The sequence below is a fragment of the Enterococcus sp. DIV0176 genome (genome assembly GCF_050528535.1).
Classification (GTDB): Bacteria; Bacillota; Bacilli; order Lactobacillales; family Enterococcaceae; genus Enterococcus_B; species Enterococcus_B thailandicus.
On the sequence record NZ_CP172879.1, the window covers coordinates 1152536 to 1210206 of the forward strand.

Consider the following 57671-nt stretch of genomic DNA (forward strand, 5'->3'; position numbering starts at 1 on the left):
TACTGAGGGAGCAGCAGAAACAGCACGTATTGCTGAATTAGCTACTAGACAAGAAACAGTTGAAAACTTATCTATTCCTCAACAAATCTTATCATTTATTCCTAAAAATGTTTTTGCTGATTTAGCGGGAAGCCGACCAACAAGTACAATTGGTGTCGTGATTTTCGCCGCATTTGTTGGGGTTGCATACCTTGGTGTTAAACGTAAAGCACCAAAAGAGGCAGCCTTTTTCTCAGATTTGATTGATAGTTTATATAAAATAGTTATGCGAATCGTTACATTGGTTCTACGCCTAACACCGTATGGCGTACTTGCTTTGATGACAAACGTCATGGCTACAAGTGACTTCGCTGCAATTGTGAACTTAGGAAAATTTGTGTTAGCTTCATATATTGCTTTATTTGCGGTGTTAATCGTTCATTCGCTCATTTTAATGTCAGTCAAAGTGAACCCAATCAGCTACTTTAAAAAAGCTTTTCCTGTATTGAGTTTTGCTTTTACCTCACGTTCTAGTGCGGGTGCATTGCCATTGAATATTGAAACACAAACGAAAGCACTTGGTGTTGACGATGCAACAGCGAACTTTTCAGCAAGTTTTGGTTTGTCAATTGGGCAAAATGGCTGTGCCGGTGTTTATCCAGCAATGTTGGCAACAATTGTTGCACCAGCAGCAGGTATTAATGTCTTTAGTTTAGAATTTATTTTGATGTTAGTAGCAATCGTAACAATCAGTTCATTTGGTGTCGCTGGTGTCGGTGGAGGAGCAACATTTGCTTCATTGATTGTGTTAGGCGCAATGAATTTACCAGTAGCAATCGTTGGTTTAGTTATCTCTGTTGAACCATTGATTGACATGGCTCGTACTGCAACAAACGTTAGTGGTAGTATGGTAGCTGGAATTGTTACAAGTGCTCGTATCCATGATTTGGATCGTGACGTCATCAATGATGAGACAAAAGTTATTGACGTAAATGCATAAAGTCTAAGAACAACAACTTAAGAGATTGGGACAAAACTAGAAACCCAATCGTTCTTAACACATTTTTCAATTAAAAAAATGCCTAAAACCAACGTTTTCAAAAAACGAATTTTAGGCGTTTTTTTATTTAGGTTACTTTTGTCTCAACCTTTTTTCGTTTTCAAGAAATAAATATTCCGAAAAGTGGAAACATGAAAAAGAAATGAGAAAATTCTATTAAATAAACAAACCTAGAGTTTATAGAAGGTATATGGTAAACTAGCAACGATTAATCACCATTTAAAATGGTTTTAGGAGGAACAAGATGTTTACAAATGAAATAAAAATTATGCTTTATGTCGACGATGTTGAAAAAAATGCAGCATTTTGGACAGATAATGGTTTTGCAGAATTGGATCGTCAAGAAATGGATGGAACATTGATTGTTGAGATTGGCCCAGCAGTTGATGCACAAGCAAAATTAGTTTTATACGATCGTAAATTTATTGAAGCACATTCACCAGAAGTTGCGTCAAATTCACCATCTTTAATGTTTGCAAGTGAAGACGTCTTTGGTTTATATAAAAAAATGCAAGCAAACAAAGTTACACTAGGTGATCTTGTTCAAATTGGTGAAGAGTATGTTTTTAATTTTGCTGATCCAGACGGTAATTATTTTGCAGTGACCGGCAAATAAATGAACACTTTTGTAGAGGATGTGTCACAGAATCTGCAAAAGGTTCTTTTTTCGAACAATAAAATAATTATGTAAACCTAAAGTTTTATAATTATTCAGTCTTGCGTAAAAATGCACAAGCAAATAAATCGTCAAATGCCTGATCCTTTCTTATACTATTTGGGAATCATCAGAATGAAGGGATGTCACAGTATGGATTACCAAGTTTTACTTTATTATAATTACACAACAATTGCAGACCCAGAAATGTTTGCAAAGGAACATTTAGCTTTTTGTAAGTCATTGAACTTGAAGGGGAGAATCCTTGTCGCAACGGAAGGAATTAATGGCACGTTATCAGGAACAATTGCAGATACGAATGCTTATATGGATGCAATGAAAGCAGATGCGCGTTTTGCAGATACGTTCTTCAAAGTCGATCCAAGTCCTGAGCATGCGTTTAAAAAAATGTTTGTTCGTCCACGTCCGGAACTGGTTTCTCTTAAACTAGAGGATGATATCAATCCGAAAGATACCACAGGCGCTTATTTATCACCGCAAGAATTTAAAGAAGCAATCCTTGATGAAGAAACTGTTGTGATTGATGCGAGAAATGATTACGAATATGATTTAGGTCATTTCCGCGGAGCTGTTCGACCAGAAATCCGTAGCTTTAGAGAACTCCCACAATGGATTCGCGATCATAAAGAAGAATTTATGGACAAGCGTGTCGTTACTTATTGTACAGGTGGTATTCGTTGTGAAAAATTCTCTGGCTGGTTAGTTCGAGAAGGTTTCAAAGACGTTGGACAGTTACATGGTGGAATTGCAACATATGGAAAAGATCCTGAAGTTCAAGGCGAATTATGGGATGGACAAATGTATGTTTTTGATGAACGAATTGCAGTTGAAATCAATCATGTCGATAAACAAGTTGTCGGTAGAGATTGGTTTGACGGAACACCATGTGAACGCTATGTGAATTGTTCAAATCCTGAATGTAACCGCCAATTTTTGACTTCGGCAGAAAATGAAGCGCGACATCTAGGCGCATGCTCAAAAGAATGCGCGCAACATCCACACAATCGTTACCTTAAAGAGCATTCTTTAACAGATACAGAAATTACAGAAACCGTGGCGGCAAACTTTAAATAAATCAATTAATATAGTAGCTAAAAGAAAAGCACAAACTTGTTTTTCTTTTAGCTCTTTTTTTGTTGGAATCACTTGCAAAGTTACGCTATACTTTTTAGGAAAGGATGCGATGGTTATGAAATCTTTGGTCTATGCAATCAGCGATGTTCATGGAGAATATGAATTGTTTCAAGAATTAGTACGTGAGTACGATCCAACAATTCATCAATTAGTTTTGATTGGTGATTTAAACGATCGCGGACCGAAAACAAAAGAATGTTTTTTACTTGGAATGAAATTAGCAAAAGAAACTGGAGCCATTTATTTGCGTGGAAATCATGAGGAATATTTCTTGCAATTTTTACACTCTCCAGAAGATTGGTATGACGCGTATTTGCGTAATGGTGGTAAAGAAACTTTTGAAAGTTTACTACATCCGGGTGCAACAGAAGAATATTCTCCGACGGAAATTGCAATGATGATTCGTTCAAGATATGACGAACTGATTCAATTTTTAGTGGAGAGGCCATTGTATTTTGAATGGAAACAGTATTTATTTGTTCATGCAGGAGTAGATTTAACGAAAAAAGATTGGCGAGAAACTAGTCCAAGAGATTTTATTTGGATTCGTGAACCCTTTCATCACGGGAAAAATCAAACGGGTAAGACAATCGTTTTTGGCCATACAATTACACCTATGTTGCATGGCGATATGCAAACAACGGACTTGTGGCGAAGCGACAATAAAATTGGAATTGATGGCGGTGCTGTTTTTGGAGGATCCATTCATGGCGTGATTTTTGATGAGCAAGGAATTGTACAAGATATCGAGCATCAAAACAATCAAGGACCGTGGCAACCAGATTTTTAATTTAGATAGTTGTACATGAACAACAAGTATCAATTTTACTAAAAAGTGTAGGACGACGTGTTCTATGCTTTTTTATTCTGTAATTCCATCCGTTTTTATTCCATAAAAAAAGTATGCTAAAATAGACAAGCGACTAACAAATCAAAGGAGAACATCTCAATGACAGAAAAGCTAAATCAAACAATTATCCAGCTTGTGCAAAAAGAATTGGCAAGCTATAACACAAAACAATTAACAACGGTTCTTCATTTATTGAGTGAAGGAAATACGGTTCCTTTCATTGCACGCTACCGAAAAGAAATGACGGGGAGCTTAGATGAAGTCCAAATTCGGGAAATCGAAGAACGTTACGCATACTTAGAAAATTTAGAAAAAAGAAAAGTGGAAGTGTTACGCTTAATTGATGAACAAGGAAAGTTGACTCCTGAATTAGAAGCCGGGATCGTTCAATCAGTCAAGATGCAACAAGTAGAAGATTTGTATCGTCCATATAAACAAAAACGCCGTACAAAGGCAACGATTGCCAAAGAAAAAGGATTAGAACCACTTGCTGAATGGTTATTGCAATTGAATGACCAGAAAGTTGAAACTTATGCACAAACATTTATTAATGAAGAAAAAGAAGTTTTTTCTGTAGAGGATGCGTTACAAGGTGCGCATGAAATCATTGCAGAGCAAGTCAGCGATACTGCTAAATTTAGAACATGGATTCGTTCTTATACTTATAATAAAGGTAGTTATGTAAGTTTAGTAAAAGATGCAGACGTAGACGAGAAAGGTGTCTATGAGATGTATTACGACTTCTCAGAGCCTGTTCATAAAATGGTTTCTCACCGTATTTTAGCAACAAATCGTGGAGAAAAAGAAGACATTCTGAAAGTCAATCTACAAGTAGACGAAACAGCAGTAATGGATTATTTGGAACGTCAATTAGTTGGTAATCCAGCGTCACCTGCTGCAAGTTATGTGCGTGAAGCTTATCAAGATAGTTACAAACGGTTTATTTCTCCAGCGATTGAACGTGAAGTTCGCAATGAGTTAACTGAAAAAGCGGATGAACAAGCCATTTCGATTTTTGGTGAAAATTTGCGTAACTTATTATTGCAACCACCTTTAAAAGGAAAAGTTGTGTTAGGCTTCGACCCGGCTTATCGTACGGGGTGTAAATTAGCAGTAGTTGATGCTACAGGGAAAGTCCTAGCAATCGAAGTAATCTATCCACACAAACCAGCTGCCCAAGCAAAACGTGAAGCAGCAAAAGGTCAATTTGTAAAACTAATCAATCAATATCAAGTGGATATGGTCGCAATCGGAAACGGAACAGCTAGCCGAGAATCAGAATTATTTGTAGCGGAGCAGTTAAAAAACGTGGATCACACAGCATACTATGCAATTGTCAACGAAGCTGGTGCCTCTGTATACTCTGCGAGCGAAGTTGCTCGAACTGAATTTCCTGATTTACAAGTTGAAGAAAGAAGTGCTGTTTCAATTGCACGACGTTTGCAAGATCCATTGGCAGAATTAGTAAAAATTGATCCGAAAGCAGTCGGTGTTGGGCAGTACCAACACGATGTTTCTCAAAAAAGATTGGCAGAGCAATTAGACTTTGTTGTTGAGACAGTTGTTAACCAAGTGGGTGTGGATGTAAACACGGCAAGCCCACAATTGCTACAGCATATCTCCGGGTTGAATAAAACAATTGCGCAAAATATTGTTACTTATCGTGATGAAAATGGTGCGTTCAATGCACGTACACAATTGAAAAAAGTTCCAAGATTAGGGCCAAAAGCATACGAACAAGCTATTGGATTCTTACGGATACCTGATGGAAAAAATGTACTAGACAATACTGGTATTCACCCAGAAAGTTATGCAGTAGCAAAAGAAATTTTAACCATGAATCAATTAACTGAGAAAGATTTGGGAACCTCTGAAGCAACAGAAGTCTTGAAAAAATTAAAACCAGAAGCTTTAGCTAAAACGATGGAGATTGGTGAAGAGACCTTGACGGATATTTTAGAAGGGTTGACACAACCTGGTCGTGATATGCGGGAAGAAATGCCCGCACCGTTATTGCGCCAAGATGTCTTAAGTATGGAAGACTTGAAAGCAGGTATGGAATTAAAGGGGACTGTCCGAAATGTTATCGACTTTGGTGCTTTTGTGGATATTGGGGTTAAGCAAGATGGACTCGTTCACATCTCAAAATTAAGTAAAAAGTTTGTTAAGCATCCAACAGATGTGGTTTCTGTTGGGGATGTCGTAACTGTATGGGTCGAACAAGTCGATGTGAAGAAAGGTCGTATTAGTTTAACTATGCTTTCGCCTTATGAGGAGTAAAAAGTGACACAAGAAGAATTACAAACGCTAGTTGAAGCCATTTCGATTGAGTGGTTTCAACGCCCGTTTATGCATGAAGCTATTTTTAATGCACGCCTGAAAACAACTGGCGGGCGTTATCATTTGAATGATCATCATTTAGACTTTAACCCGACACTGTTTGCTCAATCTGATGAACAAACCATTGTCGGCATCATTAAACATGAGTTATGTCATTATCATTTGCATTTAGCAGGGAGAGGCTATCGTCACCGAGATAGTGAATTTAAACAGTTGTTGCAACAGACAGGTGGATTGCGTTATGCCCCCGCTGTAGCAAAAAAAACTAGTAAAATTGAATGTTATCAATGCGTACGTTGTCAGACAATGATTTATCGGAAACGAAAAATTGATACAAAACGTTTTCGTTGTGGACGCTGTCGTGGAAAATTAGTTTGGCAAGAAACAAAACGGTCGAATGACGATAATGACTAAATAGATAGATAAAGGAGTATCGTTGAAATGATTGATAATTGGAATCTGCTACTAGCATTTTTAGCTGATCAGCCAGCTACGAGTTCAGAAGAACCAAACCAAACAGCTCCGCTACTAATCCTTGCAGGAAACGGGTTACCAGTTTTGGTTGATCATGCAGCTGACCTTTTACGAAACAAACAGATTGCTCATCTTTTTTTAGTAGGCGGGGTTGGTCATGCGACGCCTGTACTTCGTAAAAATTTTGCGGATCAAGGATTTTTATTTGCAGAAACGCTTAGCGAAAGCGAGATGTATCGTTGCTATTTAAAAGAAAAATATCATTTTTCAGATGCGCAGTTACTTGTTGAGTCACATTCTACAAATTCTGGAGAAAATGCTCAATTTGCGTTAGATAAACTGCAAAAGATGCAGTTATCTCCACAAAAAGTTTTACTGATGAATGATCCTATACTACAGCGACGAACAAGAGCAACTTTTGAAAAAGTTTGGGGAAACACAGCCGTTGAATTTGAAAATTATGTACCAATTGTTCCACAATTGGAGCGTTGGCACGAGGAAGGACCAAATGCTGTTATGACATTTAAACAACCGGAATTAGATAATCAGTGGCCATTGAATTACTTTAAGTCATTAGTGCTTGGAGAGATTGCTCGCTTACATGATGATGAACATGGTTATGGTCCTAAGGGGAAAGGTTACCTTAATCATGTCGAAGTTCCAAAAGAAATTTGGATAGCTTATCAAGAAATTTTGACCCAGACAAATTGGCAATTTTGTCGTACGTAACTCATTATTTCGTAAGAAACGTCGTTTGCGAATAAATTTGGTTGAAATTTTTATTTGTTTATAAGATAATGAAAAACGTGTTGAATATGTGAATGAATAATGGATGATAGATAAGAGAAGAGGATTCAAATGACAAATCAAGAAAAATTATATCATTTTGTTGGTATCAAAGGTTCAGGAATGAGCTCATTGGCGCTAGTATTACATGAAGAAGGACTAAATGTTCAAGGATCAGATATTGAAAAATATTTCTTTACACAAAGAGATTTAGAAAAAGCAAACATAACAATCTTGCCATTTAGCGCAGATAACATTAAACCAGGTATGACAGTCATCGCAGGGAATGCGTTTCCTGACACTCATGAAGAAATTCAACGTGCCAAAGAACTTGGTCTTGAAGTGATTCGTTACCATGATTTTATTGGTGACTTTATTCAAAACTATACAAGTATCGCGGTAACTGGATCACACGGTAAAACAAGTACAACTGGTTTACTTTCACATGTGTTGACAGGCGTTCGCCCAACAAGTTATTTGATTGGTGACGGTACTGGACATGGCGATCCACGTGCAGAATTTTTCGCATTTGAAGCTTGTGAATATCGTCGTCACTTCTTAGCTTATTCACCTGATTATGTGATTATGACAAATATTGATTTTGATCATCCTGATTACTATACAAGTATTGAAGATGTCCACAACGCGTTCCAAACAATGGCTCGCCAAGTGAAAAAAGCAATTTTTGCGTATGGTGATGATGAATATCTAAGAAAATTAGAAGCAGACGTGCCAATTTATTACTATGGAATTAGCGAAAATGATGATATCCAAGCACGAAATATTGAACGAACAACAACTGGTTCAGCTTTTGATGTGTACCATGAAGACGAATTTATCGGTCATTTTGTGGTTCCTGCTTTTGGAAAACATAATATTCTAAATGCCTTAAGTGTAATCGCTGTTGCTTACTTTGAAGACTTAGACCTTAAAGAAGTGTCAGAAGAAATGTTGACTTTCCCTGGCGTAAAACGTCGTTTCAGCGAAAAAATCGTTTCAGACATGACAATTGTTGATGACTACGCACATCATCCAGCAGAAATTCGTGCAACTATTGATGGTGCACGTCAAAAATATCCAGATAAAGAAATCATTGCTGTCTTCCAACCGCATACCTTTACGCGAACAATTGCGTTGATGGATGAGTTTGCTGAAGCATTAGATTTAGCAGACCGCGTGTACTTATGTGATATTTTCGGTTCAGCTCGTGAAAAACAAGGTGATGTTAAGATCGAAGACCTAGGTGAAAAAGTTCAAAAAGGCGGGCAAGTTCTGAAAGAAAATAACGTTTCACCATTGTTAGACTACCATGATGCAGTTGTTATCTTTATGGGAGCTGGTGATGTTCAAAAATTTGAACAAGCCTATGAAAAACTATTAAGCAATACTACAAGAAACGTCTTGTAATCACTAACAAATGACGAAATCAATCAAAAGCGGCCAAAAAAGTTTTGTCTTTTTGGCTGCTTTCTTGTATATAAAAAGTGCGGTTTCCATAACTTGCCTTTTTGCTTGGTTTTGGTACAATTGTTCTTGAGTAAAATAAAACTGGAGGGTTTCTATTTTGAATATAGGTAAGCCGAGAAAATTAGGAAAAACAATAAATGAGTTAGAGGAAGGCGACTCGTTGTCTTTAACAGAATCAATTGAAGACAATCAACTGTTGCTTTATTTAGGATTGACGAATGATGCTAATCCATTATACATTCAGCATGATTTTGCACAAAAAACGGAGTATCAACAACCAATTGTGCCATCTGTGATGTTAATGGGTATCATTACAAGTGCTATTTCTAAGCATTTACCTGGTCCAGGCTCACACGTTGTGAATTTTTCTGTGAATTTTATTGAACCAGTTTTCCACTACGAAACATTGACTTTCCAATTTGAGGTCATAAAAGTAGATAAAATGAAAGACGTCGTTACGATTTCTGTTGAAGCAGAAAATGGGGAAGGGAATCGCGTACTCGATGCTGTAGTAATGGTTCAGCCACCTGTTGACCCAGAACTAGAAATTGAATTTGAAAGTGAAGGTGAACTAAATGAATAATCAAAGCGTAGCAAATGAAGGAATCAATCGTTTCTATTCTAAAGTGTATGGCTTCCTAGGTGTGGGATTGGCGTTAAGTGCATTGACTTCATACTTAGCACTCTCAGTTTTTCCGCAACAAGTAGCAACATTTATTAATGGCTTTCCATTAGGTTTTATGGGACTTTGGATTGTTCAAATCATTTTAGTATTGGTTTTAAGTGCAAAGGCTCAAAAAAATCCAAGTTTAGCTATTGGTGGCTTTATTGCCTATTCATTATTAAATGGCTTGGTACTGGCTGTGACGCTTGCTTTTTATGATATTGGAACAATTACGCAAGCATTTTTGACTGCAACAGGCATGTTTATCGGGATGTCAGTTGTGGGAATGGTTACTAAAAAAGATTTGAGTGGGATTGGTCGCGCAGGATTAGCTGCATTGATCGGTGTGATCATTGCCATGTTTGTCAATATTTTCTTACTTCATAGTAGTGCAGTCGATTTCTTCATCTCAATCTTGTTAGTCTTGATTTTTGCTGGAATCACTGCTTATGACAATCAAAATATTCGTAAAGTGTACATTCAAAGTAATGGAACAGCAAACAGTGGTGTGGCAGTGTTCATGGCTCTTCAATTGTATTTAGACTTTATCAACTTGTTCCTTGCATTTCTACGAATTTTTGGACGAAACAATTAATTTTTAACATTGAAACGGGTAGGAGATAAACATTTTCTCCTATCCGTTTTTTCTTTTCGCTTTCCAAGACATTCTTTGTTAGAATAAATAAGAACTTTACGGATGAGGAGCTAATTGATATGACAAAAAATAAATTATTATTGGTCGACGGAAATAGCGTCGCCTTTCGCGCATTTTTCGCGTTGCATAACTCACTAGAACGTTTTAAAAATCGAAATGGGTTGCATACCAATGCAATTTACGCTTTTAACACAATGTTTGAGAATGTGATGCAAAAAGAACAACCAACACACGTATTAGTTGCCTTTGATGCAGGAAAAACAACTTTCCGTACAGAGATGTACGCTGAATATAAAGGTGGACGTTCAAAAACACCTGGTGAATTTAAAGAACAGATGCCTTACATTCGTGAATTGTTAACAGGGCTAGGCGTAAAATATTATGAACTACCAAATTATGAAGCCGATGATATTATTGGTACGTTGGCAGAAAAAGTAGATAAAGAAGCATTTGATGTTGTTATTCTTTCAGGAGATCGAGATTTGACACAGTTAGCTACTGATGCTATCAAAGTAGACATTACCGTGAAAGGTGTGAGCGATATTGAAAGTTACACACCAGAACATATCGCAGAAAAGTATGATGGATTGACGCCTAAACAAATTATCGACATGAAAGGACTAGCCGGTGATGCTTCTGATAATATCCCTGGCGTAACCAAAATTGGTGAGAAAACAGCGATTAAATTGTTGAAAGAATATGGTTCAGTCGAAGGCGTCTACGAACATATTGCTGAAATGAAAAAAAGCAAGATGAAGGAAAATCTGATTAATGATCAAGAACAAGCTTTTCTGTCCAAAAAATTAGCTACAATCAACACACATGCACCTGTTGATGTCACAATTGATTCATTGAAATATGAAGGAAAAGACTTAGAAAAATTAGTTCCGTTTTATCAAGAAATGGAATTTAAGCAATTTTTAGCTAAGCTTGATATCCATGAGGAAGAGCCCGAGCTGGCAGATGTTCTATTTGAAGTAGTGACAGAGTATCAACCAGAAATGTTTACTACTGACATGGCACTTTATGTCGAAATGTTAGGCGAAAATTATCATACAGAAGACATTGTTGGCGTTTCTTGGGGGACAAAAGAAAAAATTTATGTGACCAATGATCTAAGTATTTTCGAAAGCGACGCATTTAAAGAGTGGTTGACTGATGGAACACGCCTGAAAAAAGTTTATGATGCCAAACGGACATATGTTGCCTTGAACCGTTATACTGGCAAGACACAAGGAATTGATTTTGATGTTCTTTTGGGCTCTTATTTGTTAGATACTAACGATAAAAGCAGTGATATCGAAGGAGTAGCCGCACATTATGGCTATCAAGATATCCAATCAGACGAAGCGGTTTATGGAAAAGGTGCCAAAAAAGGATTACCGGAAGAGGAAGAAGTTTTCTTTGCGCATCTTGCTCGTAAAGTTGCAGCAATCAATGCCCTGACACCAATTTTGAACAAAGAGCTAGAAGAAAAAAATCAAGCAGACTTGTTTTATAAAATGGAACTACCACTGTCACAAATCTTGGCAGAAATGGAAATTAGTGGAATTAAAGTCGATGCTTCACGTTTACAAGAAATGAAGATTGAATTTTCGGAGCGTCTAAAAGAAATTGAAGAAAAAATTTATACGGAAGCTGGCGAAGAGTTCAACCTGAATTCACCTAAACAATTAGGTGTTATCCTGTTTGAAAAAATGGGCCTGCCTGTTATTAAGAAAACCAAAACAGGTTATTCAACAGCGGTGGATGTGTTAGAACAACTGAGAGAACAAGCACCAATCGTTGACGACATCTTAGTCTACCGTCAAATTGCAAAAATCCAGTCAACTTATGTAGAAGGGCTATTAAAAGTGATCCAATCTGATGGTAAAGTGCATACTCGTTACGTTCAGACACTGACCCAAACTGGTCGCTTGAGTTCAGTTGATCCGAACTTGCAAAATATTCCGATTCGTTTAGAAGAAGGTCGGAAAATCCGTGAAGCATTTGTTCCAAGAAAAAAAGATTGGTTGATTTATTCTTCTGACTACTCTCAAATCGAGTTACGTGTATTAGCACACATTTCTGATGATGAACATCTGAAAGCTGCCTTTTTGGAAGGTCAAGATATCCATGCAAGTACGGCAATGCGGGTCTTTGGGATTGAAAAGGCAGAGGACGTAACACCAAATATGCGTCGCCAAGCAAAAGCTGTCAACTTTGGGATTGTGTATGGTATCTCGGATTATGGCTTATCGCAAAATCTTGGTATTTCCCGAAAAGCAGCACAACAATATATCGACACTTATTTTGATAAATACCCTGGCGTGAAATCATACATGGAACGTATTGTTCGCGAAGCAAAAGATCAGGGCTTTGTGGAAACACTTTATCATCGTCGTCGCTATTTACCAGAAATCAATTCAAGAAACTTTAACTTACGTTCGTTTGCAGAACGGACGGCTATCAATACACCAATTCAAGGTAGCGCAGCTGATATTTTAAAAATTGCGATGATTGATTTGGCGAAACGATTGAAAGAAGAAAAACTAGAAGCAACAATGTTATTACAAGTACACGATGAATTAGTTTTTGAAGTTCCGGAACACGAATTAGAAGCATTAGATCAATTAGTCAAAGAAGTAATGGAAAATGCTGTTTCGCTACATGTGCCATTGATTACTGATAGTAGTTGGGGCAAAACATGGTACGAAGCCAAATAAAAAAGAAAAAGGTGAAGAAGAAACATGCCTGAATTACCAGAAGTTGAAACGGTCCGTAAAGGGCTAGAACGTTTGGTCACAGGAAAAAAGATTCAAAAAGTGCAAGTCTTGTGGCCCAAAATTATTGAACAACCAGAAGCACCGATTTTTGAAGCAACGTTGATTGGTGAAACCATCGAATCAATTGGACGTCGTGGCAAGTTTCTGATTTTTCATTTAACCAATTACGAGTTGATTTCTCATTTGCGAATGGAAGGAAAATATTCCTTTGTGGAAGAAAATCAACCATTAGATAAACATACTCATGTCATTTTCTTTTTTGATGATGGCAGTCAGCTTCGTTATAATGACGTTCGTAAATTTGGTCGAATGACGCTGGTGGCAAAAGGACAAAGTGATTCTTATCGCGGAATCATGAAGTTAGGTCCAGAACCTCTACCAGAGTTATTTACTTTGGCAGAATTTGAAGCAGGTCTCAAAAAATCACATAAAGCAATCAAACCGTTGCTATTGGATCAACGCTTAGTCACGGGATTAGGCAATATTTATGTAGATGAAGCATTATGGGAAGCAAAAATCCATCCAGAGCAGCCCGCCAATACATTAAAAGGAAAAGAAATTGCAGCACTTCGCTTAGCAATCATTGATGTATTGGGAAGAGCGGTGGAAGCAGGTGGAACAACCATTCGTAGTTATCTCAACGCACTTGGTGAAGCAGGTAGTTTTCAAATGGCACTTCATGTTTATGGTCAAACAGGCCAGCCATGTGTGCGTTGTCAAACACCAATCGTCAAAACAAAAGTTGCACAAAGGGGGACTCACTATTGTCCAAAATGTCAGCAACTGAAAATACCAAAGTAGGTTTTGTTTTAGGTTTAACAGGAAGCATTGCAACAGGTAAAAGTACAGCTGCTGAAGTCTTTAAAAAGCATGGGATTCCAGTAATTGATGGTGATGTAGTAGCAAGAGAAGTCGTCGAGCCTGGAACCGCTGGTTTGTCTGCAATCGTTGAAGTGTTTGGTAAACAGATCTTAAATGAAGATGGTACGCTAAATCGAAAACAATTAGGTGCCATCGTGTTTGCGGATAACGAATTACGCCAAACACTAAATCGTGTGTTAAATCCGTTTATTCGCGGACGTATCAAACAACAAATTGCTGAAAAAAAACAGCATAATCCCTTGGTTGTTGTTGATGTTCCTTTGTTGTTTGAAGGACATTATGAACGTTACATGGATGCTGTAGCAGTTGTCTATACCACAGAAGCGATTCAGCTCGAACGATTGATGAAAAGAAATCAGTTAACAGAAGCTGAAGCGTTGAAACGAATAAAGACGCAATGGTCGATTGAAACGAAAAAAGAACGAGCTGACTTTTTGTTTGATAATACTCAGACAAAGGAATCGTTGGTTCAACAAGTTGAGTTGTGGTTAAAACAACAATCGTTTATCACAAATGAAAAATAAAATAAGCAAAGTGCTTCGTCGGTTAAACGAAGTGCTTTGCTTTTTATTTTAGTGACTTTAAGTTGTTTGCAAAGCATATAAAATGAAAATCACATGTTTAATCGCGTGGATGAAAGGACTAGCTAATCGTATATTTTGAGTATCTTGTTTATTTTTGTTATGCTAAAGATAAGAATAAGGGAGGGATTTGTATGGGCAATATCAAGAATCAAAAAGATAAAGTTGTCGGATCTGCCAAAGAAAAAATTGGTAAGTTACTTGATAAAGATGAATTAAAAGATGAGGGTCGTGCGCAAGCTGAGGTCGGTAAAAAGAACGCAGACCAATACAAAGCACGAATTGCTGAATTAGAAGATCAACAAGCAGAAAAAGAAGCACGCCAACAAGATTTAACACAAGAACGAAAAAAAGAAATGTCTGATCGAACAAAAAAACCACTCCCAGATGCTGAACATATCCCTGATGAACAAAAAATCGAAGAGCAACGGTTAAAACATTATACTGGTATTGAAGAAAAATTGTAGTTTTTAGAAAGCATGAAGTAATGCGTTCAAAAGCAGACAATTAAAAATCATTCACAGTTTCGTTTCAACCGGCAAATGAGTTGTGATAAAATTTTGTCACAGCTCATTTTTTGCGAAAAATGAATAAAAACGCTTTATTAATGATGGAAACTGCATCTTTTTAGCTGGGAAAGTCGCTTAACATAAAAGTTTCATGTTATAATGCAACTAACTATGAAAGAGCAGAATGTTCTTTTTATAAAACTTAAATGATACATGAGGTGAACTAAATGAGATGTCCAAGATGTCAACATAATAATTCCCGTGTTATTGATAGCCGTCAAGCAGATGATGGTCGGGCGATTCGTCGTCGACGTGAGTGTGAAAATTGCTCATTTCGTTTTACAACATTTGAAAGAATCGAAGCTGCACCATTACTAGTTATTAAGAAAAACGGTGAACGTGAAGAATTTAATCGAGATAAGATTTTGCGAGGGCTGATTCGTTCAGCTGAAAAACGTCCAGTTGCTATGGAACAAATGGAGCAAATTGTGAACCATGTGGAAAATCGGGTTCGAAGTTTAGGAGAAAATGAAGTATCAACCAATTTAATTGGAGAATATGTCATGGAAGATCTCGTTAATTTGGATGAGATTGCTTATATTCGTTTTGCAAGTGTCTACCGTCAATTTAAAGATATGTCCGTGTTCCTAAAAGAACTACAAGACATCGTGGAGAAGGCAAAAGAAAATAACAAATCCAAAGATGACGAAGACGAAAGTACAGAATAAAGGGGGCATTTCCTTGGAAAATGCTTGGAAAGAGCTTCAACCAAAAAATATCTACCAAGGAAGAAAGCAAAGTCCTTTAAAAGAAGAAAGCCGAAATGCGTTATTACATCTTTACCAACCCTTGATTGGGGGAGAAGCGCTTAGTCTTTACCTTACTCTTTTGACAGAAATTTCTTTAGAAACTGGCCAAGGACCAGAAGGACTTCACGCAGATTTATTGAGTAGTCTTGGTTGTGGTATTCCTCAATTTTACGAAGCACGAAAAAAACTTGAGGGAATTGGCTTATTAGATGTTTATTACAAAGAAGATCCTAGCCTAGGAACGTGCTTTCTTTATGAATTGTTAGAACCAATGTCGGTGAAACAGTTCTTTATGGATTCTGTTTTAAGCTTTTTACTATTAGAAAAGGTTGGCGAGCGTCGCTTCGACCAGTTAGTCAAGCGTTTCGAGCCAAAAAAACTTTCAACAGAAGGTTATCAGAAAAAAACCAAAAAATTTTTAGAAGTATATCAATTCAATGAAGCTTCATTTGACGCTGATAAACAGCAAATCGAAAAGCTGCAAGAAACATTTACTGAGCAAGCAAAAACCAAGCGATTGTCTGAGAAAAGTACGATTGATTGGGCTTTTTTAACAAACTGGTTACAAAAGAAACATATTGAAAAACCAGAGGAATCAATCATCAAACAACTCGAAATGTATCAGCAATTGTATGGTTTGGATGACTTAGCTTTAGGTGAAAAAATCGTTGAAGCATACGACTTCACAGAACAAAAAGTGTCTTTGAAAGAACTTCAAAAAATCTTTTTAGCAAACCCGGTTAGTCAATCATCCGTGGTAAAAGTGCCTGTAGAAACTTCAGACACTACCGAAACCACAAAGGCTGAACCAGTTACGAAACAAGGACAGTTGTCTGCAGCCTCTGTACAGTTAATCAAAGAGGCCCAAAGTGTTCCACCAATGAAATACTTAGAGTCAATCAAAAAAGAAAAAAATGGTTATGTATCTAAATCAGAAACGTGGTTGATGCAAGAACTTGTTTCTCGTTCGGGACTTCCAAGTAGTGTTATCAATGTGTTGCTGAACTATGTATTAGTTATCAAAAATCAAGCAAGTTTAGGGACAAACTATGTCAATACGATTGCTAACGAATGGGCACAACAGAAAATTATGACAGCAGAAGATGCGATTGCTCATATTAAAAAGAAAAGCCAAGAAAGCGCAGAGAAAAAGCAAACGAGAAACTACACAAATACTCGTCGAAACGTACGCCGAGAAAAATTACCTGATTGGGTAAATCAACCAAAAGACGAGAAGAAAATCAGTCAAGAAAAACAAGCGGAAATTGATCGGCGCTTTAAAGAATATCTTGCTAAAAAGGAGGGTGACAACTAATGGAAGATGTTGGAAGAGAATTAAAAAAGATCATCAGTAAACGCAACTACCAAGAAAAGTATGCCGAAATGATTCAAGAAGTATTGAATGATTCAGATGTTCAAGCCTTTTTGGCAGAACATCAAGAACGTTTAACACAAGCAGATATTGAAAAAAGCTATGCAAAACTTTATGAATTTGTTCAAGAAAAGCGAAAATATCAGAAAAATGATCCGACAATGATTGCACCAGGATATGAACCAAAACTAGTGTTGAACTTTCATTATGTGGATGTCACCTATGTGCCGACTGAAGCATTAATTGCTCGACAAAAACAAGAAGAAATCCGTAGTCGTGTGAAAGCAATGGATATGCCTAAAGATATTCAAACGGCTACCTTTGAAGGATTTGAGCAAACAAGTGGTCGTAGTGATGCCTTTTTTGAAGCATTTAATTTTGTGGAACAATACACAAAGGATCCTAAAGGCTATCACAAAGGGCTATATTTAGTTGGAAGCTTTGGTATTGGAAAAACTTATTTATTAGGTGCAATCGCACACGACTTAGCTGTTGCAGGGTATACAACGACACTCGTTCATTTTCCAACATTTGCAGTTGAAATGAAACAAGCAATTGGTAAAGACCAAGTTTCGGATAAACTTGATGCGGTAAAACGTTCCCCTATCTTAATGATGGATGATATTGGGGCCGATGCCATGAGTAGTTGGATTCGTGATGAAGTATTTGGCGTTATTTTGCAATATCGAATGCAAGAACAACTACCGACCTTTTTCTCATCAAACTTTACGATGGATGAGTTAGAAAAACATTTGTCTGTTACACAACGTGGAGATGAAGAACCTTTAAAGGCCAAACGTATTATGGAACGTATTCGTTATCTAACAAAAGAAATTGAGATGACTGGGAAAAATCGTCGAAACGGCTAAAAGTGAATAAAAGAACGGAGATGTGGTTTATGAAGCGTATAGTATCTTGCTTAACCTTAGCGACAACCTTTTTATTATTGACCGCCTGTGGGAATCAGTCTACTAATGATGAACAAACAGCTGAAACGACTTCTAATTCGTTGGCACAAGATCAAAGTGTTTTTACTGGGACTGTTGAAGAAGTGACTGAAAGCGACGATGAGGATCAAATCGTTCGTGTGAAATTAATTGACGTCAAGGCAAAAATTGATCCTGAGAATATTGGGACCTCATTTGCGAATGACGGTGTCATCTTAAATGCGCCAACAGATAAAATCAAACCTAACCTGGACGCATTGTCTGAGGGAACAGAAGTCGAGTTGACCTTGGCTAAACAACCTGTGATGACAATGTCGTTACCACCGCAAATTCCAGGAAATTCAATTATTCAAGTTTTAGCTATCCAATAATTAATGAAGCAAACCAACCGGTTTTTTCATTTCGTACAAGTGACGAAGTGAAGAAACCGGTTTTTTCTCATTTTTTTCTTGTTTTGTAGAAAAAAATGAGAATTACAGTACGGAAGTGTTGCGAAGTGCCTTAGATACTGCTAAATTGGTCTATAGAACTTTAGGAGGTGTAACGATGAAAAAACCTTTTGTTGCAGTTGGCTCTATTTTTTTTCTGATTCTAGCTGGCTATTTTTTCTTATTTAGGGATTCAGAACCAAAAATTGAAGTCAAGCACGTAGACAAATCTATTTCCAGTTTGGTTTCTGGTGATTTGAATTATCACTTTCGAGGAAGACGATACCACCAAGAAGAAATAGATAAGAGCAAACAAAAACTAGAAGCCTTCTTAATGAGTAAAATGCGATCGGAAAAAGGATTTTATACAAATTATCTTAGTGATCCAGGCGGGCAAGAACATGCGACTGGTCATGATCAATTAAGTGAATCTTCGGGATTATACCTTGTACATCTTGCCCTAACAGGCACTAAAGCAGAGTATGATACGTTTTATCAAGACACAAAAGAGTTGTTTTATGAAAATCATCAATTTAGTTACCGAGTGACAGTTGATGGAAAACGATCAGCGGTCAATGCGAGTTTAGATGATTTGCGAATTATGCGCTCTTTGTTGATTGCGGGGACGCGTTTTAATGATGTATCGTATCAAGAGGAATTTAAGAATGTCTCAAAATATTTCGTTAAACAATCAATGAACGACGGATTACTCACTGATTTTTATGATTCTGAGAGTAAAAAGCAAGCGAACGAAGTGTCGTTTTTTTATTTGGATTATTCAACACTGGGTAAAGTTTATCAGGCGAATGGACTTTCACCAGAAATTTTGCAGTATCAATTGAACTTGACAAAAAAAGCAAAGATTTCTTCTACTTTTCCGCTTTACCAACAAAAATATAATTACAAAACGCAGTCGTATGAATCTGGGAAGACGATCAATATCTTGGAATCGTTGATTACGATTCTCTATTTAGCCGAAATTGGGGAAGCTGATTCAGATAGTCTGACTTTTATCAAGGAAAATGTGGAAAAAGGAACGCTATTCAATTCTTATAATCAAAATGGAGAACCTGTCGATACCAACCAATCTGCTGCAAGTTATGCTTTTGCTGCAATGATTGGTTTTTATACAGAAGATCGTGCGCTTTATCAGCAAGCAACACGAATCTTACAAAATTTTCAAGTGACTGATTCAAGTAGTGAAATCTATGGCGGAATTGGTGACCCCAAAACGCTTGAAGTCTATTCTTTCAACAACTTAGTTACATTATTAACATATGACGTGTAAGAAGGGGAAAAAATGAAGAAATTTCAACAGCGTATTCAGAGCTTCTGGTCGCTTTTCGCAAAATATATTAGCCCTGCATGGTTAGCTGTTCTAATTGTCGCACTACCGACAATTTTTTTATTGTTTGTAACACCAATCAATGGGTTGGCAGATAATGGCGAGTATTACAATGTTTTGAATGCTAATGGCTTGTACATCCAAAATATTCAGAATTACGAATACGGAAGTTATTTTCAAGTACAATATGGGATTCGTCAATTTTTTAATCAGGCGAGTCAAAACTATTTTTCATCATCTAATCTAGTGATCCAGTTGGCGATTCTTATTAATCGTCTGCTGTTTAGTCACCAGATTTTTGATTTGCGTTTTTTAGGTGCACTATATTTAATTCTTTATCTACCTGCGATTTATTTGTTTACAAGAGGAATCACTCATCGTTTGCGTCCATTGAAAGCTTATCTGCTGGCAATTATTGTTGGATTTGTTTTAGGTGATGGACACATTACAATTTATTTCAATTCATTTTACCCAGAAGCAATCGGGTTGATTGGTCTGGTGTATTTTGTTGCTTTTGTCCTTTATTTTTCCCGTGTACAGCAACGAATGTTTGCGATGATTGTTGGTTTATTGATGTCTATGCTTTTATTTGTTGGCGCACAACATTATTATTATTGGCTGGTTGCAGGATGTATTCTTACTTTTTTAGGTCTTATGACTTATGCTCGAAAAAATGGGCAGGGATTTCCTTTGGTTGTTTTTTCAATTGCTTCGATTTTATTAGTAGTAGCAGTCAGTATTCTGGTACCAAATCCAACATATGATCGTGATGTATATCATAGTGTCAATCGAGGAATTCTATTTGAAACTGAAAAAGGTGAATTAAGTTTAGCGAATGGAGCAATTGATGATCAATTCGAACTTTTAAAAGGGACAAGCTATTATTATCAATATTTACCAGAAGATTTGAAGAAAGAGCAAGTCAAACGAGGGTATCTTGATAAATTAAGTTATCCTTGGATTATATTTAGTTATGTTGAAAATCCGAGACAAATGGGGAAAATGATGAACATTGCCATTGAGGATTCGTATCGAATTAAACCAGATGATGTTGGAAATTATTTGAAAAAAGATGCGAAAGAGCCACTACAACAAACGTACTTCTTTTCTTTTTTTAATTTAGTATCTTCTGCAATATTTCCTAAAAGAATGGAGTTCTTTTTACTTTTGATGTTCGTGTACCTTGCCGTTTACGGTGTGGGCTTTTATATTGGTCTGAGAAATCAAGATGGTTGGTTGATTTTTAGGTTCTTTTTTGTGTTAGGAATGGTTGTGAATTTCTTTCTCGTTTTTTTCTCGGCCATTATTTATGTTGGAGATACAGATTTGATTCGTCATTTGTTTTTAGGCAGTATCTATAATGATTTGCTATTTCTCATGATTATTGGTGATTTGATTGGCAAGCGATTGTGGTCAGATCCAGTTGGTTTGGAAAGTAAGGGAGGAAGTGAATGATGAAAAAAGGAACTGTTTTATTTCTCAGTTGTTTCTTGCTCTTCTTTTTTTGCGCAATCAAGAATCAAGAGGTCTTGGCAGCTGAAAATATGAACAAAACATTACTTTTATATGATAGCCGAAATGATGAAACTGGAAACAGTGAGCACATTGACACGTTACAAAGAGTTTTGACAAGTTTAGGTCAAGCAGTGACGACTGTTTCGGAGGCTAATTATCAAAAAGGGGTATTGACGAACGAGTCTTTTGGTTCTGTGATTACATTAATCAACTGGCCAGAAAAAGGAATCAACAATCAGCATTTTCTTGAAGATCGAAAGTTATTTACTGGGAAAAAATTGCACATTGGTGAAAATCTTGAAACAGATGAAGCAGCTGATTTTTCTGGTGAGTTTCTTTCTTTGTATCAACAGCAGGTAACATTGATTGCTAACGACGATTATTATCAGGAAAAGCTACCACTGCAACCAAAAGTCACGGTTCTTCAAACGACGCAAGGAAAGATCGTCGGTCAATTGGTTGTACAAGCAGTTGAGCCGAAGTCCTTTCCTTTCGGAGTTGTCCAAGGAGAAAGTGCGTATCTGCCATTCTTTTCAGAAGACGGGGCTATTTTTTTACAATCTGTTACGACAATCAAAGAATGGTTGGGACGAGAACAAACTTATCATCCAATCTTGACGCTGGATCAGTTTACACCACTAATAGATTTAGATTTAGCGCATTGGTTTGTGCGTGAAATTGAAAAAACAAATGATGCGTATATTTTAAGTACAACAGGGGCGGTCGAGAATATTCAATCAGATTCCTATAAAAAATTCCTGACCTTCCTTTCAGAAGTCCAAGAACGAAATCGTTTATTTTTGCGGATGCCATACTTGAATAATGAAACGATCGAAGACACGAGTGAGTTACGTAACTTGATTGCCAAACAGATCAGTTTGCTTGTTGATCAAAATATTTTTCCCGTTGGATTGACTACAAATGATTTTTGGAATCAATCGGAGATGTTCAGCGACAATGCATTAGCTTCCGGTGAAAGTCTGTTGCTTGCGAATAACGAATCGGCAACGACTTTTACACCACCGAAAGTCGAAGTAAGTGCGACCTATGACATGGCAATTTTTCAGTGGCAAGAAAAACGAGGTGCGTCGATAGAATGGCTAAAAGATGCAGATCATTATCCGTTTCCTTTACCACTTGCTATTGCGTATGATTTTCCTCGATCAAAAGAGGAAGGCAAAAAGATTCTTAAAAGTTTGAACGAGTTGCCGTTTCGTTTTCCAGATTTTCAAGACACCACATATACTTACGGAATCAAAACAGCAACGCAACATATACAAGTTAGAAATGCGAAAATTTTTCTAAATGGGAATCAAATCAGCCGACTATCTGTCCAACAAGAAACGAAGCAACAGAGTACAAAGTCAGACGGTCTCTTGAATCATTTATTTGCTTGGTTAAATCGCTTGCTGATTATCATTGTGGTTGCGACGATTATTATTCTTATCTTATTATTCGCACGCGGACGTAAAAATTATCGTGCAAAATACATTCGAAAGGATCATGAAAAATGACTATTACAGATATCGTTATGTTAATGGCGACAATTATTATTTGGTCTTTATTGGTAGTAAATATCGTCCTCGTGATTGCAGGGTATATTTATTACCTTCGAACGGATTCTGTCGCACCGCCAGAAATTAACGAACAAGCAGCACCCTTCGTTTCAATCATGGTTCCAGCACATAATGAGGGAATTGTCATTGTGAAAACAGTTGAGGCACTTTTGAATTTTAATTACCCCAAAGATCGTTACGAAGTGATCGTAATTAACGACAATTCAAGTGATAACAGTGCAGAACTCTTAGAAGAATTAAAAATCGAGTTTCCTGATCGGAATTTTCAGATTATTAATACCGATAATATCACTGGTGGAAAAGGAAAATCAAATGCATTAAACATTGGTTTCAAGCAGGCAAAAGGCGAGGTTATTGCGATTTATGATGCGGACAATACCCCAGAAGCCAATGCACTACGCTACTTAGTTGGAGAGCTTGAGGCAAATGAGGAATATGGTGCAGTTATTGGAAAATTTCGTACACGAAATCGCTCAGTGAATTTACTGACGCGCTTTATCAACATTGAAACGCTTGCTTTTCAGTGGATGGCACAAGCGGGTCGTTTTCAATTGTTCAAACTTTGTACAATTCCCGGGACAAATTTTATTGTTCGTCGAGAAATCATCGAAGCCATCGGTGGTTGGGATGAAAAAGCTTTAGCCGAAGATACGGAAATCAGTTTTCGGATTTATATGATGGGCTATAAAATCAAATTTCAGCCTAAAGCAGTTACTTGGGAACAGGAGCCACAGACGCTCCCAGTTTGGTTTCGTCAACGTACGCGTTGGGTGAAGGGAAATATTTATGTCATTGTCAAAAATGCAAAATTACTGTTTGATTCAAAAGCCAAACGAATTCGTTTTGATATTTTGTACTTTTTGTCCATTTACTTTTTACTCATGACAGCACTAGTATTATCTGATATTTTCTTGGTGTTATCGGTAGCAGGATACGCTCATACATCTATCCAGGGGTTTAGTAGCTCGCTGTGGGCGCTTGCAATAGTGCTTTTTATCTTAAGTACATTTGTAAGTGTGAGTACAGAAAAAGGAGAGTTAAATCTTTCTAACGTGGGGATTATTGCTTTGATGTATGTCACTTATAGTCAAATGTGGTTAGTTGTAGCAGCGTATGGCATGTTTATGTACATCAAAGAGAATGTGTTCCACCAACAAACAGTAACCAAATGGTATAAAACAGAGAGATTTAAATGAGTAGGGAGAGAAATAGTATGAAAAAAGTCAGTCTGTTTGCAGCTTTTATTAGTTGCTTACTTGTGAGTATGATGCAAGTACCTGTATCTGCGGAAGAACAACAAAATCAGTCATTTACACAACCATTTCAAAATCAAACGGCTTCTTTGTCTGGTCATTCGGTGCGCGCAACGATGTATTTCACAAAAGAGGATTACTGGGATGTTAAACAAGCACAACTTAACTTAGATTTTCAATTGTCTCAGTTGGACAATGATGAATCATCTGATTTAACTGTTATGTTGAATGGCATAAAAATCTATTCTTGGCATCCGGAGGCAAATCCTAAGCGTCAAACAAAGACGATTGATCTTCCTAAAGAATTGATTGAAACAACGAATACATTAGTAATTGAAGGGCAGCTAATCGATTCGTCCGATGAGAAGCAAGGCGTACGTCAAACACCTGCGAATTGGTTAACAGTCTATGAAGGGTCCAATGTTAATTTCCAATATGACATCATGGATACCGAGAATAGTTTAGCTTCATTTTATAGCCATTTTATCGGTGTAGATACGGCAACAAGTGATAAAAATGTCTTACTGATTTCTGATAAACCATCGGATCCTGAAATTTCCAGTGCTACTTATGCATATCTTGGTATTGCACGTTTGACCTCAGGTTCAGCACCAGTGTCAATTGATACGTGGAAGAATGATTCGCAAACAAAAAAAGATTTTCAACTGATTTTTGGTCGCTATGAGAAAATACCTGAAAAATATCAAAAACAAATTTCTAATGAAAAACTAGAGGATGAAGCAGTTATCCGTTTATTTAATGAAGAAGGGAGACACATTTTAGTGGTCACATCTAAAAGTGATGCGCGCTTACAAGATGCTGGTCGCTATATTGCCAACCAAGAATTAATGAAACAGACCCAAAGCAACGAAAAATATGTGACAGAAGATACCCAAACATTTACTTCTTCTCTTGAGTTTGACGGGAATATTTTACTGACTTCAACAAACAATCAATTGTTAGGAGCAAACCACCAAGAACAAACATATTTCATCAATCTACCAGCACATGAAACAAATATCGATGGTAGTAGTTTCACGCTTAATCTGAAATACGCCAACAATTTAGATTTTGACACGTCACTTGTAACAGTCTATGCAAATGATGTTGCTATTGGCAGCAAAAAATTAACGGCAGACAAAAGCAATGGAGACACTATGACCTTCAAAGTTCCTGATGGGATTCAAGCACCTGGTAATCTGGTTGTTCGTGTTGCTTTTGACTTGAATTTAAAGAATACGAATGCAGCAGAAAATGAACAAACACCTTGGGCTTTGGTCGAAAATACTTCTAGTGGGATAATTCGAACAACTGAAAAATTCGATTTGCTTTATACGAATTACCCCAATCTATTGTTGCAAGGGGAACGTTTAGCCGATCTTGGAATTGTGTTACCTGAAAAACTAGATGAACATTATCTAGGTGCGTTAACCAATGTTTTGAATTTGCTTGGTAAATACACACTAAGAAATACGGGGGAAGTAACGTACTATTCAGAAGTTCCAAGCAACAAAGAATTAGCCAAACGGAACTTGATTATCTTAGGAACACCAAAAGATAACGAGCTTATCAAAACGTTAAATAATGATTTATACTTCAGTTACAACAAGGCAGGATCAACATTCCTTTCAAATGAAAAATTAAGTATCGAAGAAGAATATGGCCGTCAAATTGGGACAGTTCAATTACTACAATCACCTTACAATAAAGAAGCAGGAATGGTTGTTTTAACAGGCGTAAGTTCTGAAAATGTTTTTCTGGCTTCCACGCAGGTAGTGAACCAAGCGCAGGTTGCGACGTATAAAGGTGATGCTATCGTGGTTGATTCCGATGGAAAGAAATATGACTACCGATTTAAAAAAGTGGCGGTTCCTAAAGAAGAGGAAAACTTAGTCCAACATGTTATCAGTAATCAGCAATTGCTGATTTATGGAATTGTCTTCGTCTTGGTATTTGCCATTTTGGCTTCGACCACATACTTTATGATTAAAAAATATCAAGATGGGGAAGGTGAGTAAACTTGCGGAGTAAAAAAATTGGCGTAGCAATGGATATTGCACTCTTTTTCTTCATGCTGTTAATCATTGGGACAGTTTTATTTGTTGCTGGAAATCCAGAAAACTACTTTTTAAATGTCATTTATTTATTGATTACCTTTCTTTTGGTAATCATCACATATTTTACGAATATTGTGACCGGTTTGATTTTTAATATGCTCTTTATTTTTGGACAATTGATTTATTTGCTATATGCATATCTGTATCAAGATTCATTTACTTACTGGAGCATTCTTTGGCTGGTGTTACCCTCGCTGTATAGTGTAACGATTTATTTCGTAACAGTTGCGATTCGCAACCTGGAAATAGCAAATCTTAATTTGAAAAAGGAAAAAGTTTTCAATAGTTTGGATGCCGACACACAATTAAGAACATTGAATCTGTTTGACGATGACTTCCGTGCATTAAAACAACTACCAGCAAGATATGATTTACCTTTAAGCATGTTGATTATTCGAGTGAGACACTGGGATAGCATGAAATCAATGCTATCAGCTGACCAAGCAAGAGAAATTGTGAAGTTAGTGACCACCATTTTAGAAGAGCCTCACACACAAGAATCGTTCAAATACATTATTGATCATAATACACCGACTTGGGGCGTGGTTTGCTTCTCTAAATCTTCTGATGTCAAAACTTTGCGCGCACAGGTCAAAGAACAATTTGGCGAAACCGTACGTCAGCATGTGGAACTGTCGACACTGAACTTAGAATTAGTGACAGGTGTGACTTCCTACGATGAAAGTGAAATGCAAACTTCAACTGATTTCTTAGCTGATGGTATTCGTGAATTACAATATGATGTTTAAGGATAAATAATAAAAATTTCAAAGAGGGATGTGCGGAAAAAAGGATTTTCTGTCACATCTCTCTCCTTATTTTATAGAGGAAATGCTATAATGATTGGAAAAGGAGTGAAGTTATGAACCATTTAGAGTTGTCGCAACGCCTAGCTACTGTAGGAGAGTTTGTCCCTGCAAAAGCTCGTTTAGCGGATATTGGCTCAGATCACGCCTATTTACCGGTTGCTTTGATGTTAAAAGGAAAAATTGAGTTTGCAGTTGCTGGTGAAGTGGTGAAAGGTCCATTTGAGTCCGCACAAAAACAAGTGAGAAAAGATGGCTTAGAAGAGCGCATTGTTGTTCGTTTGGCGAATGGTTTGGCAGCAATTGAACCATCAGATGAAATTAATGCTATCACGATTGCTGGCATGGGCGGCGCATTGATTCGTGATATTTTAGAAGCAGGGAAAACACGCCTAAATCAAAAAGAACGCTTGATCCTTCAACCAAATATTGGTGAGCGCACGCTTCGTGTCTGGTTACAAGAAAACCAATATCAGATTATTGAAGAAGTTATTTTGGAAGAAAATAAAAAAATCTACGAGATTATTGTAGCGGAAAAAGCTGCTAGTCCAGTAATTTATTCTCCAGAGGATTTGATGTTTGGACCTATTTTACGACAAATGAAGAGTGAGATTTTCCAAGTAAAATGGCAAAGAGAGCTTGCACAGCGCGAAGCAATCGTTCAGCAAATGATTGAAGCAAATAAAGGAGATAAAATCAGCGAACGCCAACAAAAATTTGAAACTGAAATCAAACAGATTCAGGAGGTGTTAGGATGATTAATGCACAAACGTTCATTAATCGCTTTGAACAGTATTGTCCCCAATGGCTCGCAGAAGAAGGAGATCCAGTCGGGCTACAAATCGGCACATTGAATAAACCAATTCAAAGAGTCATGATGACGTTAGATGTTCGTCCTGAAGTAGTCGAAGAAGCAATTGCTAAAAAAATCGACTTACTGATTGCCAAGCATCCACCGATTTTTCGTCCAATAAAGCAGTTGACTACGGATGAACCGCAAGAAAAAATGTATACAGATTTATTGAAACATGATATTGCTGTTTACGCTGCACATACAAATATGGATATTATCTGGGACGGGTTAAATGACTGGTTTTGTGAGCGACTAGGTATTCAAGTCGAGAACTATTTAGTGAAAACACATGAAGTAGGGTATAAAAAATTAGCAGTTTATTTACCTGTTGAGGATGCGACAATCATGCGTGAAGCGCTTGCAAATGCAGGCGCAGGCCGACTAGGTGAGTATTCGGGCGCAAGTTTTACCTCCGTGGGGCAAGGTCGTTTTACCCCTTCCCAACAAGCGCATCCAGCGATTGGAACGTCGGGTAAAGCAGAAAAAGTGCAAGAAGCAAAAGTGGAAGTGGTTTTTCCAGAAACAATAGAGAAAACTATTCTTCAAGTAATGAGAGAGCATCATCCATACGAAGAAATCGCTTATGATTTGTTTTCGATTGATGCACCAGCACAAAGTTTTGGATTAGGACGTGTCGGAACATTGCCAAAACAGTTAGACCTAACAGCATTCATTGAAAAAGTCAAAATAGCACTTCAAGTCGATGACTTACGTGTGGTTGTACCGTCACAACTAACTGAGCCAAGAGTTCAACGAATTGCGATTTGCGGTGGAAGTGGTGAAAAGTTTTATCCTTCTGCGTTGAAGCAAGGCGCAGATGTTTACATTACAGGTGATCTCTATTATCATACAGCACAAGACATGCAAAGCGCAGGTCTGATTGCGATTGATCCTGGTCATTATATCGAGTCATTATGCAAAGAAAAATTTGTTGAAAAGTTTGAATCTTGGAAACAAGAAGAACAATGGGATCTTGATTTTTTTGTTTCTGAAACGAATACCAATCCATTCCAATTTCATTAAAAAGGGGCAGATATTATGTACGAAAATCTTTTACCACGTTTTTTAAAATATGTGAAAACTGAAACACGCTCAGATGCGACAAGCACAACGACGCCTTCAACAGCTACACAAATCGCTTTTGCGCAAGAGCTCAAAAAAGAATTAGAAGAACTAGGATTATCTGATGTTTTTTACAATGAGGAAAATGGATTTGTGATGGGAACTTTACCAAGTAATGTAGATTATCCTGTTCGTTCAATAGGCTTTATTTCCCATATGGACACAGCAGATTTCAATGCAGTTGGTGTTAATCCACAAATCATTGAAAATTATGATGGTGAATCAACAATTGTTTTGGACGAAGCAGGACGATACACGTTGAATACCAAAGATTTTCCTAACTTGAAAAATTATGAAGGACAAACACTCATTACAACAGATGGTAGTACATTACTTGGTGCAGATGACAAAGCAGGAATTGCCGAAATCATGACTGCAATGGAAATCTTGCTTAAAAATCCAACGATTCCACATGGTGAAATCAAAGTGGCGTTTGGTCCTGACGAAGAAATTGGTGTCGGTGCAGACAAGTTTGATGTTGACCAATTTAATGTGGACTTTGCTTATACAATTGACGGAGGCCCACTAGGTGAGTTACAGTATGAAACATTTAGCGCAGCGCAAGCCAATTTAACGATTCTTGGGAAAAATGTTCACCCTGGAACAGCGAAGGATACAATGATCAATGCGTTACAATTAGCTATTGATTTTCACAACCAGCTTCCTGCAGATGAAGTTCCTGAAAAAACAGAAGGATATGAAGGTTTCTTCCATTTAATGGCATTAACAGGTAACCCAGAAGAAGCCACAATGAGTTATATTATTCGCGATCACAATCGTGAAAAATTTGAAGCACGTAAAGCGTTGATTTCAAGTATCCAAGAAAAAATGAATCAAGCATTTGACCAAGAACGAATCAAGGTTGACATGTTTGATCAATATTACAATATGAAAGAAATCATCGAAAAAGATATGAGCATTGTTGAACTAGCTAAACAAGCAATGCTTGATCTAGACATCAAACCTGTGATTGAACCCGTTCGTGGTGGAACAGATGGCTCAAAAATTTCTTATATGGGTATTCCAACACCAAACATTTTTGCTGGTGGCGAAAACATGCACGGGCGCTTTGAATTTGTTTCGTTGCAAGTAATGGAAAAAGCAACTGATGTGATTGTAAAAATTGCTGAGTTGAATACGAAAGATAAAAAGTAATTTGGTGATGTGAATTGAATTCATTAAAGTAAACCTAAAAAAGTTGGGGCAAGTGAGTAAATCATTTGCCCCAACTTTTTTATACGTGTTTGTTGCGGACACTTTCTTTCATTTTTTTAATAAAAATCAAAACAATAATCTCAATTTTTTTCATTTTTGGCAAAAAAAAGTAAAATAGGGTAGAAGGTGGCGATAACTATGAAAAAATTACTAGTATTTTATAACAAAAGTTCAGGAAAAGATGAAGGAGAGAAGTTGGCTAAATGGTTTCAACAATATGCGAAGAATAAGCAACCAGACTTAGAGATTCAATTAACTCAAACAGGACCTGAAATTCGTGATGAAACGCTGATTGAAAAAGCTGAATCTTTTGATGCAGATACGTTGATTATCATTGGCGGAGATGGAACGATTCATCATATCGTTAAAGCCTTTCAAAAGACGATTGAAAATTATCACATTGGTTTGTTGCCAGGAGGCACGGTGAACAATCTTGCTCGCGTATTGGAAATTCCTTTAGAAAAAAAGGCAGCAGCAGATGTCATTTTAACTGCACAGACGAAAGCCATAGATTATGGAACAGTCAATGATTCAGTCATTATTTCAACGTTAACGGTTGGGTTACTGGCTGATACAGCAATGCGTGTGAGCCAAGAAGAAAAGCAAAAATTTGGGCCTTGGGCATTTGCTAAACGATTCATTAAATTGGTCGTGCAAAAACGTCGCTATCGTTTAACGATTCAAACGGATGATAAAAAGTGGGAGCAAAAAGTTCAGCTACTAACTGTTACCATGACGAACTCAGTAGGTGGGTATACAAATTTTGACGATTTAGCAAGTCCTGATGATGGGAAATTCCATGTAACAATCATTCCAAAATTGAACTTCTTTTCTTACGTCTTTTACTTACCTCGTATTCTACGAGGAAAATTTTATACTGTTCCGGGAATTGATTACTATACAACAAGTGAATTGCGACTGGCCAGTGAAAAGAAAGTGGGCACTCGAACAGATGGAGACACGACAGATAATCTACCAATTAAAATGACAGTAATACCAAAAGGGTTGGTTGTTTATGTACCAAAAAATAAATAGTCTTTACATTCAATAGTAGTTTAGGGTAATCTTAAAAAGTACGATTTGAAAAGGAGAAAAGATGGAAGTTTTGATACACAACCCTTTATGGTTCTATTTGATTATTGTTAATTTGTATTTGTTTTGTCTGATGGGCTATGATAAACACCAAGCAAGAGTTGGTGCATGGCGCGTTCCTGAGAGTAATTTGATTTTTGTTAGCTTGCTTGGCGGTGGTCTAGGTGGATTGATTGCTCGCAAAGTTTTTCACCACAAGACATTAAAGAAAAAATTCACGGTTGGCTTTACTGTCGGCGTGATTGTTGATGTGATTTTGATTTATTTTTTCCATTAAGGAGTAACGGATGTCGAATAAACGAACAAAAACGAAATTATTTTTAAACGTGCTATTATTCTTGTTGATTCTCGGTATCATTTACTATTTGATTCAGCATTCTTTAGCGGATATTTTAGCAGAATTATTATCAACAAGTCTTGTTGTATTGCTTGGTGTTCTTTTGCTGGGAACGATTTACCAGATCGCGGAAGGCCGTTCCATTAAAGAAATTGCGAAACCTTTTGCTCCAGAGTTTTCAACAAAGGATGGCTTTTGGACTTCCTGCTACGTTGCATTTTATCGAATTGTTTCTTTTGGTACAGGAACCCTGATTTCTGAAGTCTACTTTTATAACAAAAAAGGAATGAGGTTTTCGCAAGGCGTAGGGGTAACAGCTTTACACATGATTATGTACAAGATGGCGGTAATTACGTACGCGATAATTGGTTTACTGATTCAGTTTTCATTGTTTTATACAAAAGCGCCAAAAATGATTCCTTTTATTTTAGCAGGGATCATTTTAACAATTGTTATTGTGAGTGCCTTGTTAGTTTTATCAATGAGTATCAATGTTCAAGTATTATTTGTAAAAATAGCTAATCGACTGTGTAAACGAAACAAGACACGAGCACTAGTTGATAATTGGAATATCCAAATTTATTCGTTACGCGAAACAGTGCAGACAATCGTAAAAGATCGAACAGCACTGGGCTGGATTTATTTTTGGAATTTAGTCAAGTTACTCTTCTGGTACATCATTCCTTATCTGACTTTAGTTGAGAATCACCCATCAGTGGACTTCTTACTAACTTTTTCTTTTGTTAGTTTTGCTGTGGTTTTAGCGGGGGTGTTGCCGACTCCAGGTGGTATCGGTTCTTTTGAATTTGTCTATTTGTTATTGTTCCGCCCACTTGTCGGAACAGTTGATGCGGTATCTTCGTTATTATTGTATCGCTTTAGTTCATTTGTCTTACCATTTATTTATGGCATGTTCTATGTCCTCGTTGAGCGACGTGCAGTTATCAAAAAAGAAATCAGTGAAGTTAGACGAGAAAAAGTCAGCGAGTCTAGCCGAGAAGAAATGTAAAAAATCTAGAAGTGAAGAACAGAAGTAATTGTTCTTTTACTTTTAGATTTTTTTTTTTGGAATGTCAGAGTTTATTTTTTGACCAATGTTGACCAAAAGAGTATAATGTTTCTTGTAGGATTGATGGGTAAGAAACAATCATCCTTGAACTTTCAATATAGGAGGTAGTTTATATGAATATTGAAAAAATGACAACTACGCTTCAAGAAGCGATTGCAGAAGCGCAGCAAGTTGCTGTGACGCGAAAACATCAAGAAATTGATATTGCGCATCTTTGGAAAATTTTTTTACAACCAAGTCATTTTGGACGAAATTTCTATACGGACGCGGGAGTTGATGTTGATCAATTTGAACGCGAGGTTGACCGATTACTAGATGAATATCCAAGTGTTTCAGGTGGAAATATTCAGTATGGTCAAAATTTAAGCCAAAATTTATTTAGCTTGTTAAATGAAGCAGACCAATTAAAAGAAAGCTTTGGAGATGAATTTTTATCAACAGAAATCGTTATCCTAGCATTGATGAAATTAAAACATTATCCTTTAACAACTTATTTAGTTAAACAAGGAATTACAGAAAAAGAACTTCGAAAAAATATTGAAGATATGCGAGGAGGGGAAAAAGTGACCTCAAAAAATCAAGAAGAACAATACAAAGCATTAGAAAAATACGGTGTTGACTTAGTGCAACAAGTCCGTAGTGGCAAAATGGATCCGATTATTGGACGTGATGAAGAAATTCGAGATGTCGTTCGAATTCTTTCACGAAAAACAAAGAATAACCCTGTTTTGATTGGGGAACCTGGGGTTGGTAAAACAGCGATTGTCGAAGGATTAGCACAGCGAATCGTTCGCAAAGATGTTCCAGAAAACTTGAAAGATAAAACTATTTTTTCATTAGATATGGGGGCATTGATTGCGGGTGCAAAATTCCGTGGTGAGTTTGAAGAACGATTGAAAGCTGTTTTGAAAGAAGTAACAAAAAGTGAAGGCAGAATTATCCTATTTATTGATGAAATCCATAATATCGTGGGTGCTGGTAAAACAGAAGGCAGTATGGATGCTGGAAATTTACTAAAACCAATGCTTGCTCGTGGCGAATTGCATTTGATTGGTGCAACAACTTTGGATGAATATCGTCAATATATGGAAAAAGATAAAGCTTTGGAACGTCGTTTCCAAAAAGTACTGGTTAAGGAACCGACTGTTGAAGATACCATTAGTATTTTACGTGGATTGAAAGAACGATTTGAAATTCACCATGGGGTCAATATCCATGATAATGCTTTAGTTGCAGCTGCTACTTTATCAGATCGTTATATAACAGATCGTTTTCTACCAGATAAAGCAATCGATTTGATTGATGAAGCAAGTGCTACGATTCGTGTCGAAATGAATTCGATGCCTACGGAACTTGACCAAGTGACTCGTCGATTAATGCAATTAGAAATCGAAGAGGCAGCATTGAAAAAAGAATCAGATGATGCAAGTAAAAAGCGTTTGAAAAATCTACAAGAAGAACTAGCTGATTTACGTGAAGAAGCAAATGCAATGAAGATGCAATGGGAAACAGAAAAAGAAGAAGTCAATACTGTTTCAACGAAGCGTGCGGAAATCGACAAAGCCAAACATGAGTTAGAAGATGCGGAAAATAATTATGATTTAGAACGTGCAGCTGTCTTACGTCATGGAACGATTCCTCAACTAGAAAAAGAATTAAAAGAATTAGAAGCAAAAGCAAAAAATGATGATATCAAAATGGTTCAAGAATCTGTGACTGAAAATGAAATTGCTCAAGTTGTCGGTCGATTGACAGGTATTCCAGTAACTAAGTTAGTTGAAGGGGAACGCGAAAAACTAATCAAGCTAAATGAAACATTGCATAAACGTGTTATTGGGCAAGATGAAGCAGTTGATGCCGTAAGCGATGCAGTTATTCGTTCGCGTGCTGGATTGCAAGATCCAAATCGTCCACTTGGCTCATTCTTATTCTTAGGTCCAACTGGGGTAGGGAAGACTGAGTTAGCTAAAGCATTGGCAGAAAACTTATTTGATTCTGAAGATCATATGGTTCGAATTGACATGAGTGAATACATGGAGAAACATTCAGTGTCACGGTTAGTTGGAGCTCCTCCAGGCTATGTTGGTTATGAAGAAGGCGGTCAATTAACTGAAGCTGTTCGCCGCAATCCATATACGATTGTTTTACTTGATGAAATCGAAAAAGCACACCCAGATGTCTTTAATATTTTATTACAAGTGTTAGATGATGGGCGCTTGACAGATTCCAAAGGACGAGTGGTCGACTTTAAAAATACTGTGTTGATTATGACAAGTAACATTGGCTCACAATTATTGTTAGAAGGTGTAACAGCAGAAGGAACAATTCCAGAAGCAGTGGAAGAACAAGTACGTACCATTTTGCGTGGAAACTTTAAACCAGAATTCTTGAACAGAATTGACGATACGATTTTATTTACACCATTGAGTTTGGAAAATGTTAAGGGAATCGTTAACAAGATGGTTGCTCAATTAGCTCGTCGTTTAGAACATCAAGAGATTCAATTAGAAATCAGCGAAGCAGCAAGAACTTGGATTGCAGAAACTGCCTACGAGCCAGCTTACGGGGCACGTCCATTGAAACGTTTTATTACGAAAGAAGTGGAAACACCTTTAGCAAAAGAAATCGTTGCAGGTCATGTTTTACCAAAATCAAAAGTTACGATTGATTTTCTTGCTGGGAAACTCCAATTTTCAACAGAAGAATTGCCAGAAGAAGAATAAATGAATGAAAAAAACACTTCAATCATTTCGATTGAAGTGTTTTTTTATGGTATCAGTGCAAATAAGCAAGTTAGTATTTATTTCTTCGCTTTTTCTAAACGATAACTTTTGAAGTAAGCCAAATTTTTTCGGCTGTTCGTCCAAGCAAAGATTCCCATGAACAAGGCACCCATTGTATTCGTAAACAAATCACCCATTGTGTCCATCAGCGCAGCTCGACCAATAAATAAAGTTCCATTTGAAGCTGCAAATCTTTGTAAATTCATTCCTAAAAATTGATCGCAAAGGAACTCCCAGAATTCCCAAAAAACGCCACACGTTCCAGCAAAAGCAAAACCAAATAATAAAAATAGCCAAGGACTGGTTTTTTCAATCGGCGCATCTTTCATTAAATAACCAATCAAACCATAACCTAACGCTGTCAGAACCATTGGACTAACTGCATGAAGAATCTTGTCCCAAAAAGGAATGATACTAATCAAGTGTAACCCTGTTCCTAAAAAGACAGAAATGAAAAGGAAAAACCAATAAAACAAAACAATAGCAGCAGGAATTCTTATTTTAAATAGTTTGAAAATAATTTGTGGTAAGAAAATCAAAACGATACCAGCTAAGGATTCGACGATAAATGTGATTCCTTGCGTAGTAGAATATTTTTGCGTAGCAAATTCAAAAATATTGTAGCCAACAACAAATACCCCAAAAGCCAGTAGGGCAGTTTGTACTTTTTTTAACTCATTAATAATCATTGAGATGCCCCCTCAGATAAATATTCTTCAATTTTTTTCAATAATTCGGTTTCTGAAGCGACCACTTCACCATTCAATTTGATCAACCCAACAGTATAAAGATTTAGATAATGAAATTGGTTTTCTGCAACTTCTTGTAAAGCAGCAATTTTTTTCGGGTGTGTTCCACCTTGTTGACGAGTATCTGTGTACAAACCAATCACAGGGATTCCTTTTGCATAAGCAACACCAATTTCAGATGCCACTCCAGCATCAATCGTTAATCCATCGAGTAAAGCAACCATCAATTGGCTTTCCAAGACTTTTTCGGTGTCTGCCAATGCAATCATTTGACTGTCTGCGTAAGCTGTTTTGTCATTGATTGCTTCATTTTCTTGTGGTAAATAAACAGTAATTTTTGGTGAGATCTCACGAATTTGAGCAACAAGATTAGCGTTATATAAAAGGTCGCTTTTAGCGAACATAGGTCCAGCAAAATAAATGTTCATTGTGTATTCATCCTTTATTTTATATTTTAGAAATAGTCACTAAAGTAAGCTTCTGTATCTGGAATGATTCGCTCAAGTGACCGTAAAGTTTCTTTATCAGTTATGATTCGTTCGATTCGAGAAAGGTACGCAGCTCGGCGATAATTCATCATCAAACAAGTCAAAGTTTGGATATCCAAGTAAACAGCTTCACCAATTGGTTCATTAAGAATTTGTACTTGATCTTCTTCATCCCAAATCAAACCAAAGACGCCGTTATTCCAGGGTGCAATCGGATCTGTCAAAACGAAATGAAATGGTTTTGCTGTGCTAGCAAAAGGAAATTTTTGTAAAAATTCTTTGACATCAACGATTCTTGCCATAAAGTAAGGTTCGATTTGTTCCGTAATTTGGCTGTCTTCAAGTAAGAAAGCCAATGGTTCATTTTTATAAATGTCACCTTTTACCCAATAAATCATGGAGAAATGTGCAGAAATGAAATTCCATAGACCGTTGCGTGCTTCTTGATTCAAATAAAACATTTCTTTTACATGAAATACTTCTTCTGCAACCCAATAGAACAAGACACCAAGTGGTTCTTGATTGGCTCCATAGTAGACAGCAGCCGTTCGTTCTTCTTCATTTTCAAAGCGCCAATATTCTTCCCAGTGAAAACCACTGCGAAAAAGTGCGCCATGATTTTGACGTGCAAATTTTTCATAGACAGCATAAACATCTTCGTGATCCACTGGTAAGCGTTCAACCATTCCGTTAACGGGAACTTGTTTAGGCAATTGTGTATCACGTATTTTAAAGGAAAGTTTATCTGACATGATTTCCCAACCTTTACGACGATAATACGGAATATTATAAGGGTAAAGATAAGAAATCCATTGTTTCTTTTTTCTCATATTATCTAAAGCAACGACAATCAAGTCTTGCATTAAACCGTGGTTCGCATACTCTGGATAAGTACCGACTCCTGTGACACCACCCATTAAATAAGGCGTACCATGAATGTTGACTTCACAAGGGTAGATAGCGATTTGTGAAATCAATTGGTTATCATAGAACCAACCAAATACTTCGGATAGTTCTAAGATAGGGCGTTTTGATTTGATGAATTCTCGTTTACTTTCAAATCCACTTTCCTCAATATCAGACTCTGTTACTTGAAAAACATAGGACAACAATTCGTTAAATTGATCTACGTTTTCCTCCGTAACTGATTTTAACTCAAGATTTTCTCTGAAATCTTTTTGATCCATTCTTTCATCTCCATTTATTTGATTGATTTAAGTATAACAAAACTTAGGAAAAAAAACTTCTAAACGGTCACTAATGAAAAAGGCTTTAAATTCCTGTATTTCGTTGGTATAATGGAAAGTGCTGATTAAATGAAAAGAGGAGACGCTATGGATATAAATAAAATGAAGCACCGCCAAGAGCAAATTCGTAATTTCTCGATTATTGCTCACATCGACCATGGAAAATCAACGTTGGCCGATCGTATTTTAGAAATGACGCACACTGTGACGTCTCGTGAAATGCAAGATCAGCTGTTAGACTCAATGGATCTCGAACGTGAACGTGGTATCACGATAAAACTTAATGCAGTTGAATTAAACTATACAGCAAAAAATGGAGAAACATATATTTTCCATTTAATCGACACACCGGGACACGTCGACTTCACCTATGAAGTTTCACGTAGCTTGGCTGCCTGTGAAGGGGCAGTGTTGGTCGTGGATGCAGCACAAGGGATTGAAGCACAAACATTAGCCAATGTTTATTTAGCTTTAGATAACGATTTGGAAATTTTACCAGTTATCAATAAAATTGATTTACCTGCGGCAGATCCAGAACGCGTGCGTAAAGAAATCGAAGATGTAATCGGAATTGATGCCAGTGAAGCTGTACTAGCTAGTGCGAAAGCTGGAATTGGGATTGAAGATATTCTTGAACAAATCGTAGAATACGTTCCTGCACCGACTGGTAACTTAGAAGCACCGCTGAAAGCATTGATTTTTGACTCTGTTTACGACAGTTATCGTGGTGTCGTTCTAAATGTTCGGATCACTGACGGAGTAGTAAAACCGGGTGATAAAATTCAAATGATGAGTAATGGGAAAACTTTTGATGTAACAGAAGTTGGTGTCTTTTCACCGAAAGCAGTTGCCAGAGATTATTTGATGGTCGGCGATGTAGGTTACATTACTGCCAGCATCAAAACTGTGCAAGATACGCGTGTTGGGGATACAGTTACACTTGCTGACAATCCAGCTGAGGAAGCTCTTCCAGGTTATCGTAAAATGAATCCAATGGTTTATTGTGGTTTGTACCCGATAGAAACTTCTCGTTATAATGATTTACGTGAAGCATTGGAAAAACTGCAATTAAACGATGCTGCGTTACAATTCGAGCCAGAAACGTCACAAGCACTTGGCTTTGGATTCCGTTGTGGCTTTTTAGGATTGCTGCACATGGATGTAGTGCAAGAACGATTGGAACGTGAATTTAATTTAGAATTAATTACAACGGCACCATCTGTAATTTATCATGTGAACAAGACAGACGGTTCAACGATTGTTGTAGATAATCCGGCTGACTTTCCAGAACCTGTCACTATTCAAGATGTCGAAGAACCTTTTGTAAAAGCACAAATCATGGTTCCTAATGAGTTTGTTGGCGCAGTTATGGAATTGTCGCAACGCAAACGTGGTGAATTTATTACAATGGATTATCTAGATGATTATCGTGTGAATGTTGTTTATAACATTCCATTGTCTGAAATCGTGTTTGATTTCTTTGATAAATTAAAATCAAGTACGAAAGGTTATGCCTCTCTTGATTATGAAATGTCAGGTTATCAAAAGAGCAAGCTAGTGAAAATGGACATCTTATTAAATGGTGAGAAAGTCGATGCACTTGGCTTTATCGTCCATCGTGACTTTGCCTACGAACGTGGAAAAGCAATCGTTGAAAAGCTGAAAAAACTGATACCAAGACAACAATTCGAAGTCCCAATCCAGGCTGCAATTGGCCAAAAAATCGTGGCTCGTTCGGACATTAAAGCTTTGCGTAAAAACGTCTTAGCAAAATGTTACGGTGGAGATGTTTCTCGTAAGCGTAAGCTTCTTGAAAAACAAAAAGAAGGTAAGAAACGAATGAAACAAATCGGTAGTGTCGAAGTCCCTCAGGAAGCCTTCATGGCTGTTCTTAAGATGGATGATGATGAGCCTAAGAAGTAGCTTGTTTTAAGTAGAAAAGCCTATTAAATCAATCCTTATGATTAGCGTAAAACGTCTGATTAAGCAGTTTAAAAAAATTATTACTGTCATACTGCTGTCACGGCTTAATAAAAAAGGACAAAAAAGGAATAATTTCCTTGAAAATTTCTAATTGTCAGTATGTGAAAAAAGCATCTCATAGGAGGTGCTTTTTTTATGTCGAGAATAGCCATTCTCAGTATATGATCTATTTAATTATCAGTGAACTAAGTAGTTCAAATGTTCCAACCAAAGAACAATGGCATCTGAAAGATATTGAATAAACGGCCTTTGGCAAATGATGTGTATAAAGAAAAATACAAAATATAATTTGGTCCATCTAATGAGTGATGATAAAGTAAAACGACGAAGAAAAATTTAATTGCTCAAGCAAGGTAACTAGAAACTCAACATATGATTTCGTAAAGAAAGATGAACTGGATAAAAAAATTAAAAAATCTAGAAAAATAAAACTTAGATAATCTTAAGATTATCTAAGTTTTACAGCTGTTCTTCTAGATTTTCATCGTTGAAATAGATAAGTTGAAAAATAAACTATTATTGTTTTCCAACAATTTAAAATGCATATAAAGATAGTATAAAGAAACGGATCAAAGTTTCACACTATCTTTATATGCATTTTTGTATAGTTAATTTGTAAATGATGTTAAAGAAATTTTCGACATCAATGGAAAAGGAGTGAAATAGAATGATAATTATTTTAGGTATTATTAGTATTTTGTTGATGATCTATCTTTTCTGGTTTTTATTTAAGGGGGAAGAATTATGAGTAGTGTGATTTATCAAGGAATTTTTTTTCTATTTATCCTATTATTACTAGCAATTCCATTAGGCTGGTATATAAAGGAAATTATGCAAGGCAGAGTACCTAGAGGAGTTCGGTTTCTTCGTCCTTTGGAGCGTTTATTTTATAAAGTGATTGGATCTGCTAGTAAAAAAGAGATGTCAGCGAAACGTTATATCTTTACTGTTTTACTATTAAGTTTTTGTTCTATTCTATTGCTTATTTTGATATTGATGACACAACACTTTTTTCCAGGAGGAGACAGTGTAAAAAATCTTTCATTATCATTAGCAATAAATACTGCAGTTAGCTTTGTAACCAATACAAACTGGCAAGCGTATGCAGGGGAAACAACCTTATCTAATCTGTCTCAAATGTTTGGATTAACTGTTCAAAATTTTATATCGGCTGGAGTTGGTCTTTCAGTACTCGTTGCGCTTCTTCGCGGTTTTTCTCAAATTAGAAAGAAAGCATTAGGAAATTTTTGGCAAGACTTGACGCGTAGTTTAGTTTATATTCTATTGCCATTATCATTTATTCTTGCAGTCATTCTTATTTCACAAGGAACTGTGCAAACTCTCCAATCAGGTTTATCTTATCAAGGATTAGAGGAGAAAGATGCATGGTTATCTTTAGGTCCAGTGGCTAGCCAAGTAGCGATAAAACAACTTGGAACAAATGGTGGTGGTTTCTTTGGTGCAAATTCGGCTTATCCATTTGAGAATCCCACTCTCTTATCGAACTTTTTAGAAAATATCGCAATTCTTCTAATACCAACAGCATTAATTTTCACTTTTGGTTTTTGGGTGAAAGATTGGAAACAAGGACGAACTATTTTAGTAGTTTCACTTATCTTTTTATTATTGGCATTTTTAGGAGTAGCTTTTAGTGAATTCACTGGTATAAATAGCACACAAGTATTGGGTACCATGAATTTAGAAGGAAAAGAAGTCCGATTTGGAATTGGTTGGTCAAGTTTATGGACAGTTGCAACGACTGCAGCTTCTAATGGTTCTGTAAATTCTATGTTAGATAGTTTTACTCCTCTCGGAGGAGCAGTACCAATGTTTTTAATGCAACTTGGTGAGATTATTTTTGGAGGAGTTGGAAGTGGACTGTATGGAATGTTAGCATTTCTCATGTTGGCAGTTTTTATTGCAGGATTACTTGTTGGACGTACTCCAGAATACCTTGGAAAGAAAATTGAAGCTTTCGATATAAAAATGGCTAGCTTAGTCATCTTAACACCTTTGATGCTTACGCTTTTTGGTGCTATGGCATTGGTTTTACATCCAGATATTATGACTTGGTTGACTAACAATGGTCCGCATGCCTTTAGTGAATTGTTATATGGGGCTACATCACTAGCAAACAATAACGGAAGTGCTTTTGGTGGACTAATAGCAGATACTTCATATTTAAACGTTTTAGGGAGTATCCTTATGCTTATTTCGAGATATTTACCAATAGTAGCAATTCTATTTCTAGCTGAAAACATGGGAGCTAAGAAAAAAGCAGCATTGAGTTCAGGGACATTATCAACAGTTAGCCCTACGTTCATGTCGATGCTAATGATTGTAATTTTGGTAATTGGGGCTTTAAGCTTTTTGCCTTCATTAGCACTTGGACCAATAGCAGAATTTTTTACATTGAAATAGAAGGGAAGAATAATGATGAAGAAAGTTTATCAATGGGCTATTGTGCAATCCTTTAAAAAAATGGATCCACGTCAACAAATTAAAAATCCGGTCATGTTTGTTGTTTATTTGGGTGCAATTTTGACTACTCTATTATGTTTTTATCCTATGAGTGTTCCTCTGTGGTTCAATATTTCTATAACGATTTTTTTGTGGTTAACATTACTTTTTGCAAATTTTGCAGAAGCCGTAGCTGAAGGACGAGGAAAGGCACAAGCAGATAGTTTAAAGCAAGCAAAGAAAGAGATAATGACATACAAAGTAAATCATATTGATGATATTGCCAGTGAGAACTTTATCGAAATAAGATCTTCTGATTTGAAACGTGGAGACCTAGTTTATGTAAGGTCTGGCGAACAAATACCTGCTGATGGTGATGTAATAGAAGGTGCAGCTTCAGTTGACGAAAGTGCTATTACAGGTGAATCAGCACCTGTAATTCGGGAATCAGGAGGCGATCGTAGTGCTGTAACAGGTGGGACAACAGTTGTTTCTGACTATCTCGTTATTCGTGTTACTTCGGAGAATGGTGAATCATTTTTAGATAAGATGATTGCGATGGTAGAAGGCACACAACGGAAAAAAACACCGAATGAAATTGGGCTACAAATTTTTCTAATTACTCTAACGATTATTTTTCTGACAGTCTCTATCACGCTTATTCCATTTACTGACTTTAGTAGTCAATTATCAGGAAGAGGGGAGGCACTTTCAATAGTTATTGTTATTGCCTTGCTAATTTGTTTAGCACCTACAACGATTGGTGCACTGATTTCTTCAATCGGGATTGCTGGTATGAGTCGTTTAACAAAAGAAAATGTTATTGCTATGAGTGGTCGCGCTATTGAAGCAGCAGGTGATGTGGATGTTCTTCTGCTAGATAAGACTGGAACGATTACTTTAGGAAATCGACGAGCAAGTGAATTTTTACCAGTTAATGGTGTAAGTAAGGAACAACTTGCTGATGCAGCACAACTTTCCTCCTTAGCAGATGAAACGGCAGAAGGTCGTAGTATCGTAATTTTAGCAAAGGAGCAGTTTAATCTACGCGAACGAGAATTTCAAAAATCAGAAGTTAAATTTATAGATTTCAGTGCAAAAACGCGAATGAGTGGAATTGATTATCGAGGAGATGAAATTCGTAAAGGAGCCGCTGATACTATGAAACATTATGTTCAATCGAAAGGCGAGATATATCCGCCGGAATGTGATGAAAGCGTCGATAAGATAGCGCGTGCTGGTGGTACGCCTTTAGTAGTAGTTAAAAATAACCGAGTTATGGGTGTTGTTTATCTAAAAGATGTCGTGAAAAATGGTGTCAAAGAAAAATTTTCTGATATGCGAAAAATGGGAATTAAAACAATTATGATTACTGGAGACAATCCCTTAACGGCAGCAGCTATTGCTGCAGAAGCGGGAGTAGATGATTTTTTAGCTGAAGCAACTCCAGAAAATAAGATGGATTTGATTCGTGAATATCAAGAAAAAGGGCATTTAGTAGCCATGACAGGTGATGGAACCAATGACGCTCCAGCACTAGCTCAAGCCGATGTTGCAATGGCAATGAATACAGGAACACAAGCAGCAAAAGAAGCAGGAAATATGATTGACCTAGATTCTAGTCCAACAAAATTACTTCAAGTTGTACAAATTGGCAAACAACTTTTAATGACACGAGGAGCGCTTACGACATTTAGTATTGCAAATGACATTGCAAAATATTTTGCTGTTATTCCGGTACTGTTTTATAGTATTTATCCCCAATTGGATCAACTGAATATTATGGAATTAGGAAGTCCCTTGACGGCTATCTTATCTGCAGTAATTTATAATGCGGTTGTTATTATGGCACTAATACCGCTTGCTCTAAAGGGGGTAAAGTATCAAGAAAAACCAGCTAGCCAAATATTGCGCCACAATCTATTGGTATATGGACTTGGTGGTGTGATAGCCCCCTTCATTTTCATTAAGTTCATCGATATTGTTCTTTCAATGATTATTTTATAAGGAGGAGTAAATTTTATGAAAAAAAGTCTTTTTAGTAGCTTGAGATTTTTACTTTTGGGCTTAGTTATATTTGGTGGTGTCTACACGCTAGTGATTACAGGCATAGGACAGTTATTTTTTTCAGAACAAGCTAATGGAAGTAAGATTATTTCAGATAATCAAGTAGTTGGTTCAAAGTTGATTGGTCAATCTTTTCAACAAGATAAATATTTTTCGGGACGTGATGCTAAGGTAAGTCAGTTGTCACCTGTTTCAAAAAAACAAGAGAAACTAGTTCAAAAACGTGTTATAAATGAATTAGAAAAGAATCCAACTCAAAAGGAAGTTCCTATCGATTTAGTCACAGCTTCAGCTAGTGGCGTTGATCCTGATATTAGCTTAGAAGCGGCAGAGTTTCAAATTGATCGTATTGCAAAAGAACGGGAGTTACCAAAAGAAAAAATTCAAGGACTCATTGATAAATATTGTCAAAAGGATTGGTTTTCTAACCGCTATTTTGTGAATGTTTTGCAGTTAAACCTAGCGTTAGATAAACTAAGAGCGTAATAGATAGTTCTCTAGTTCTTTATTAATAAAAAGATCTGGAAAATTCTTCTCTATAACAATAGGGGGTTAGAAAATGTTTGATCAAACACAAGTAGGTGATGGGAGAAGAGGTAGGTTGCGTGTCTTCTTTGGCTTTGCAGCTGGAGTTGGGAAGACTTATGCTATGTTATCAGAGGCTCATGAACTATTAGAGATGGGTAAAAATGTAATGGTGGGTTATATTGAGCCTCACGAACGACCAGATACTAATCAATTACTAGAAGGCTTGCCTCAAATACCGCCAAAAAAAATCTCGTATAAACAATTGGACCTATTCGAACCTGATATTGATGAAATAATTACAAGAAAGCCAGAAATTGTGCTGATTGATGAATTGGCACATACGAATGCAAAAGGTTCTCGAAATCGCAAACGTTACCAAGATATCGATGAATTATTAAATGCAGGAATTGATGTCTTTACTACCATTAATGTCCAACATTTAGAAAGCTTAAATGATATTGTGGCAGAAGTAACAGGCATTGAAGTCAAAGAAAGAGTACCAGATACTTTCTTACAGCAGGCGACAATTAAAGTCATAGATGTAGAACCTGAAGAATTAATTGAGCGATTGGCACAAGGTAAAATATATGCAAATGAGAATGCTCGACGTGCTTTGGAAAATTTTTTTATTCCACAAAAATTAGATCAGTTAAGAGGACTTGCTATTCAAAGAGCATCAGATCATATTAACCGAATAAGCAGCAAAACTAGCGGTATTCAAAGTAAATTGTTGACGGTTGTAAATGATGCATTTCCTAAAATGACAGAAAAATGTATCCGGTGGACAGCAAGATTAGCGCAAGGGCTAGGAGCTGAATGGACGGTTATTCAAGTACGTACCTTAGAAAATACACCCACGAATATTCCGTTAGCTGATAAACTAGGTGCAGAAGTAATTAATATTGAAAAAGAAGATAGTTTTGAGACAATTGTGGAATTTGCTAAAATGACCGGTGTGACAGATATTATTATGGGAAAAAATTTACGTCAACCATGGTATGAAAAAATATTTTCTGAGAATTTTGATGATCGTCTTTTAAGGCGTTTGACCGACACAGAAATTCATTTAATTCCTTTTAATGAAGAAAAATCGCCATTTTTGTTAAGTATACGAAAAGTTATTGACGGTGGTGGAAAAGATCTGAGCATTGCAATTAGTAGTGTTTTTTTGGCTACTGTTGTGACGGAATTGATGCAGTATCTACATGTTGGGGATCAGAATTTGATGCTTATCTATCTCTTTTTCATCTTATTAGTAGCACGAACGACATCAGGTTATTTTTGGAGTGCGCTATCTTCTATCTTGAGTGTGCTATCTTTTAACTGGTTTTTTGTCGAACCATTATATTCATTAACTGTTTATAAACAAGGGTATCCTATTACGCTATTGATTATGCTGATTGTTGCGTTAATGATTAGTAATTTAATGGTTCGCTTGAAGAAACAAGCAGAAAATTCAATGGAAAAAGAACATCAAATGGAAATCCTTTATGAATTAAATAAACAATATGTTTTAGCAGAGAGTCGTAAACAAATACTTGATATTTCTGCAACGTACTTGTCTCGATTATTAGATCGTGAAATTATTCTTTTTGATTCTAAAGCAAATATGGAGAGCGTCCATTTTCAAACTGATAAAAAATCTATTTTAAATAATCCTGATGAAGCAGCAGTCGCTTTTTGGGCTGCTAGAAATCAGAGAGAAGCAGGAAACGGAACGGATACTTTAATTGGCGCAAAAGGCTTTTATTTACCAATAGTCGCAAGTGGAAAAACGTTTGCTGTGCTAGGAGTAGAAAGAAGAAACGGTCTCGAATTAGAGAATAATCAATTAAATTACTTAAGATTGGTATTGACACAAATTGCTGTAATACTGGAACAGACAGAACTAAAAAATGAAAAAGAACGAGTTGAGTTGGAAAATGAGCGAGAAAAAGTTCGCAGTAATCTTTTACGAGCAGTTTCGCATGATTTAAGGACACCACTTACTGTTATTTCTGGAATTTCGGAGACTCTAAGTGCAGGAACGGATTTAAAGGAAGAAACGCGACAAAAATTATTGCGTGACATTCAGGAAGAATCGCATTGGCTTATTCGTATGGTAGAAAATTTGTTATCTATAACTCGTATTAACATGGATACAATGAAGGTAACAAAAACGGCAGAACCTGTGGAAGAGATAGTGGAAGCTGTATATAAACATTTGAAAAAAGTGTATCCTAATGGGCAGGTAGATGTTCATCTGCCTAATCAAGTTGTATTTATACAAGCAGATCCTATTTTAATAGAACAAGCTTTGTTTAATTTAGTCGAGAATGCATTTCGACATGGCGATAATAATTATCCAGTTCGTTTAGGTGTCTATCAAGAGAACCAACAAACTATATTTGAAATTGAGAATGTAGGAGAAATTCCCTTAAAGCAATTTCAAAAAATTCAGTCAAACCTAACAAACATAAATGAAGTACCTGTAGATTCAAAAAATGGCTTAGGAATAGGCTTAAGTATTGTAAAGACAATTATCCATGCTCATAATGGTAGAATGGAGATGACTGTTCATTCTGGAATGACATTAGTTAGAATTTATTTGAAATGAGGGAATATCTATGAAACAAGCCATTTTACTGATTGAAGATGATCCGAATATCACCGACTTTATGGAAGTCGTTTTAAATCAAGGAAACTATCAATTATCAATTGCCAGTACAGGAATGGAAGCATTGACTATCATGCAAACTATTTCAATTGATTTAGTTTTGTTGGATTTGGGTCTCCCTGATATTGATGGTATTGACTTGTTGAAAATCCTACGTAAACGAATGCAATTACCTATTATTGTTATTTCAGCTCGAAACAATGAAGAAGATAAAGTAAAAGCATTGGATTTGGGAGCTGATGATTATGTAACGAAACCCTTTGGAACCAACGAATTGTTAGCTCGAATTCGTACCGCATTACGACATCAAAATAGCTCTAATGATGACGCAACAATTATCGAAAATAAAGAGTTGACAATTAATTTTGATAAACAATTAGTATATAAAAATGGAGAAGAAATTCATTTAACAAAAAATGAATACCGAATTTTAGCGCTCATGTTTCGTGAATTAGGTAAGATTGTAACCTATCAAACGTTAACTACGGAAGTATGGGGGCCTTATAGTACTGACACACAGACGTTGCGAGTGAACATGTCAAACATTCGCAAAAAAATAGAGAGTGATACGCTAAATCCGGAATATTTAGTAACTGAAATCGGCATTGGTTACAGACTACGTGACTACAAGAAGGAATAAGATTTACCCAAGTCCTTAAGCCAGAATAGATCCATTTTTGTTGTCACGCAATTTTAAGGGTAAAAATAATATTTGACGAAAGTTTTATCCAAAGAAAAAGCTCAACTACCATAAGCTAGATCATTGATCTAACATATGATAGTTGGGCTTTTTGTATCCATTAAAAATTAGAAGTGTTAATTTAGATAGATGATTGGTGTGAATTCAAAAAGTATTACCGCATTTGTATCTAGACGAACAGAATATATTAATCGGAATTGTTTTAAGTGTATTAACATATTGGCTTTTTGCTCAATCGCTGTTGAATATGGCGCCCGATATTCAACTTGATCTTGGCATTTCATCCGGAATTTTAAGTATGGGTATTTCTATTACAGGTTTAATTTCAGGTATTTTTATTGTAGTAGCAGGTGGTTTTGCAGACAAATTTTGTAGAGTAAAAGTAACTTATTTAGGAATCTTATTAAATATATTAGGTTCTTTTGCATTAATTATTATGAATAGTGGAGCAATATTTGTATTAGGTCGAGTACTTCAAGGTTTTTCTGCTGCATGTATATGGCCATTATGAAATCTTACTATCATGGAAAAGATCGACAACGAGCTCTTAGCTACTGGTCAATTGGTTCATGGGGAGAATCGGGTCTTTGTTCTTTCTTTGGAGGCGCAGTAGATAGTTCTTTAGGCTGGCGCTATGTTTTTGTTTTTCAATTGTTATTTTGATTTTGAGTGTAATTTTAATGTTGGGAACACCAGAGTCTGTTTCAACAGATGATAATAAAAAAGCATTTGATAGTTTAGGATTATTTTTATTTGTTCTTTCAATGCTTTCATTTCTTCTAAATATAGATTCTGAATTGAATTTCCTAAATAGATGTTTTTTCTCGAGTATTCTTTTTGTTGATATTTCGCCTTTTATTAAAGAAAAAGATGTTAATAGTTTACAAATGGACAAAGCTGTTACATTTTCTAAAGAATTTTGTGAGCTAATTAAAATTGTATTTCTAGAAAATAATGAATGTAATGCAGGATTAGAATCTTTAGAAGTTGAGGTTTGTCACTTTTATTACAAATTATCTCATTTTAAAGGCGGATTAGCTTACTTTGTGCCAGAGGAATTTATTTTACCTAAAAAGATGATGTTTTGGAATTCATTAACTGAACGAATCTTATCAAAAATCTATTTTCCTTTTCCTGATGAAGTTGTAAAGCCGCATCTAATATATATTCTCTTTAGGTTTTTTATGAACTATGTGAATTTGCCAAAACTTGAGATTAATTTTTATTCTCTTTTTGGTAAATGTAGTCGTGATTACTTTAAAGAAGTAATAGAGGCAGATATTTACATTCCTTTATATTTTAGAAACACACGAGAGAAATATGAAACAGGGGTGATTATTTCAGATAGAAAATATGAATTTTTACCAGCAGATGCACCAATAATTTTATGGCGGCCTGCGCCAACAACCAAAGAAATTGCTATGGTGAAACAAAAAATAATTCTATCTTATTCTAATTTATTTTTTGAATACTTTAATTTTTAAGTATTTAATTCATAGAATAAATAAAGTTAAGCTCTTAAAATTGGAATCATATTTAATTTAAGGTAATTCGTCGAATCGTGATATCGATTGGGCGAATTACTTTTATATTTTAAATCTTAATTTTTGCTAAGAAAGAGAGCTATATGTATTTAAAGTGGAAAACAAGATGCAGGGATTCCTAAAAAAATATAAAGTTATTCATTTGAAAATCTTTATATTCAGAACACTAAAAAAATATATATAAACGGATTTGAATAATTTAGAAAAATAAAAGAAGTGCTAGTAAAATATTGCTCTTATTTTTTTTAAATGCATAGGAATATATTTCTTTAGCATTTAAAGATCAATCCTTGCTAAAAGTGTTGACAGAAATCGGTTTCGATTTTTCACTCACACGAACTATTATAGAACCTTAATTTAAGAATGCTTGTGAAAGAATTGTTACTAACTTTAAGTTTGTTAGTAACTTTTTTTTTCATGATTTAAGAATAGTGATTTACTTATGACATTTTTCTATATTTTTGCGTGAGAAAATTTTATTGTGTGACGGAAAGGGGCATTTGTTTTTACTAGCTTTTTTTAGAAACTTCTGTCAGATTTCTCTAGCGTTGAGCCCAAGTAGAATACGCTTGTCTGATCAATTCGATATAGCGCTAAGGGGCGTTAAATCAATTACTCAGCAAACAAAATTAGGTTTTTATTTATTCTCACTCAATTACAACATGTCGAGATAGATTGCTCTACCAAATCCTTTAGGCGGTCTCAATCAATGAGGGGATTACTAATGGAAAGGACAAGTCATTTTTCTTTAAAAAGGTTTAAATTCAAAATCCGATTGTCAGCGCAGAAAATCTATGCTACTATTTCGTTAACCTTTAATCTTTATTTAGTTAACCAGATGTAACGAACAATAAAAGAAATTTAAAATAGTGCATCCGGAAGAAGAATTGGATTAGGTCAATAAACTTAATATAGAGGAATGTGAAGTGTGATATGGATAAAAAGATGAAATCTACAAGGGAATTTGATGTAAAAATATTGACAAAAATGGCTTTATTTTTAGCCTTAATCATCGTTTCTGGGATGATTGCTATTCCTGTCCCAGCTATTGGGGTTCCAGTTGTTTTACAGAATATGATTATTATGTTGACTGCTGGATTTTTAGGCAAGAAATATGGAACAATCACGATTGGTATGTTTTTAGCCTTAGTATTTATGGGTGTGCCAATCCTTTCTGGCGGTCGTGGTGGCTTAGCAGTTTTATTTAGTCCTAGTGGCGGTTTTTTGATTGGATTTTTACTTTGCGGTTTTATAATTTGTCCCATATTGGAAAAAATTGGTAGTGACACTTACTGGAAAATATTATTAGCTTTTATCGTAGGTGGTGCCTTGTTCATCAATATTTTGGGGAGCTTCACTTTAGCTTATTTTAGTCATCAGTCTTTGTGGACAGGGTTAAAAATGGCAGCTTTTTTTGTTCCAATCGACATTGGAAAATCGATAATCGCGGCTATTATTTACCAACGACTAAAAAAATATACTGTTTCTGGAGAAGCTAAATGATTCCTTTTTCCAATATATCCAAAGAAAAAAGAGCTATCATTTATCATGAGCAATTCATTAATTATGGGAAACTACAACAAATGAGTCGTTCTTATCAGAAAAAAATTCAAAAAGAAGAAGAACGGATTGTTTTTATTCCTATGGATGAGTGTCCGGAAACCGTTTATAAATTAATTGCTTGTATCTTGGCAAAAAAAATTTTTGTTCCTATTTCAAATCAAAGACCAGAAGAACAGGTAAACAAACTTATAGGTGAATTTTCCTCTTCTATTTTATGGACGAAAGAAATTTGTCATTTTCAAACAAATAATAAGCCCATCTTATTTCCAGAAGACACACTTTTTATCGGATTTACTTCTGGAACAACGGGAGAGAGAAAAGGGTTTATTCGTAATCAAAAAAGCTGGCTTAACAGTTTCAGCATTTTTCATTCAGTCCCCGTTTTTGCAAAAAAAAACTATGTGACCTGTTTGACGCCACTTCATTATTCATTAGGTCTTTATACATTGTTACAAACATTATGTTCAGGACAAACTTATTTATTAGGAATAAGAAAAATAAGTAGTCTTGCATCAAATCCGGCTGTTCTCAATGATAGTCAAATTTTCTCAGTACCGACGGTTTTTAACTATTGGATTGAAAAAATGGAGAAGCCAATGTTTGGTACATTTGATGTGATTTTGGGTGGGGAATCAGTCACAGAAAATCAAAGAAAAACGTTTGCCTCTAAATGTCCTGAAGCAAGATTATTTGATTTTTATGGAACATCAGAAACAAGTTTTATTAGTTACAATGATCAGCAGCTTCCAGAAAGAAATTGCCTAGGCAATTTCTTTCCTAAAGTGCAAGTGACGATTCTAGACGCTGACGATTCGATTGGGGAAATTGCTGTGAAAAGTCCCATGAATTTTCAAGGCTATTTAAATAATGGACAGATCTTCTTAGCAGAGGAAACGATTAAAACTGGAGATTTGGGGAAATATGAAAAGGTTCTTTTTTACTTTGGACGTAAAGATAAACGTATTAACCGAAAAGGAGAAAAAATATTTCCTGCTTATCTGGAAAAAATAGTCTTACAGTTACCCCAAATTAAGGATGCTTTGATATATGGTGTGTCTGACCCAGAATTGGGCGAACGTGTTTTGGCGGAGGTTGTTTGGAAAGATGAACCTCTTGCATTGAGTGCAATTAATGAATTTATCAAAGCAAACAGTTATCGAAAAGGTAAAATTGATACCTTACTTTCAGTCCAAGAAATTCAATATAACGAAAGTGGAAAGAAAAAAAGATCTATACAGGAGAAATAAAATGGAACGAGTCTATATAATCGATGGTGCAAGAACACCTATTGGAAAATATGGTGGTATGTTTTCTGAAGTATTACCCGAACTGTTAGGGGGGACATTATTAAAAAAATTACTGAATCGAAATGAATTAACTAGGGTGGATGAGGTAATTACTGGCAATGTCATTGGCGGTGGAGGAAATGTAAGTCGTCGAATTTCTCTGGTATCGGGTTTAGATGTCATTGTCCCCGCATTTACTATAGATCGCCAATGTGCTTCAGGATTGGAGAGTATCTTAGTCGCCACTGCAAAAATTAAAAGCGGAATGGCTGAGTGTATTGCCTGTGGTGGTGTGGAAAGTACTAGCCGTGCTCCATGGCTGATTGAGCGACCCACACGTCTCTATGGTCGCAATCCATTCATTTTAGAACGCGCTCCTTTAAGTATTCCAGAATACGGAGATCCTGCAATGGGAATTGTTTGCGAAAAATTAGCTGAAGGTCTGCAGATTGATCGTTTGAAGCAAGATCAATATGCTTATGAAAGTCAAATGAACTATCAAAAGGCTAAATCAGCCGAGGTATTCTCGAAAGAAATTATTTCTTTCAATCAATTTCATGAAGATGAGTGTCCTAGACCTAAAACAACGATTGCTAAATTAAGTGCTTTGCCCTCAGCCTTTTGTCAAGGAGGGTCGTTGACTGCCGGGAACAGCTCTCCCCTAAGTGATGGGGCAGCTTTTTTACTTCTCGCTAGTGAACGTTATTGTCTAGAACATCAATTGAATCCTCTATTCGAAATTATTGATGGGGCATCAATTGGTGTTTTGCCTGAAAAATTTGGTTTAGGGCCAATTTATGCTACTGAAAAACTGCTCAAGAAAAATGAAATGACCTTGTTAGATATGGATCGGATTGAATTAAATGAGGCTTTCGCAGCACAAGTTTTAGCATGTTTTCAATTGGAAACATGGCCAGAGAATCGCGTAAATGTATCTGGAGGTGCCTTAGCCTATGGTCATCCTTTTGGTGCTACAGGGACTATCTTGGTCAGGCGTTTAATGAGTGAATTACAACAAAAAGACCATCTAAAAAAGGGACTTGTGACGATGTGTGTTGGTGGTGGACAGGGAACGACTTTAATGCTTAGGAAGGTAAGTTCACAATGAAAGTCAGTAAAAATATTTTAATTGGGAAAGATGAACTAGCTGAATATAAAGCCATAGTTCATTACGAAGGAAAAGAATGGCCCAAGTCTTTCCTATTGACATTGTGGCGCTATTTTTCTGTTTCAGAATTAGAAAAATACGAGCACTTATTAGTAGAACAAACTGTCGTTATCAAAAAGAAAATCATATTAGACCAAACTTATGAAGTTACACTTGAAAAAGTAGAAGTTCAGCAAAAAACGAGCATTGCTTTTTGGACATACTTATTAACGATTAAAAAGGAGGGGATTTTCTATGGAGAATGCCAAACCAAGATCTATGTTCGGACTGCTGGGAACCTTTAGTTTTTCTCTGACAGACTTACAAAAATATCAAGAATTTTCTAAGGATAAGAATCCTGTTCATAATACAGGTGTGGTGTTTGGAATTCAATTAATGGCTCGAATTGAAGGCTTGATTGAAAGAAAATTGAACCTAAATATCACTGGAAAATATACTTATTATTTTTTAGAAAAGGTCATGGTTGGCGAAGAAATAAGCGTATATTTAAGTGATAACCAACAGTTCGAGGTATGGTCTTTCAATAAAAAAATAGGAGAAGGTGTTTTTGAACATGAATAAAGTCGCGTTAATAACTGGAGGTACAAAAGGAATCGGCCGTGGATTAGTAGAGACCTATTTGCTAAATGGCTATTCTGTAGCTACTTTCTCAAGTGAAAAGATCAATACCGAATCATTAAGAGAAACCTATGTAGATTTTCCCGAAGACAAGTTGCACGTAAAAACATTAGATATTCGTAATGAAGACTTAAGTCGGAAGTTTGTTCGAGAAGTGATTGAAAAATTTGGCCGAATCGATACATATATTTTTAATGCCGGTATTTGCCAAGACAAATCTTTTGGAAAGATGACAGGAGAAGAATGGACAGAGGTCATTTCCGTGAACTTTACGAGTGCTTTTGGAATGACTCAAGAGGTCTTTCGACAAATGAAAAAGCAAACAGGACGGAAAACAATCTTTTTTATGACCTCTTTATCTGGTTTGGAAGGAGCTTTTGGTCAAGCCAATTATGCAGGGAGTAAAGCAGGGGTAATTGGCTTAAGTAAAAGCCTAGCTATAGAAGGAAAAAAATATGAAATCGAAGTAAATGCTATTTCTCCGGCAGCTTTGACAGATATGACAAGCCCAATTATCGAAAAAATTACTCAAAACTGTAAGAACACGGGAGAATTGTTCCCAGACGATTGGAAAATAGGTTCTCCTAAAGAAGTTGCCCAAAGTATTTATGAGCTTTCTAATTATAGCAAGCTGGGTACAGGAAAGATTTTTTCCCTTAATGGATTGAAAATCGAAGTTTATAAACCAAATGCGAAAGTATCGTTTTCTATGGAGAAAGAGAATGATTAAAGATTTATTTGATTTGAAGTATCCAATTATTCAAGGGGCAATGGCTCAAGTTTCTTATTCTTCATTAGTAGCAGCGGTTTCAAATCAGGGAGCTTTAGGCACCTTGTCTTCTTATGGACTTACTGGAGAACAATTAAAAAAGGAAATCCAACAGGTGAGAGAAAAAACAACACGGCCTTTTTCCTGTAACGTAATGTTACAACAAGTGAATAGCGATGAATTAATCGAAGTAATTCTTTCTGAGAATATCCCTATTGTGAGTCTTAGCGCTGGATTTAAACCAGGTCTTATTCAAAAATTGCAGGAAAATAACAGAAAAGTTATTTCGGTTGTAGGTAGCAAACGCCAAGCAACAAAAGTAATTGACAGTGGGACAGATTGTATTGTCGTGGAGGGAAATGAAGCAGGGGGCCATATTGGAAATACGAAACTGGAAACTTTACTTTTAGATACCTTAGCGATGACTAAGATACCAGTTGTTGCAGCTGGTGGCATCATGACAAATAAAGACATACAACAGAAATTGCAAGTAGGAGCGGCAGGCGTTCAATTGGGGACTGTTTTTCTGCTTAGTCAAGAGTCTTCATTATTAGAAAACAGTAAAAAGTTATTGCTGAGTAAAAAGATCAAATCAGAGATATTTACAAAATCTAGTGGGAAAAAATTTCGGGCAGTAAGAGTAAAAGAGAACTATCTACCATGTGGAATTGGCATTGATAGGATTAATCAAATTCTTACTGTTTCTGAGATTATTAAAAAGCTAAATAGTGTCCCAAATAGTTCGTCTGATGACTAATTAAATTTTGAGAAATGGGTATCAGCGATCAATAAATCATTACTATTTATAGAATACACTGTTTTTTCATTCTAAATGAATTGAAAGGTTGTTAAATCAGCGTTTCACGCTCAAGTGAGGATTATTGAATAAAGCAAAATATTATCTAGCTGAACAACTTTACATGAAAATACCCTGTCGTGTATACAATCGAAAAACAGACTCACTAAGGTAACAAAGCAATCAATGTTTTAATAAAGGTGTGCTCCCGATAAAAAAAGTACAAAGGAATCAAAAAATTTATGATAGATTAGATGCTTTTGAAAAAAGGACTAAACTTATATCATGAAAAGTAAAAGATATTACCGCTATTTAAAGAATATATTTTGAAGAGCCACAGAGTATTGACGGAGAAATAATTGATAGATGCGGAGTGAAGAAGCAAGATGGATTGTATGCATAAGAAAGATAATAGTTTCTTGTGAAGATTCCCAGTAAAAAAACTACTGTTTTGGAGCCGCCTTTTCAAGCATGTGCTTACTTGCTTACGAAAAGGACAGGCTCTTTTGTTCGTCCTATTCATATTTTTTTAAAGATGATAAATAATACATATGATGAAACAATATTTTTATTTTAAAAATCAGATATAATAAAGATGGAAAAGAAAGGTGCGAGTCTATCATGGAAATCAGATTACTAAAGTACTTTTGGACCGTAGCACAGGAAGGGAATATTTCTAGAGCGGCTAAATTATTGAACATTACGCAACCTACTTTAAGCAGACAAATTCGTGAATTAGAGGAACAGGTGGGAATGCCGCTGTTTCAACGAGAAAAAAACCAGCTCTATCTTTTGCCGGAAGGTGTTTTTCTAAAAGAACGAGCAGAGGAGATTCTTCAGCTAAACGACAAATTAGAGCAAGCTTTTTCCAATAAGAAAAAGAAAGAATTGACAGGAACAATTGTAATTGGCTGTGTCGAGGCGGATAATTCTGATACGGTGGCGATGATGTTAGAAGAAATGGTCAGCGATTATCCCAATGTCCACTTTACTATTGTAACAGGAACAAGTGATGATATTAGCGATCGTTTGGAAAAAGGTCTGGTCGATTTAGCTGTGCTATTAGAACCAATTGCGCTTAAAAATACAAAAGTTTTAAAATTACCACGAGAAGAAAAATGGGGATTTTTAGTTTCAAAGGAGTTAGTCATCTCAAATAATGAAAAAATAAAACCAGAAGATATCGCTGGGTTACCTATTTTGTGTTCTAATCGGATGGAAATTCAAAAATTATTGAGTACTTGGAGTGGCACCGCTCTAGAAAACTTAAACATAGTTGGAAATTTCAATTTGATTTTTAATATTTTTTCACTGGTAGAAAATAAAGTAGCTGCCGCTCTCACAATTGAAGGGGTTGTTTCCAAAAGACGGCTAGAAAATTCAGTATTTATCCCTATGGAACCAGAAGTGAAGACCAACTGTGTGTTAGTGTGGAAAGAACGGATTCAAACACCGGTTATTCAAGAATTTATTTCTCGTTTCAAACATGCTTTTGGGGCATAGAGGTATATGCAATAAGCATTAGACGCAAATAAAAACGAGTTGTACGATGAATTTATCAATCGTACAACTCGTTTTTATTTGGAA

General features: G+C 36.2%; 51 protein-coding genes (1 of these 51 cut by a window edge). 48 read left to right on the forward strand and 3 right to left on the reverse strand.

Annotation, left to right across the window (positions count from 1 at the left end):
* The 31 genes from IGJ66_RS05455 to clpB form a co-directional block, all read left to right on the forward strand.
* Positions 1-979 carry the 3' portion of an L-cystine transporter gene (locus IGJ66_RS05455; protein WP_071868455.1) on the forward strand. It extends 413 nt beyond the left edge of the window, so the window shows 979 of its 1392 coding nt (coding positions 414-1392); its start codon lies off the left edge, out of view; the stop codon is at positions 977-979.
* Between the two features lie 304 nt (positions 980-1283).
* Positions 1284-1655: a VOC family protein gene (locus tag IGJ66_RS05460; protein ID WP_067481760.1), complete on the forward strand. Its 372-nt coding sequence runs from the start codon at positions 1284-1286 to the stop codon at positions 1653-1655.
* A gap of 192 nt (positions 1656-1847) precedes the next feature.
* On the forward strand, positions 1848-2789 hold the full coding sequence (locus IGJ66_RS05465; protein WP_071868454.1) for a rhodanese-related sulfurtransferase: 942 nt from the start codon (positions 1848-1850) through the stop codon (positions 2787-2789).
* A 115-nt stretch (positions 2790-2904) separates the two neighbouring features.
* On the forward strand, positions 2905-3639 hold the full coding sequence (locus IGJ66_RS05470; protein ID WP_430616938.1) for a metallophosphoesterase: 735 nt from the start codon (positions 2905-2907) through the stop codon (positions 3637-3639).
* Between the two features lie 159 nt (positions 3640-3798).
* Complete coding sequence (locus tag IGJ66_RS05475; protein ID WP_430616939.1) at positions 3799-5979, forward strand: Tex family protein; 2181 nt, start codon at positions 3799-3801, stop codon at positions 5977-5979.
* Between the two features lie 3 nt (positions 5980-5982).
* Positions 5983-6453, forward strand: a complete 471-nt coding sequence (locus IGJ66_RS05480; RefSeq protein ID WP_430616940.1) for a SprT family protein — start codon at positions 5983-5985, stop codon at positions 6451-6453.
* Positions 6454-6480: 27 nt separating this feature from the next.
* On the forward strand, positions 6481-7242 hold the full coding sequence (locus tag IGJ66_RS05485) for a YdcF family protein (RefSeq protein WP_218658202.1): 762 nt from the start codon (positions 6481-6483) through the stop codon (positions 7240-7242).
* A 129-nt stretch (positions 7243-7371) separates the two neighbouring features.
* On the forward strand, positions 7372-8706 hold the full coding sequence (murC, locus tag IGJ66_RS05490) for a UDP-N-acetylmuramate--L-alanine ligase (protein ID WP_067481770.1): 1335 nt from the start codon (positions 7372-7374) through the stop codon (positions 8704-8706).
* A 157-nt stretch (positions 8707-8863) separates the two neighbouring features.
* The gene (locus IGJ66_RS05495) at positions 8864-9349 is read left to right on the forward strand and encodes a MaoC family dehydratase (RefSeq protein WP_095803560.1); all 486 of its coding nucleotides are present in this window, start codon (positions 8864-8866) and stop codon (positions 9347-9349) included.
* On the forward strand, positions 9342-10025 hold the full coding sequence (locus tag IGJ66_RS05500; protein ID WP_067481774.1) for a Bax inhibitor-1/YccA family protein: 684 nt from the start codon (positions 9342-9344) through the stop codon (positions 10023-10025). Before IGJ66_RS05495 ends, IGJ66_RS05500 begins: the two co-directional genes overlap by 8 nt.
* A 119-nt stretch (positions 10026-10144) precedes the next feature.
* Entirely contained in the window at positions 10145-12790 is a 2646-nt protein-coding gene (polA, locus tag IGJ66_RS05505) for a DNA polymerase I (protein ID WP_067481776.1), read from the forward strand.
* A gap of 24 nt (positions 12791-12814) precedes the next feature.
* A complete protein-coding gene (gene mutM, locus IGJ66_RS05510; protein ID WP_067481778.1) occupies positions 12815-13651 on the forward strand; it encodes a DNA-formamidopyrimidine glycosylase in 837 nt (278 codons plus the stop codon).
* Positions 13615-14256 carry a dephospho-CoA kinase gene (gene coaE, locus IGJ66_RS05515; RefSeq protein WP_270607787.1) on the forward strand — a complete coding sequence of 214 codons (642 nt, stop codon included), beginning with the start codon at positions 13615-13617 and terminating at the stop codon, positions 14254-14256. The genes mutM and coaE overlap by 37 nt, the downstream gene beginning before the upstream one ends.
* A 191-nt stretch (positions 14257-14447) precedes the next feature.
* Positions 14448-14780 carry a hypothetical protein gene (locus IGJ66_RS05520; RefSeq protein ID WP_067481780.1) on the forward strand — a complete coding sequence of 111 codons (333 nt, stop codon included), beginning with the start codon at positions 14448-14450 and terminating at the stop codon, positions 14778-14780.
* 269 nt (positions 14781-15049) lie between these two features.
* On the forward strand, positions 15050-15550 hold the full coding sequence (gene nrdR / locus IGJ66_RS05525) for a transcriptional regulator NrdR (RefSeq protein ID WP_067481782.1): 501 nt from the start codon (positions 15050-15052) through the stop codon (positions 15548-15550).
* A 13-nt stretch (positions 15551-15563) separates the two neighbouring features.
* Positions 15564-16946, forward strand: coding sequence for a replication initiation and membrane attachment family protein (locus tag IGJ66_RS05530; RefSeq protein ID WP_218658203.1), 1383 nt, complete (start codon positions 15564-15566; stop codon positions 16944-16946).
* Positions 16946-17872, forward strand: coding sequence for a primosomal protein DnaI (gene dnaI, locus IGJ66_RS05535; RefSeq protein WP_067481786.1), 927 nt, complete (start codon positions 16946-16948; stop codon positions 17870-17872). The genes IGJ66_RS05530 and dnaI overlap by 1 nt, the downstream gene beginning before the upstream one ends.
* A gap of 29 nt (positions 17873-17901) precedes the next feature.
* Positions 17902-18321 carry a hypothetical protein gene (locus IGJ66_RS05540; protein ID WP_067481788.1) on the forward strand — a complete coding sequence of 140 codons (420 nt, stop codon included), beginning with the start codon at positions 17902-17904 and terminating at the stop codon, positions 18319-18321.
* Positions 18322-18496: 175 nt separating this feature from the next.
* Positions 18497-19666 carry a hypothetical protein gene (locus IGJ66_RS05545; protein WP_430616941.1) on the forward strand — a complete coding sequence of 390 codons (1170 nt, stop codon included), beginning with the start codon at positions 18497-18499 and terminating at the stop codon, positions 19664-19666.
* Between the two features lie 12 nt (positions 19667-19678).
* The gene (locus IGJ66_RS05550; RefSeq protein WP_430616942.1) at positions 19679-21178 is read left to right on the forward strand and encodes a hypothetical protein; all 1500 of its coding nucleotides are present in this window, start codon (positions 19679-19681) and stop codon (positions 21176-21178) included.
* Positions 21175-22752: a hypothetical protein gene (locus tag IGJ66_RS05555; RefSeq protein ID WP_430616943.1), complete on the forward strand. Its 1578-nt coding sequence runs from the start codon at positions 21175-21177 to the stop codon at positions 22750-22752. The genes IGJ66_RS05550 and IGJ66_RS05555 overlap by 4 nt, the downstream gene beginning before the upstream one ends.
* Complete coding sequence (locus IGJ66_RS05560) at positions 22749-24011, forward strand: glycosyltransferase (protein WP_430616944.1); 1263 nt, start codon at positions 22749-22751, stop codon at positions 24009-24011. The genes IGJ66_RS05555 and IGJ66_RS05560 overlap by 4 nt, the downstream gene beginning before the upstream one ends.
* A 17-nt stretch (positions 24012-24028) precedes the next feature.
* Positions 24029-26086 carry a cellulose biosynthesis cyclic di-GMP-binding regulatory protein BcsB gene (locus tag IGJ66_RS05565; protein ID WP_430616945.1) on the forward strand — a complete coding sequence of 686 codons (2058 nt, stop codon included), beginning with the start codon at positions 24029-24031 and terminating at the stop codon, positions 26084-26086.
* A gap of 2 nt (positions 26087-26088) precedes the next feature.
* A complete protein-coding gene (locus tag IGJ66_RS05570) occupies positions 26089-26934 on the forward strand; it encodes a hypothetical protein (protein ID WP_430616946.1) in 846 nt (281 codons plus the stop codon).
* Between the two features lie 113 nt (positions 26935-27047).
* Positions 27048-27749 (forward strand): tRNA (adenine(22)-N(1))-methyltransferase, encoded by a 702-nt coding sequence (locus tag IGJ66_RS05575; protein WP_071868446.1) that lies wholly within the window; start codon positions 27048-27050, stop codon positions 27747-27749.
* On the forward strand, positions 27746-28867 hold the full coding sequence (locus IGJ66_RS05580) for a Nif3-like dinuclear metal center hexameric protein (RefSeq protein ID WP_430616947.1): 1122 nt from the start codon (positions 27746-27748) through the stop codon (positions 28865-28867). The genes IGJ66_RS05575 and IGJ66_RS05580 overlap by 4 nt, the downstream gene beginning before the upstream one ends.
* Positions 28868-28882: 15 nt before the next feature.
* Positions 28883-30121, forward strand: coding sequence for a peptidase T (pepT, locus tag IGJ66_RS05585; protein ID WP_284590534.1), 1239 nt, complete (start codon positions 28883-28885; stop codon positions 30119-30121).
* 198 nt (positions 30122-30319) lie between these two features.
* Complete coding sequence (locus IGJ66_RS05590) at positions 30320-31216, forward strand: diacylglycerol/lipid kinase family protein (RefSeq protein WP_430616948.1); 897 nt, start codon at positions 30320-30322, stop codon at positions 31214-31216.
* Positions 31217-31277: 61 nt separating this feature from the next.
* Positions 31278-31550, forward strand: a complete 273-nt coding sequence (locus IGJ66_RS05595) for a DUF1294 domain-containing protein (protein ID WP_270492529.1) — start codon at positions 31278-31280, stop codon at positions 31548-31550.
* Positions 31551-31560: 10 nt separating this feature from the next.
* The gene (locus IGJ66_RS05600) at positions 31561-32619 is read left to right on the forward strand and encodes a lysylphosphatidylglycerol synthase transmembrane domain-containing protein (protein ID WP_270607775.1); all 1059 of its coding nucleotides are present in this window, start codon (positions 31561-31563) and stop codon (positions 32617-32619) included.
* Positions 32620-32792: 173 nt separating this feature from the next.
* A complete protein-coding gene (gene clpB / locus IGJ66_RS05605) occupies positions 32793-35402 on the forward strand; it encodes an ATP-dependent chaperone ClpB (RefSeq protein WP_075491064.1) in 2610 nt (869 codons plus the stop codon).
* A gap of 77 nt (positions 35403-35479) precedes the next feature.
* On the opposite strand, the gene IGJ66_RS05610 is transcribed toward clpB, so the two are convergent.
* The 3 genes from IGJ66_RS05610 to IGJ66_RS05620 are packed head-to-tail and all read right to left on the reverse strand — an operon-like array spanning position 35480 to position 37886.
* Positions 35480-36151 (reverse strand): hypothetical protein, encoded by a 672-nt coding sequence (locus tag IGJ66_RS05610; RefSeq protein WP_430616950.1) that lies wholly within the window; start codon positions 36149-36151, stop codon positions 35480-35482.
* Positions 36148-36639 (reverse strand): nucleoside 2-deoxyribosyltransferase, encoded by a 492-nt coding sequence (locus IGJ66_RS05615; RefSeq protein ID WP_067481806.1) that lies wholly within the window; start codon positions 36637-36639, stop codon positions 36148-36150. The genes IGJ66_RS05610 and IGJ66_RS05615 overlap by 4 nt, the downstream gene beginning before the upstream one ends.
* 26 nt (positions 36640-36665) lie before the next feature.
* Positions 36666-37886 carry a GNAT family N-acetyltransferase gene (locus tag IGJ66_RS05620; RefSeq protein WP_067481808.1) on the reverse strand — a complete coding sequence of 407 codons (1221 nt, stop codon included), beginning with the start codon at positions 37884-37886 and terminating at the stop codon, positions 36666-36668.
* Between the two features lie 147 nt (positions 37887-38033).
* Here IGJ66_RS05620 and lepA point away from each other — a divergent pair, with 147 nt between their 5' ends.
* From lepA to IGJ66_RS05705, 17 genes are all read left to right on the forward strand, one after another.
* The gene (lepA, locus tag IGJ66_RS05625; protein WP_430616952.1) at positions 38034-39869 is read left to right on the forward strand and encodes a translation elongation factor 4; all 1836 of its coding nucleotides are present in this window, start codon (positions 38034-38036) and stop codon (positions 39867-39869) included.
* 804 nt (positions 39870-40673) lie between these two features.
* Complete coding sequence (gene kdpA, locus IGJ66_RS05630; RefSeq protein WP_430616954.1) at positions 40674-42350, forward strand: potassium-transporting ATPase subunit KdpA; 1677 nt, start codon at positions 40674-40676, stop codon at positions 42348-42350.
* Between the two features lie 15 nt (positions 42351-42365).
* A complete protein-coding gene (gene kdpB, locus IGJ66_RS05635) occupies positions 42366-44396 on the forward strand; it encodes a potassium-transporting ATPase subunit KdpB (RefSeq protein ID WP_430617019.1) in 2031 nt (676 codons plus the stop codon).
* Between the two features lie 15 nt (positions 44397-44411).
* Positions 44412-44942, forward strand: a complete 531-nt coding sequence (locus tag IGJ66_RS05640; RefSeq protein ID WP_430616956.1) for a potassium-transporting ATPase subunit C — start codon at positions 44412-44414, stop codon at positions 44940-44942.
* 73 nt (positions 44943-45015) lie between these two features.
* The gene (locus IGJ66_RS05645; RefSeq protein WP_430616957.1) at positions 45016-47580 is read left to right on the forward strand and encodes a DUF4118 domain-containing protein; all 2565 of its coding nucleotides are present in this window, start codon (positions 45016-45018) and stop codon (positions 47578-47580) included.
* A gap of 10 nt (positions 47581-47590) precedes the next feature.
* Positions 47591-48280 (forward strand): response regulator transcription factor, encoded by a 690-nt coding sequence (locus IGJ66_RS05650; RefSeq protein ID WP_270607735.1) that lies wholly within the window; start codon positions 47591-47593, stop codon positions 48278-48280.
* A 223-nt stretch (positions 48281-48503) separates the two neighbouring features.
* Positions 48504-48851 carry an MFS transporter gene (locus tag IGJ66_RS05655; protein ID WP_430616958.1) on the forward strand — a complete coding sequence of 116 codons (348 nt, stop codon included), beginning with the start codon at positions 48504-48506 and terminating at the stop codon, positions 48849-48851.
* Complete coding sequence (locus IGJ66_RS05660; protein WP_270607732.1) at positions 48848-49003, forward strand: hypothetical protein; 156 nt, start codon at positions 48848-48850, stop codon at positions 49001-49003. The genes IGJ66_RS05655 and IGJ66_RS05660 overlap by 4 nt, the downstream gene beginning before the upstream one ends.
* A 17-nt stretch (positions 49004-49020) precedes the next feature.
* Complete coding sequence (locus IGJ66_RS05665) at positions 49021-49824, forward strand: hypothetical protein (protein ID WP_430616959.1); 804 nt, start codon at positions 49021-49023, stop codon at positions 49822-49824.
* Positions 49825-50829: 1005 nt separating this feature from the next.
* Entirely contained in the window at positions 50830-51387 is a 558-nt protein-coding gene (locus IGJ66_RS05670) for a biotin transporter BioY (protein WP_075492150.1), read from the forward strand.
* A complete protein-coding gene (locus IGJ66_RS05675; protein ID WP_430616960.1) occupies positions 51384-52694 on the forward strand; it encodes an AMP-binding protein in 1311 nt (436 codons plus the stop codon). Before IGJ66_RS05670 ends, IGJ66_RS05675 begins: the two co-directional genes overlap by 4 nt.
* Position 52695: 1 nt before the next feature.
* The gene (locus tag IGJ66_RS05680) at positions 52696-53841 is read left to right on the forward strand and encodes a thiolase family protein (protein WP_430616961.1); all 1146 of its coding nucleotides are present in this window, start codon (positions 52696-52698) and stop codon (positions 53839-53841) included.
* Positions 53838-54185, forward strand: a complete 348-nt coding sequence (locus IGJ66_RS05685; protein WP_349702440.1) for a hypothetical protein — start codon at positions 53838-53840, stop codon at positions 54183-54185. Before IGJ66_RS05680 ends, IGJ66_RS05685 begins: the two co-directional genes overlap by 4 nt.
* Entirely contained in the window at positions 54136-54462 is a 327-nt protein-coding gene (locus tag IGJ66_RS05690) for a hypothetical protein (RefSeq protein ID WP_270492546.1), read from the forward strand. Before IGJ66_RS05685 ends, IGJ66_RS05690 begins: the two co-directional genes overlap by 50 nt.
* Positions 54455-55249: an SDR family NAD(P)-dependent oxidoreductase gene (locus IGJ66_RS05695; RefSeq protein ID WP_430617020.1), complete on the forward strand. Its 795-nt coding sequence runs from the start codon at positions 54455-54457 to the stop codon at positions 55247-55249. The genes IGJ66_RS05690 and IGJ66_RS05695 overlap by 8 nt, the downstream gene beginning before the upstream one ends.
* Positions 55242-56045 (forward strand): NAD(P)H-dependent flavin oxidoreductase, encoded by an 804-nt coding sequence (locus tag IGJ66_RS05700; RefSeq protein WP_067481824.1) that lies wholly within the window; start codon positions 55242-55244, stop codon positions 56043-56045. The genes IGJ66_RS05695 and IGJ66_RS05700 overlap by 8 nt, the downstream gene beginning before the upstream one ends.
* Positions 56046-56705: 660 nt before the next feature.
* Positions 56706-57587, forward strand: a complete 882-nt coding sequence (locus IGJ66_RS05705; RefSeq protein WP_430616963.1) for a LysR family transcriptional regulator — start codon at positions 56706-56708, stop codon at positions 57585-57587.
* The last annotated feature ends 84 nt before the right edge of the window (positions 57588-57671 follow it).

Coding starts and splice junctions, on each gene's coding strand:
- IGJ66_RS05460 (WP_067481760.1), top strand. CDS start 1,284: ATGTTTACAAATGAAATAAAAATTATGCTTTATGTCGACGATGTTGAA.
- IGJ66_RS05465 (WP_071868454.1), top strand. CDS start 1,848: ATGGATTACCAAGTTTTACTTTATTATAATTACACAACAATTGCAGAC.
- IGJ66_RS05470 (WP_430616938.1), top strand. CDS start 2,905: ATGAAATCTTTGGTCTATGCAATCAGCGATGTTCATGGAGAATATGAA.
- IGJ66_RS05475 (WP_430616939.1), top strand. CDS start 3,799: ATGACAGAAAAGCTAAATCAAACAATTATCCAGCTTGTGCAAAAAGAA.
- IGJ66_RS05485 (WP_218658202.1), top strand. CDS start 6,481: ATGATTGATAATTGGAATCTGCTACTAGCATTTTTAGCTGATCAGCCA.
- murC (WP_067481770.1), top strand. CDS start 7,372: ATGACAAATCAAGAAAAATTATATCATTTTGTTGGTATCAAAGGTTCA.
- IGJ66_RS05500 (WP_067481774.1), top strand. CDS start 9,342: ATGAATAATCAAAGCGTAGCAAATGAAGGAATCAATCGTTTCTATTCT.
- polA (WP_067481776.1), top strand. CDS start 10,145: ATGACAAAAAATAAATTATTATTGGTCGACGGAAATAGCGTCGCCTTT.
- mutM (WP_067481778.1), top strand. CDS start 12,815: ATGCCTGAATTACCAGAAGTTGAAACGGTCCGTAAAGGGCTAGAACGT.
- IGJ66_RS05520 (WP_067481780.1), top strand. CDS start 14,448: ATGGGCAATATCAAGAATCAAAAAGATAAAGTTGTCGGATCTGCCAAA.
- nrdR (WP_067481782.1), top strand. CDS start 15,050: ATGAGATGTCCAAGATGTCAACATAATAATTCCCGTGTTATTGATAGC.
- dnaI (WP_067481786.1), top strand. CDS start 16,946: ATGGAAGATGTTGGAAGAGAATTAAAAAAGATCATCAGTAAACGCAAC.
- IGJ66_RS05540 (WP_067481788.1), top strand. CDS start 17,902: ATGAAGCGTATAGTATCTTGCTTAACCTTAGCGACAACCTTTTTATTA.
- IGJ66_RS05545 (WP_430616941.1), top strand. CDS start 18,497: ATGAAAAAACCTTTTGTTGCAGTTGGCTCTATTTTTTTTCTGATTCTA.
- IGJ66_RS05550 (WP_430616942.1), top strand. CDS start 19,679: ATGAAGAAATTTCAACAGCGTATTCAGAGCTTCTGGTCGCTTTTCGCA.
- IGJ66_RS05555 (WP_430616943.1), top strand. CDS start 21,175: ATGATGAAAAAAGGAACTGTTTTATTTCTCAGTTGTTTCTTGCTCTTC.
- IGJ66_RS05560 (WP_430616944.1), top strand. CDS start 22,749: ATGACTATTACAGATATCGTTATGTTAATGGCGACAATTATTATTTGG.
- IGJ66_RS05565 (WP_430616945.1), top strand. CDS start 24,029: ATGAAAAAAGTCAGTCTGTTTGCAGCTTTTATTAGTTGCTTACTTGTG.
- IGJ66_RS05575 (WP_071868446.1), top strand. CDS start 27,048: ATGAACCATTTAGAGTTGTCGCAACGCCTAGCTACTGTAGGAGAGTTT.
- IGJ66_RS05580 (WP_430616947.1), top strand. CDS start 27,746: ATGATTAATGCACAAACGTTCATTAATCGCTTTGAACAGTATTGTCCC.
- pepT (WP_284590534.1), top strand. CDS start 28,883: ATGTACGAAAATCTTTTACCACGTTTTTTAAAATATGTGAAAACTGAA.
- IGJ66_RS05590 (WP_430616948.1), top strand. CDS start 30,320: ATGAAAAAATTACTAGTATTTTATAACAAAAGTTCAGGAAAAGATGAA.
- IGJ66_RS05595 (WP_270492529.1), top strand. CDS start 31,278: ATGGAAGTTTTGATACACAACCCTTTATGGTTCTATTTGATTATTGTT.
- IGJ66_RS05600 (WP_270607775.1), top strand. CDS start 31,561: ATGTCGAATAAACGAACAAAAACGAAATTATTTTTAAACGTGCTATTA.
- clpB (WP_075491064.1), top strand. CDS start 32,793: ATGAATATTGAAAAAATGACAACTACGCTTCAAGAAGCGATTGCAGAA.
- IGJ66_RS05610 (WP_430616950.1), bottom strand. CDS start 36,151: ATGATTATTAATGAGTTAAAAAAAGTACAAACTGCCCTACTGGCTTTT.
- IGJ66_RS05615 (WP_067481806.1), bottom strand. CDS start 36,639: ATGAACATTTATTTTGCTGGACCTATGTTCGCTAAAAGCGACCTTTTA.
- IGJ66_RS05620 (WP_067481808.1), bottom strand. CDS start 37,886: ATGGATCAAAAAGATTTCAGAGAAAATCTTGAGTTAAAATCAGTTACG.
- lepA (WP_430616952.1), top strand. CDS start 38,034: ATGGATATAAATAAAATGAAGCACCGCCAAGAGCAAATTCGTAATTTC.
- kdpA (WP_430616954.1), top strand. CDS start 40,674: ATGAGTAGTGTGATTTATCAAGGAATTTTTTTTCTATTTATCCTATTA.
- kdpB (WP_430617019.1), top strand. CDS start 42,366: ATGAAGAAAGTTTATCAATGGGCTATTGTGCAATCCTTTAAAAAAATG.
- IGJ66_RS05640 (WP_430616956.1), top strand. CDS start 44,412: ATGAAAAAAAGTCTTTTTAGTAGCTTGAGATTTTTACTTTTGGGCTTA.
- IGJ66_RS05645 (WP_430616957.1), top strand. CDS start 45,016: ATGTTTGATCAAACACAAGTAGGTGATGGGAGAAGAGGTAGGTTGCGT.
- IGJ66_RS05650 (WP_270607735.1), top strand. CDS start 47,591: ATGAAACAAGCCATTTTACTGATTGAAGATGATCCGAATATCACCGAC.
- IGJ66_RS05660 (WP_270607732.1), top strand. CDS start 48,848: ATGAAATCTTACTATCATGGAAAAGATCGACAACGAGCTCTTAGCTAC.
- IGJ66_RS05665 (WP_430616959.1), top strand. CDS start 49,021: ATGTTGGGAACACCAGAGTCTGTTTCAACAGATGATAATAAAAAAGCA.
- IGJ66_RS05670 (WP_075492150.1), top strand. CDS start 50,830: ATGAAATCTACAAGGGAATTTGATGTAAAAATATTGACAAAAATGGCT.
- IGJ66_RS05675 (WP_430616960.1), top strand. CDS start 51,384: ATGATTCCTTTTTCCAATATATCCAAAGAAAAAAGAGCTATCATTTAT.
- IGJ66_RS05680 (WP_430616961.1), top strand. CDS start 52,696: ATGGAACGAGTCTATATAATCGATGGTGCAAGAACACCTATTGGAAAA.
- IGJ66_RS05685 (WP_349702440.1), top strand. CDS start 53,838: ATGAAAGTCAGTAAAAATATTTTAATTGGGAAAGATGAACTAGCTGAA.
- IGJ66_RS05690 (WP_270492546.1), top strand. CDS start 54,136: ATGGAGAATGCCAAACCAAGATCTATGTTCGGACTGCTGGGAACCTTT.
- IGJ66_RS05695 (WP_430617020.1), top strand. CDS start 54,455: ATGAATAAAGTCGCGTTAATAACTGGAGGTACAAAAGGAATCGGCCGT.
- IGJ66_RS05700 (WP_067481824.1), top strand. CDS start 55,242: ATGATTAAAGATTTATTTGATTTGAAGTATCCAATTATTCAAGGGGCA.
- IGJ66_RS05705 (WP_430616963.1), top strand. CDS start 56,706: ATGGAAATCAGATTACTAAAGTACTTTTGGACCGTAGCACAGGAAGGG.